The sequence below is a fragment of the Serratia sp. PGPR-27 genome, from assembly GCF_022678525.1.
Taxonomy (GTDB): Bacteria; Pseudomonadota; Gammaproteobacteria; order Enterobacterales; family Enterobacteriaceae; genus Serratia; species Serratia nematodiphila.
Genome location: NZ_JALBYS010000030.1, coordinates 1 through 56838 on the forward strand (window position 1 = coordinate 1; position 56838 = coordinate 56838).

The 56838-nt window shown below is 59.3% G+C and carries 54 protein-coding genes and 2 pseudogenes (1 of these 56 only partly in view); 24 read left to right on the plus strand and 32 right to left on the minus strand.

Going from position 1 to position 56838, the window contains the following annotated elements; translation table 11 throughout:
* The 6 genes and pseudogenes from MMS95_RS16470 to galU (MMS95_RS16495) form a co-directional block, all read right to left on the minus strand.
* Positions 1–285, minus strand: a pseudogene (locus tag MMS95_RS16470) (glycosyl transferase family 1); the annotation flags it as partial.
* A gap of 226 nt (positions 286–511) precedes the next feature.
* Entirely contained in the window at positions 512–2686 is a 2175-nt protein-coding gene (gene wzc, locus MMS95_RS16475) for a tyrosine-protein kinase Wzc (RefSeq protein WP_033633703.1), read from the minus strand.
* Between the two features lie 12 nt (positions 2687–2698).
* On the minus strand, positions 2699–3133 hold the full coding sequence (locus MMS95_RS16480; RefSeq protein ID WP_044032106.1) for a protein-tyrosine-phosphatase: 435 nt from the start codon (positions 3131–3133) through the stop codon (positions 2699–2701).
* A gap of 15 nt (positions 3134–3148) precedes the next feature.
* Complete coding sequence (locus MMS95_RS16485; RefSeq protein WP_025302165.1) at positions 3149–4282, minus strand: polysaccharide export protein; 1134 nt, start codon at positions 4280–4282, stop codon at positions 3149–3151.
* Between the two features lie 280 nt (positions 4283–4562).
* Complete coding sequence (galU, locus tag MMS95_RS16490; RefSeq protein WP_033633704.1) at positions 4563–5456, minus strand: UTP--glucose-1-phosphate uridylyltransferase GalU; 894 nt, start codon at positions 5454–5456, stop codon at positions 4563–4565.
* Positions 5457–5509: 53 nt separating this feature from the next.
* Positions 5510–6406, minus strand: a complete 897-nt coding sequence (galU, locus tag MMS95_RS16495; protein WP_033634124.1) for a UTP--glucose-1-phosphate uridylyltransferase GalU — start codon at positions 6404–6406, stop codon at positions 5510–5512.
* Between the two features lie 611 nt (positions 6407–7017).
* On the opposite strand from galU (MMS95_RS16495), the gene MMS95_RS16500 reads away from it, so the two are divergent.
* Entirely contained in the window at positions 7018–8601 is a 1584-nt protein-coding gene (locus tag MMS95_RS16500; RefSeq protein ID WP_033633706.1) for a TerC family protein, read from the plus strand.
* Positions 8602–8631: 30 nt separating this feature from the next.
* On the opposite strand, the gene dcuC is transcribed toward MMS95_RS16500, so the two are convergent.
* The 4 genes from dcuC to udk all read right to left on the minus strand — a co-directional run bounded on the left by dcuC (position 8632) and on the right by udk (position 13385).
* Positions 8632–9984 (minus strand): anaerobic C4-dicarboxylate transporter DcuC, encoded by a 1353-nt coding sequence (dcuC, locus tag MMS95_RS16505; RefSeq protein WP_015377222.1) that lies wholly within the window; start codon positions 9982–9984, stop codon positions 8632–8634.
* Positions 9985–10159: 175 nt separating this feature from the next.
* The gene (gene asmA / locus MMS95_RS16510) at positions 10160–11992 is read right to left on the minus strand and encodes an outer membrane assembly protein AsmA (protein WP_099981712.1); all 1833 of its coding nucleotides are present in this window, start codon (positions 11990–11992) and stop codon (positions 10160–10162) included.
* Positions 11993–12036: 44 nt separating this feature from the next.
* Positions 12037–12618, minus strand: coding sequence for a dCTP deaminase (gene dcd, locus MMS95_RS16515; RefSeq protein ID WP_004938917.1), 582 nt, complete (start codon positions 12616–12618; stop codon positions 12037–12039).
* A gap of 125 nt (positions 12619–12743) precedes the next feature.
* Complete coding sequence (gene udk, locus MMS95_RS16520; protein ID WP_004938922.1) at positions 12744–13385, minus strand: uridine kinase; 642 nt, start codon at positions 13383–13385, stop codon at positions 12744–12746.
* Positions 13386–13616: 231 nt separating this feature from the next.
* Here udk and MMS95_RS16525 point away from each other — a divergent pair, with 231 nt between their 5' ends.
* The gene (locus MMS95_RS16525; protein ID WP_242141957.1) at positions 13617–14246 is read left to right on the plus strand and encodes a phosphatase PAP2 family protein; all 630 of its coding nucleotides are present in this window, start codon (positions 13617–13619) and stop codon (positions 14244–14246) included.
* 45 nt (positions 14247–14291) lie between these two features.
* Here MMS95_RS16525 and apbC read toward each other — a convergent pair whose 3' ends face one another.
* Positions 14292–15404 carry an iron-sulfur cluster carrier protein ApbC gene (gene apbC, locus MMS95_RS16530; protein ID WP_033633709.1) on the minus strand — a complete coding sequence of 371 codons (1113 nt, stop codon included), beginning with the start codon at positions 15402–15404 and terminating at the stop codon, positions 14292–14294.
* 159 nt (positions 15405–15563) lie between these two features.
* Between apbC and metG the strand changes: the two genes are divergently transcribed.
* The 8 genes from metG to sanA all read left to right on the plus strand — a co-directional run bounded on the left by metG (position 15564) and on the right by sanA (position 25320).
* Positions 15564–17591 (plus strand): methionine--tRNA ligase, encoded by a 2028-nt coding sequence (gene metG / locus MMS95_RS16535; RefSeq protein WP_242141960.1) that lies wholly within the window; start codon positions 15564–15566, stop codon positions 17589–17591.
* 223 nt (positions 17592–17814) lie between these two features.
* Positions 17815–18882, plus strand: a complete 1068-nt coding sequence (locus tag MMS95_RS16540) for a sugar ABC transporter substrate-binding protein (RefSeq protein WP_103085761.1) — start codon at positions 17815–17817, stop codon at positions 18880–18882.
* A gap of 131 nt (positions 18883–19013) precedes the next feature.
* On the plus strand, positions 19014–20228 hold the full coding sequence (locus MMS95_RS16545) for an MFS transporter (protein ID WP_033633712.1): 1215 nt from the start codon (positions 19014–19016) through the stop codon (positions 20226–20228).
* Between the two features lie 138 nt (positions 20229–20366).
* Positions 20367–20774, plus strand: a complete 408-nt coding sequence (locus MMS95_RS16550) for a CidA/LrgA family protein (RefSeq protein WP_033633713.1) — start codon at positions 20367–20369, stop codon at positions 20772–20774.
* Positions 20771–21466, plus strand: a complete 696-nt coding sequence (locus MMS95_RS16555; protein WP_004938941.1) for a CidB/LrgB family autolysis modulator — start codon at positions 20771–20773, stop codon at positions 21464–21466. Before MMS95_RS16550 ends, MMS95_RS16555 begins: the two co-directional genes overlap by 4 nt.
* 137 nt (positions 21467–21603) lie before the next feature.
* A complete protein-coding gene (gene cdd / locus MMS95_RS16560; protein WP_242141962.1) occupies positions 21604–22488 on the plus strand; it encodes a cytidine deaminase in 885 nt (294 codons plus the stop codon).
* A gap of 221 nt (positions 22489–22709) precedes the next feature.
* Positions 22710–24407, plus strand: a complete 1698-nt coding sequence (locus tag MMS95_RS16565; protein WP_004938945.1) for an NAD-dependent malic enzyme — start codon at positions 22710–22712, stop codon at positions 24405–24407.
* Positions 24408–24576: 169 nt separating this feature from the next.
* Positions 24577–25320, plus strand: a complete 744-nt coding sequence (gene sanA / locus MMS95_RS16570; RefSeq protein WP_004938948.1) for an outer membrane permeability protein SanA — start codon at positions 24577–24579, stop codon at positions 25318–25320.
* 66 nt (positions 25321–25386) lie between these two features.
* On the opposite strand, the gene mglC is transcribed toward sanA, so the two are convergent.
* From mglC to MMS95_RS16605, 7 genes are all read right to left on the minus strand, one after another.
* Positions 25387–26397 (minus strand): galactose/methyl galactoside ABC transporter permease MglC, encoded by a 1011-nt coding sequence (mglC, locus tag MMS95_RS16575; protein WP_004938953.1) that lies wholly within the window; start codon positions 26395–26397, stop codon positions 25387–25389.
* Between the two features lie 11 nt (positions 26398–26408).
* Positions 26409–27917 (minus strand): galactose/methyl galactoside ABC transporter ATP-binding protein MglA, encoded by a 1509-nt coding sequence (gene mglA / locus MMS95_RS16580; RefSeq protein WP_242141964.1) that lies wholly within the window; start codon positions 27915–27917, stop codon positions 26409–26411.
* A gap of 99 nt (positions 27918–28016) precedes the next feature.
* On the minus strand, positions 28017–29009 hold the full coding sequence (gene mglB, locus MMS95_RS16585) for a galactose/glucose ABC transporter substrate-binding protein MglB (protein ID WP_164095329.1): 993 nt from the start codon (positions 29007–29009) through the stop codon (positions 28017–28019).
* 264 nt (positions 29010–29273) lie between these two features.
* Positions 29274–30311 carry an HTH-type transcriptional regulator GalS gene (gene galS / locus MMS95_RS16590; RefSeq protein WP_082996915.1) on the minus strand — a complete coding sequence of 346 codons (1038 nt, stop codon included), beginning with the start codon at positions 30309–30311 and terminating at the stop codon, positions 29274–29276.
* Positions 30312–30438: 127 nt separating this feature from the next.
* A complete protein-coding gene (gene yeiB / locus MMS95_RS16595) occupies positions 30439–31611 on the minus strand; it encodes a DUF418 domain-containing protein YeiB (protein WP_048322605.1) in 1173 nt (390 codons plus the stop codon).
* A gap of 79 nt (positions 31612–31690) precedes the next feature.
* Positions 31691–32356 (minus strand): GTP cyclohydrolase I FolE, encoded by a 666-nt coding sequence (folE, locus tag MMS95_RS16600; protein ID WP_004938969.1) that lies wholly within the window; start codon positions 32354–32356, stop codon positions 31691–31693.
* Between the two features lie 244 nt (positions 32357–32600).
* On the minus strand, positions 32601–33758 hold the full coding sequence (locus MMS95_RS16605; RefSeq protein ID WP_004938972.1) for a YbfB/YjiJ family MFS transporter: 1158 nt from the start codon (positions 33756–33758) through the stop codon (positions 32601–32603).
* A gap of 105 nt (positions 33759–33863) precedes the next feature.
* Here MMS95_RS16605 and MMS95_RS16610 point away from each other — a divergent pair, with 105 nt between their 5' ends.
* The 3 genes from MMS95_RS16610 to fghA are packed head-to-tail and all read left to right on the plus strand — an operon-like array spanning position 33864 to position 36795.
* Positions 33864–34784 carry a LysR family transcriptional regulator gene (locus tag MMS95_RS16610; protein ID WP_004938975.1) on the plus strand — a complete coding sequence of 307 codons (921 nt, stop codon included), beginning with the start codon at positions 33864–33866 and terminating at the stop codon, positions 34782–34784.
* A 29-nt stretch (positions 34785–34813) separates the two neighbouring features.
* A complete protein-coding gene (locus tag MMS95_RS16615; RefSeq protein WP_242141978.1) occupies positions 34814–35938 on the plus strand; it encodes an S-(hydroxymethyl)glutathione dehydrogenase/class III alcohol dehydrogenase in 1125 nt (374 codons plus the stop codon).
* A 14-nt stretch (positions 35939–35952) separates the two neighbouring features.
* Positions 35953–36795, plus strand: coding sequence for an S-formylglutathione hydrolase (fghA, locus tag MMS95_RS16620; protein WP_015377214.1), 843 nt, complete (start codon positions 35953–35955; stop codon positions 36793–36795).
* Between the two features lie 39 nt (positions 36796–36834).
* Here fghA and MMS95_RS16625 read toward each other — a convergent pair.
* The 8 genes and pseudogenes from MMS95_RS16625 to MMS95_RS16660 form a co-directional block, all read right to left on the minus strand.
* Positions 36835–37142, minus strand: a pseudogene (locus tag MMS95_RS16625) (CcdB family protein).
* A gap of 2 nt (positions 37143–37144) precedes the next feature.
* Positions 37145–37381, minus strand: a complete 237-nt coding sequence (locus MMS95_RS16630) for a type II toxin-antitoxin system CcdA family antitoxin (RefSeq protein WP_033633717.1) — start codon at positions 37379–37381, stop codon at positions 37145–37147.
* Between the two features lie 86 nt (positions 37382–37467).
* Positions 37468–38376 (minus strand): glutathione ABC transporter permease GsiD, encoded by a 909-nt coding sequence (gene gsiD / locus MMS95_RS16635; protein WP_156865390.1) that lies wholly within the window; start codon positions 38374–38376, stop codon positions 37468–37470.
* Positions 38377–38385: 9 nt separating this feature from the next.
* Complete coding sequence (gsiC, locus tag MMS95_RS16640) at positions 38386–39306, minus strand: glutathione ABC transporter permease GsiC (RefSeq protein WP_038880960.1); 921 nt, start codon at positions 39304–39306, stop codon at positions 38386–38388.
* Positions 39307–39358: 52 nt separating this feature from the next.
* On the minus strand, positions 39359–40894 hold the full coding sequence (gene gsiB / locus MMS95_RS16645) for a glutathione ABC transporter substrate-binding protein GsiB (protein WP_004938996.1): 1536 nt from the start codon (positions 40892–40894) through the stop codon (positions 39359–39361).
* Between the two features lie 23 nt (positions 40895–40917).
* A complete protein-coding gene (locus MMS95_RS16650; protein ID WP_242141966.1) occupies positions 40918–42792 on the minus strand; it encodes a dipeptide ABC transporter ATP-binding protein in 1875 nt (624 codons plus the stop codon).
* Between the two features lie 19 nt (positions 42793–42811).
* Complete coding sequence (locus MMS95_RS16655) at positions 42812–43768, minus strand: isoaspartyl peptidase/L-asparaginase (RefSeq protein WP_060559027.1); 957 nt, start codon at positions 43766–43768, stop codon at positions 42812–42814.
* Between the two features lie 359 nt (positions 43769–44127).
* The gene (locus MMS95_RS16660; RefSeq protein ID WP_004938999.1) at positions 44128–44664 is read right to left on the minus strand and encodes a DUF924 family protein; all 537 of its coding nucleotides are present in this window, start codon (positions 44662–44664) and stop codon (positions 44128–44130) included.
* Between the two features lie 157 nt (positions 44665–44821).
* Between MMS95_RS16660 and moeA the strand changes: the two genes are divergently transcribed.
* Both moeA and moeB read left to right on the plus strand, forming a co-directional pair.
* Positions 44822–46060, plus strand: a complete 1239-nt coding sequence (moeA, locus tag MMS95_RS16665) for a molybdopterin molybdotransferase MoeA (protein WP_060559025.1) — start codon at positions 44822–44824, stop codon at positions 46058–46060.
* Positions 46061–46062: 2 nt separating this feature from the next.
* Positions 46063–46818, plus strand: a complete 756-nt coding sequence (moeB, locus tag MMS95_RS16670) for a molybdopterin-synthase adenylyltransferase MoeB (protein ID WP_048322593.1) — start codon at positions 46063–46065, stop codon at positions 46816–46818.
* Between the two features lie 51 nt (positions 46819–46869).
* Here the strand turns inward: moeB and MMS95_RS16675 are convergent, their stop codons facing one another.
* On the minus strand, positions 46870–48462 hold the full coding sequence (locus MMS95_RS16675; RefSeq protein ID WP_048322591.1) for an ABC-F family ATPase: 1593 nt from the start codon (positions 48460–48462) through the stop codon (positions 46870–46872).
* Between the two features lie 136 nt (positions 48463–48598).
* Positions 48599–48826 carry a tautomerase family protein gene (locus MMS95_RS16680; protein ID WP_004939015.1) on the minus strand — a complete coding sequence of 76 codons (228 nt, stop codon included), beginning with the start codon at positions 48824–48826 and terminating at the stop codon, positions 48599–48601.
* A gap of 63 nt (positions 48827–48889) precedes the next feature.
* Between MMS95_RS16680 and MMS95_RS16685 the strand changes: the two genes are divergently transcribed.
* Together MMS95_RS16685 and MMS95_RS16690 are read left to right on the plus strand one after the other, a co-directional pair.
* A complete protein-coding gene (locus MMS95_RS16685) occupies positions 48890–49357 on the plus strand; it encodes a helix-turn-helix domain-containing protein (RefSeq protein ID WP_156865363.1) in 468 nt (155 codons plus the stop codon).
* Between the two features lie 58 nt (positions 49358–49415).
* Positions 49416–49847: a hypothetical protein gene (locus tag MMS95_RS16690; protein WP_242141968.1), complete on the plus strand. Its 432-nt coding sequence runs from the start codon at positions 49416–49418 to the stop codon at positions 49845–49847.
* Here the strand turns inward: MMS95_RS16690 and cynR are convergent.
* Complete coding sequence (cynR, locus tag MMS95_RS16695; RefSeq protein WP_156865361.1) at positions 49771–50721, minus strand: transcriptional regulator CynR; 951 nt, start codon at positions 50719–50721, stop codon at positions 49771–49773. The two genes, MMS95_RS16690 and cynR, sit on opposite strands and share 77 nt — an antisense overlap.
* A 110-nt stretch (positions 50722–50831) precedes the next feature.
* Here cynR and MMS95_RS16700 point away from each other — a divergent pair, with 110 nt between their 5' ends.
* The 4 genes from MMS95_RS16700 (at position 50832) to MMS95_RS16715 (ending at position 53035) form a co-directional block, all read left to right on the plus strand.
* Entirely contained in the window at positions 50832–51485 is a 654-nt protein-coding gene (locus MMS95_RS16700) for a carbonic anhydrase (protein WP_015377194.1), read from the plus strand.
* 19 nt (positions 51486–51504) lie between these two features.
* The gene (gene cynS, locus MMS95_RS16705) at positions 51505–51975 is read left to right on the plus strand and encodes a cyanase (RefSeq protein WP_004939029.1); all 471 of its coding nucleotides are present in this window, start codon (positions 51505–51507) and stop codon (positions 51973–51975) included.
* Positions 51976–52208: 233 nt separating this feature from the next.
* Positions 52209–52466 (plus strand): YjhX family toxin, encoded by a 258-nt coding sequence (locus MMS95_RS16710; protein WP_004939031.1) that lies wholly within the window; start codon positions 52209–52211, stop codon positions 52464–52466.
* Between the two features lie 62 nt (positions 52467–52528).
* Positions 52529–53035, plus strand: coding sequence for an N-acetyltransferase (locus MMS95_RS16715; protein WP_242141970.1), 507 nt, complete (start codon positions 52529–52531; stop codon positions 53033–53035).
* Between the two features lie 32 nt (positions 53036–53067).
* Here the strand turns inward: MMS95_RS16715 and MMS95_RS16720 are convergent, their stop codons facing one another.
* Both MMS95_RS16720 and MMS95_RS16725 read right to left on the minus strand, forming a co-directional pair.
* A complete protein-coding gene (locus tag MMS95_RS16720; protein ID WP_015377192.1) occupies positions 53068–53565 on the minus strand; it encodes an ATP-binding protein in 498 nt (165 codons plus the stop codon).
* Between the two features lie 168 nt (positions 53566–53733).
* Entirely contained in the window at positions 53734–54630 is an 897-nt protein-coding gene (locus tag MMS95_RS16725; protein WP_242141972.1) for a LysR family transcriptional regulator, read from the minus strand.
* Positions 54631–54762: 132 nt separating this feature from the next.
* Between MMS95_RS16725 and MMS95_RS16730 the strand changes: the two genes are divergently transcribed.
* Positions 54763–55494, plus strand: coding sequence for an isochorismatase family protein (locus MMS95_RS16730; protein ID WP_015377190.1), 732 nt, complete (start codon positions 54763–54765; stop codon positions 55492–55494).
* A gap of 32 nt (positions 55495–55526) precedes the next feature.
* On the opposite strand, the gene MMS95_RS16735 is transcribed toward MMS95_RS16730, so the two are convergent.
* Positions 55527–55874, minus strand: a complete 348-nt coding sequence (locus tag MMS95_RS16735; protein WP_242141973.1) for an antibiotic biosynthesis monooxygenase — start codon at positions 55872–55874, stop codon at positions 55527–55529.
* Positions 55875–56049: 175 nt separating this feature from the next.
* Between MMS95_RS16735 and MMS95_RS16740 the strand changes: the two genes are divergently transcribed.
* Together MMS95_RS16740 and MMS95_RS16745 are read left to right on the plus strand one after the other, a co-directional pair.
* The gene (locus MMS95_RS16740) at positions 56050–56733 is read left to right on the plus strand and encodes a metalloregulator ArsR/SmtB family transcription factor (protein WP_033633731.1); all 684 of its coding nucleotides are present in this window, start codon (positions 56050–56052) and stop codon (positions 56731–56733) included.
* 74 nt (positions 56734–56807) lie between these two features.
* Positions 56808–56838, plus strand: the start of a protein-coding gene (locus tag MMS95_RS16745; protein WP_004939065.1) for a glutathione S-transferase N-terminal domain-containing protein. 677 nt of this gene lie beyond the right edge of the window; only the first 31 of its 708 coding nucleotides appear in the window; the start codon lies at positions 56808–56810; its stop codon lies off the right edge, out of view.

Genomic DNA, 56838 nt, shown 5'->3' on the forward strand with positions numbered 1-56838 from the left:
CTCTTTCACCGCATGCTTCATTGAGAAATTGTACTGATCTTTTGCATGCCATACTATTTTCTTCCATGGCGACACGTTCTCTCCGCCATATGGCCAATAGACATTACTGAGAGGCAAATAAGTGACCATTACATTATTAATGGTTTTACATTCTCGTTCGGATTTGTTATGCAATGTAACAACACTTACTGTATGCCCCATATTAGCGAGTTTTTCAGCTAATAACTGCACAGATACCTCTGCGCCTCCAACCTTATAAGGATGATAAAGTGTATTGATCATCATTATCTTCATTTCTTATACACCTTAAATATTCTATATAAACATTTGACTGTCGTCTGAATGGTAATCAAAAATCATTCAAAATGAAGACAAATTTAAAAAAACAAATCGAATGTATTTATAAATGCATATATTTGCCGATTACATCCATTTTTCTTATTACAAATAGCAAATATATGAACATATGCCATACCGGTTTCCCGGTATGGCACTGATGTGTTGCTAACAACTATGCTTTATCGTTTGAACGATACTCATATTGATAGTAGCCATAATCACCATAGTAGCTGCTGGCCCGTTTCTCAACAGCATTCAGAATAACGCCTTTAACATCGATGCCATTTTGATTAAAGCGGCGAATACTCACCTCTATTTCTTTGACCGTGTTGGATGCGAAACGTGCGATCATCAGACTAGTCCCCGCCCTGTGCCCTATAATAGCGGCATCAGTAACTGCTAGAATAGGTGGCGTATCAATCATCACGATATCATAATTCTTACTCGCCCAATCAATCAGCTCATTGAAGCGTGCCCCCATGAGCAACTCTGAAGGATTTGGCGGTATCTGTCCACGCGGAATAAAATCCAGGTTTTCAATTTCTGTTTTGCGGACACTGTTAGCCATCGTGGTCTGAGCAGATAAGATATCAGATAAACCATTATGCCAATCGGTATTCAACAATGAGTGTGAATAGCCCTTACGCATATCAGCATCAATGACTAAAACACGTTGCCCAGCCTGAGCAATGACCGCGGCCAAGTTGATGCTGACGAAAGTTTTACCAATATTTGGGCTTGCACCACAGACCATCAGAACATTATTTTTAGCTTCGAGCATAGCGAAATGCAAACTGGTTCTTAAGCTTCGTACTGCCTCGATCGCCAAATCCGCAGGGTTCCCAACGGCCAACAACGTTTTTGAACGCGTGTTGGTTTTTTTATTGCCGCGCATCAACGTCTCTATGTCTTTTTTCTGTTGCCACTCAGACAACGGAATACTTGCATAAACGTTGATGCCTTGGTCTTCCAGCTGTTCTGGGCTTTCAATACCTCGATGCAGAACACTTTTCAGCAGTACTACGGCAACGGAAGCGATCCCGCCAAGCAACGTAAAGATGATAACGATTAACGTCTTCTTCGGCTTAACCGGTTTCGGTTGAGTGACAGCGGTATCAATGATTCTGACATTACCCACGGTGCTCGCTTTCGTTATCGAAAGCTCTTGTTGACGGTTGAGCAACTGCATGTAAATCTCTTTACCAGCATCAACATCACGAGTTAAGCGCAAGATCTCCTGCTGTGTTTGCGGCATCTTACTGACTCGCTGGTTTAACTTATCTTTTTCCTTTTGCAGGGTTGCTCTTTTTTCCAATAAAGCACGATAAGCAGGGTGCTCTTTTGTGTATAATTTCGAAATTTCAGACTCTTTGAAAGTCAACTCATTAAGCTGAGCCTCAACCCCGACAATAGTATCAAGAACAGACTTTGCTTCCAAAGACAGATCAACAGAATCGTTCGCTTGGCGGAAACTGTTTAATTTGTCTTCAGCCGTATTTAAAGAATCGCGAACCTGCGGTAATTGTTCCTTCAAAAAAGCAAGGCTTTTGGCCGCTTCTTCTGATTTTCGCTCAACATTTTGGATCAAGTAATTATTGCTGATACTTTCAATAATTCTTTTGATTAGAACAGGATCATCCCCCATCAGGGTGAGTGAAAGAACCCCCGTGTCCTTACCTTTGTCTTCTACTGTAAGATCGTCAAGAAGTTGTACCGTTGCTGCCAGCGTTGTGAGCTTTTTGACATTAAACACTGTTCCTGGCTTCGCTGAGATTTCGCTAACCAACATAGAAACGCCGCTTGCATTCTCCAAGCGCCCAACTTTGCCTTGAAAGATTTTATCTTTATCTACGGTAACGACGTAGTTTTGATCATCAATAACTTCCAGCTCGATAGCACTCTCGACTAGAGGCTCAGCTACAGTGAGCCTGGATAAGGCAACCTGCCCCGGTTTATTACCCATGAGCCTTGCCCAACCGCGGCCAAAAATCGGAAAATATTTCTGAGTGACGACAGTATCTAAATGGAGATCTTCGACAGTTTTCCCCACGATCATGCGAGAGGAAATCAGTTCAATCTCTGTAGATGATGCTGGCAAAGAGTTAGGCAACATTTGGGACAGGTTACTTACCAGCATATTACCTTCGTTTTGCTCGACCTGAACAGTTGCATCAGCCTGGTATATAGGTGTCGCAAAAAGACTATATATAATGCCGATGACGGCAAATAATGATGTAATGCTAACAATTAACCATTTGTGATCGACTAGCGTCCCTAACAGCCGTCCAAAATCGATCTCGTCATTTTCCTTACTTGCCAAGGAACTCGTTCGGTTTTTATCAATCATTGTAATCTCTGTTTAGCGATTTAATGCTAGCGCCCACTTCTGAGCACCTTCAGCTAGTAGGCTATAGACGAATTCAAAAGCCTCAGAACTTTTGCGATAAGGATCTGGGATATCTTGTTGACCCAGCCAATGGGCAAATAGCATTGTTTTGCCTCTGACTTCAGGGGCTAGCCTGCAGACAGCATCAACATGTCCCTTTTCCATGACTAATATCAGATCATATTCACGGCACAATGCAGCTGTCAGCTGTTGTGCTTGGTGATTATCCAATGATAAATCATGCTTTCTAGCCACTTCTGCAGCCTGAGCATCAGCAGGCTTGCCAACCAAGGCAGAAATCCCGGCAGAGGCAATTTTCTTATGTGGCAGTTTTTCCTTCAACAGCCGTTCTCCTGTAGGAGAACGGCATATGTTGCCGACGCAAACGACAAGAATAGAATCAAACATCATCTTTTACCTTAACTACCAATTATGAATACGCTGTGTACCTTCGGTCAGGTTGTTGAAACCAACGATAGTCGGTAACAATTGGCTGACGACGCGGTTCCAACGAGCAATCGGTACGGTAGTTACGTATACAATGTCATATGGCTGAAGGTGAAACTCAGTCCCCATTACCATCGCAGTAGCATCAGACGCATTAAGTTGGTAGATATTGGCCAGCTTTTTACCTTCCATACCACGTAATGGTCTAATGACAAACACCCCCGTCGCATCGGCAAAGTTCTGATCCATTCCTTCAGCATTACCTAATGCTTCCGTTAGTGTCATACCGCTGCGATCCATTTTCAACGTAGTCTGTTTTTTCACTTCCCCCATAACGAAAACTTTTAAATCGTCATTACGGGGAATGTAGAGGATGTCGCCCGGATAAAGTAGGTGGTTTTGCGTCAAATCCCCCCTTTGCATCAAGGCTTGCAAAGAGATTCGCTGTTCTTTTCCATTATGTGTCAGAATGACATTACGCCAGTCTGCATTTTCTGAAAGCCCGCCAGCCGCATTGATTGCATCCATCACAGTAAGGGGAACGTTCGTGATCGGTTGCTGTCCCGACTTTGCTACTTCCCCCGTCACATACGCTTTTTGAGAGCGGAAAGCGGCGATACTCACATCAACCTGTGGGCTTTCGATGTATTGCGCCAATCGTCCTGCGATCTCATTTCTGACTTGGCTCATCGTTTTACCGGCAACTTTTATCTTACCGATATACGGATAAAAAATTGTACCGTCCGAATTCACCCAGTTACCCGTATCGCTGGCACTGCGATATTGCCCCGCCGGTGTAGTCAGTTCAGGGTGATCCCAGACAGTCACCATTAACACGTCGCCGATACCAATCCGGTATTCGTAATTTTGCAATTCACGCTCTAAGGACGAGTTTGGTTGCGCGACAACGGGTTTAGGTCTCATTTTCTCAACCAAACCAGGCGTCATTGGATAGACATTAACCAGATTGTCGATATCGAAATCACTATCTTGCTGTTTTACAACCTCTTTCCCACTAGTTGAAAGGTGAGAACCAGGCACGATTGTACAACCGCTGATTACACTGATCGATACCAAGAGCGGTATCAGTTTCCACTGTTTATTTGCCATCGAATTATCATCACTATCAAAGTAAAAAGTTTGCTGTACTGAGCCCTCCCGGCCAACCCTGGCACAGGCCGTTGTACTCGGAAAAGAATTTGTCGATGGGTTTCAATACTGATTAAACTTTCATTGAGCCCACGTTGAATCCCAATACGCTATGCTGGAAATGGCCTAAAAGCATTATTACACAATTACCTCGCAATAGCGCACGATTACCTCAATACGCACAGAGAGAGGTGATTTTGGAAAGCGCTATGCCTGGGCACAACGTTCCAGCCAAACGTATTTATAATGAAAGCCGTTCTGCCCATTCACGGAAAGCTTTGCCTTGAGTTGGGTGACGCAACCCATAAGTGACAAAAGCGCGAAGGTAACCCAGTTTTTCACCGCAGTTGAACGATTCACCCACCAGCTCTGTCGCCTCGACCGGTTTGCGTTTCAACAATTCTGCAATCGCATCGGTCAGTTGAATACGCCCCCAGGCTCCCGGTTCCGTGGTCTCCAGCAGTGGCCAAATATCGGCAGACAAGACATAGCGCCCTACCGCAGAGTAGTTGGATTCCAACTTGGTTTCCGGTGCCGGTTTTTCAATAATCGATGTGATACGGGCACTTTCGCCAGGTTTCAGATTGCTGGCCTCACACTCAACCACGGAATAATCATGCAGCACGTGTTCGTCTGCCTTTTGCACCAAAACCTGGCTCAGACCGGTCTGCTCAAAGCGCGCAATCATGTGTGACAGGTTGTCTTTCTTCAAATCGGCCTTTGCGTCATCCAGCAAGATGTCCGGCAACAGAACGACAAATGGAGAATCACCGACCAACGGTTTAGCGCAGAGAACGGCATGTCCCAGTCCTTTTGGCTGCCCCTGGCGAATGTGCATCAGCGTTACGCCTTTTGGCGTTATCGACTGTACCTCATCCAGCAGTTGCCGTTTCACGCGTGCCTCCAGCATCGCCTCCAGCTCGAATGAGGTATCGAAATGGTTTTCAATGGCGTTCTTGGAAGAATGCGTCACCAGGATGATCTCTTTAATCCCCGCCGCGACGCACTCGTTGACAATGTATTGAATCAACGGTTTATCAACGATTGGCAACATCTCTTTCGGAATCGCTTTGGTCGCCGGCAGCATACGCATGCCCAATCCGGCAACGGGAATAACCGCTTTCAACTTCGTCATGGTAGACCTCATTCAATCTCGTGATCGCTTTCAGCCGCAGTGGCGACAGCCTGTTACTTTCCCAACGTCTGCTTCAACCAGCGGGTGAAGTTTTCGCCTTCGGAACCGTGACGCACCCCATACTGCACAAACGCCTTCATATAGCCAAGCTTGTCACCACAATCATGGGACTTACCGCTCATATGGAACGCTTCCACCGTTTGTTCATCCATCAGCATCGCAATCGCATCGGTCAGTTGAATCTCATCACCCGCGCCGGGAGGGGTTTTCTCAAGTAACGGCCAAATATCGGCGGCAAGCACATACCGGCCGACGACGGCCAGGTTGGAAGGGGCATCCTCGCGGGCCGGCTTCTCAACCACCGCCGTCATCGGTGCGCTTTCTCCCGCTGCGATCGTCGCACCTGCGCAATCTACCACACCGTATTTGGACACATCTTGTTCCGGCACAGGTTCAACCATGATTTGGCTGTAACCCGTATCGCCAAAACGTTGGATCATTTTAGCCAGATTTTCTTTGCGCAGATCCGCCGTAGAATCATCCAGCAAAACATCCGGAAGCAGCACCACGAAAGGAGAATCACCTACCATAGGTTTGGCACACAGCACCGCATGCCCCAACCCTTTCGCCTGTCCCTGACGCACCTGCATCACGGTAACGTCCGGCGGACAAATGCTTTGCACTTCGCTCAGGAGCTGGCGCTTCACACGCGCTTCGAGCATCGCCTCCAGCTCAAACGAAGTGTCAAAATGGTTTTCAATCGCGTTTTTCGATGAATGCGTGACCAATACGATATCTTTAATCCCCGCCGCCACGCATTCAGCAACAATGTACTGGATTAAGGGCTTATCGACCACGGGCAACATTTCTTTAGGGATAGCCTTGGTCGCCGGCAACATACGAGTTCCCAAGCCCGCAACGGGGATCACTGCCTTAAGTCTTGTTTGCATTTTCATTCCAATTCATCGTAGCGCTGCATTCATCTGTGCAGCGTGAACAAGGGGATTCAATCGGGCACGCTACCGCCCTTGGCTTGCAGCTACCAAAGTACTGTTAATGGCGTATCCCCCCACGTCATTGCATGAGCCAGGCAATTTTTATGCAAAGCGGCACTCATTCTTAGTTTGAACTGTCATGCTGTTCACAAAAAAATAAAAAAAACGGTGCCTTTATAACCAAACAATGTTAGTTACTGTCGTTATATGACTAAGATTCTTATACTAATGTCTAAGTGATACAAGCCTTAGATCCCCCCAGTCAGACGTTTTCAGAATAAGACTACTCGTGCCGCATACCGATAAGAATCATAGTCAAAGAAAATTGTTTTAATGTTTTGATTTAAATAAATTTAATAAGGCGTTTCTTTTCTGAGCGCATGGCATCCCGGTAGATATTTGCTCCCCAGGCCCGTGATTCCTTTGGCCGCTCGGCGCCGATCGATGTTTATGGTAATCCTCCTGTTCTGAACCACATCCACCCGATTAAAGTTGAATTTTGCCGCCTCAACGCCCATCATTCCCGTGCGGCATAAGCCGTAGAACTTACAGGTGAAATTGGGCGTATGGAATGGATCGCTGATCCAACAATTTGGGCCGGCCTGGCCACTTTGGTCGTGCTGGAAATCGTGCTGGGTATAGACAACCTTGTCTTCATCGCCATTCTGGCGGACAAATTACCAAAACAACAAAGAGATAAGGCCCGTGTCGTCGGTTTATTGCTGGCGCTGGTCATGCGTCTGGCGCTGCTCGCCTCCATCTCGTGGCTGGCGACGCTGACCAAACCGATGTTCATCGTCGCGGAGCACCCCTTCAGCGGCCGCGATCTGATCATGCTGGTCGGCGGGATATTCCTGCTGTTCAAAGCCACCATGGAGCTCAATGAGCGGCTGGAAGGCAAGGACGAAGAGCAGCACGGCGCGCGCAAAGGCGCACGTTTCTGGCCGGTCGTGGCGCAGATCGTGGTGCTGGACGCCGTTTTCTCGCTCGACTCGGTGATCACCGCGGTGGGGATGGTCGATCACCTGGCGGTGATGATGATCGCGGTCTGTATCGCCATCGGTCTGATGCTGCTGGCCAGCAAACCGCTGACGCGCTTCGTCAACGCGCACCCGACTATCGTTATCCTGTGCCTGAGTTTCCTGCTGATGATTGGCTTTAGCCTAGTGGCGGAGGGCTTCGGCTATCACATTCCTAAAGGCTACCTCTACGCGGCGATCGGCTTCTCGGTCATGATCGAGGCGCTGAACCAGCTGGCGCAGTTCAACCGCCGTCGCTTCCTGTCGAAGGTGCGGCCACTACGTGAACGCACCGCCGAAGCGGTGCTGCGCATGCTGAGCGGCAAACATGAAGAAGCGGAAGTCGACAGCCATTCCGCCAACCTGCTGGCGGACAGCGACAGCGAAAACGGCGAGATCTTCAATCAGCAAGAGCGGCGCATGATCGAACGCGTACTCGGCATGGCGCAGCGCACGGTCAGTAGCATCATGACCTCGCGTCACGACGTCGAATACCTTGAGCTGAACGATCCGCAGGAAAAGCTGACGCAGTTGCTGGAACGTAATCAGCACACGCGCATCGTGGTGGTGGAAAGCAGCGCCAGCGACGAACCGCTGGGCGTGATCCACACCATCGACGTTCTCAAACAGCAACTGGCGCAGGCGCCGCTGGATCTGCGTGCGCTGATACGCCAACCGTTGATCTTCCCGGAGCAGCTCACGCTGTTAAGCGCCCTGGAGCAATTCCGCCAGGCGCAGACGCACTTCGCCTTCGTGGTCGATGAGTTCGGCTCCGTCGAAGGCGTCGTCACCCTGACGGACGTGATGGAAACCATCGCCGGCAACCTGCCGGAGGCCGGTGAAGAGGTGGACGCACGCCACGACATTCAGCAAAACGAGGACGGCAGCTGGATCGCCAACGGCTATATGCCGCTGGAAGATCTGGTGTTGTACCTGCCGATGCCGCTGGAAGAAAAGCGCGAATACCATACGCTGGCGGGGCTGTTGATGGAACACAGCCAGCGCGTGCCGCAAGAAGGAGAACAAATCAAGATCGGTGACTACCTGTTCGAACCATTGGAGGTCAACAGCCACCGCATCTTGAAAGTGAAGATCACCCCGCCTCCTCCACCGGAGGAGTACGAGGTTTAACATCGAGGCCGGGCATCGCCCGGCCTTCCTTTACTGGGGAACCAGCAGCTCCGTCGCCACAATCACCACCACCAACCCGACAATTACCGGCACTGAAGTACGCTTCACCACATCAAACGGCGAGATTTTCGCCATGCCGGAGACCGCCACCACCACGCCGGAAACCGGCGACAGCGTACGGCCGAGATTCGAGGCCTGCAGCATCGGGATCACCAGATAGGCAGGATTCACGCCCATCTGTGCCGCCAGTTTCGGGATCAGTTCGACAAACGCATAGAACGGCGCATTGCCGGAGCCGGTTGTCATGGCCGCCAGCATGGTGATCACCACCAACACCAGCATCATGATCAAACCGCCGGTACCGAACGACTGCGCCAACCCGATCAACCCGCTGATAAAGCCGACGGTGCTCAACCCTTGCGCGAAGACACCCGCGGCCACCAACAGCATCACCACGCTGGCGAAAGCGTCCGCCATACCGCGATACGCCACTTCCAGGCCGCTGAATACCTGTTTGGCGCTGAAGCTGCGCACAAACTCGATCGCTGCCGCCAACAGTATGCACCCTACCAGCACGGTAATAATGTGCAGTTCCGGCCCCCATTTACCGTCGAAGATCAGCACGCCGAGGATCGGCGTAAACGGCAATATCGCGTAGAACCCCGGCGCATGGGTTTTGATCTCGCTGACGTCCATAATGTGGTGCTGTTCATCACTCTTCTTATCGAGATAACGCTGCCAGAAAAAGTGCGCTACGGCCATGCAGACGATGGCGGCAATCGAGATAGGCAGCGTGGTTTTGAACGCGAAGTCCACCAGCGGCATTTCCGCCGCCTTGGCTGCCAGTACCACGTCGCCGGAAGTCGGCGCCAGGATAATCGCCGCCGGCGAAGCGCAAATGGCCGCAGCGGCGCCGCGGCTAATGCCAACGTTCACCATCAATGGGAACAGCGTCGCCATCAGCAATACGCCGAGTCCAGTAGCGGAAGAGACCGCCAATGACATCAGGCAAGCGACAAAATAGGCCGCCACCATCAGCAGATAAGGCGAATTGATCATCTGCAATGGGCGCGAGGCCAGCTTGACGACCACGTCGTTGGCGCCGATATGCGTCATATAGGCGGCGAAACCGCACAGCATCATGATCATCATGCCCAGATCGCCGCCGCGGCTCATCAGCAAAATCTTGACGTACTCGATCATATCGGTCGCGCGCCAGCCGGTAGATGCGGCGCCGGACGGCAACAGCGTTTTCCCCATCAGGGCGCTGATGCCAAGCAGCAGCAGCCCTCCCACCATCAAGACGCCCGTGGCGGAATACCCTTTGATGATGTAACGGCCCACGCCCGCCGCCACCGCCGCGCCAATAAGAAGCTCTATCATGTTTCCTCAACTCGTCATTTTTTCGCGCTTAGGCGCATAGTCATAGCAGAATGCGCCCTTACTCTGCACAAATTGAGCGCGGGTCTTCATGACCTTCATCAAGGTAACGGAGGGAAATTATCGCGGGAAACGTCGATACTGACGCGGGCCGCAAGACGGCCCGCGTCAGGAGGGATTACAGCTTGTCGAGCAGCTTTTTCAGATCCTGACCCTCGCGTGAATCCTTGTTCTTTTCAGCCCATTTGTTCAGCGCATCTTTGGCCCGATCGTGCAGCGTTTTACGCAGCACCTGATCGACCTGCAGTTGGTAATTCAGCTGTTGCCAAGGCCCATAGACCCGCAGCGGGATCGGCGTTTTTTGCAGTTGCTCGATCAGTTCGCCGCGCCCTTGCCAACCGCCAGTGACGCGCACATTAAGCGCCATATCGCACTGTTTTCCCGGCATATCGATACTGCCGGCGCCGGTCAGCGCCAGCAACGGCGAATCCGCCGTCAGGCTGCTGAGCTTGACAGTGCCTTGGCTCAGGCTGGCCCGCGCCGAGACGCTTTTGACTTCGGTATAGCGCTGATAGCTATCTTGCCCGCGCACGCTGTTATCGTTGCGCGCCACCGCCTGTTGGATCAATTGCTGAATGTTCAGGCCGTGCAGCTGCGCATCCTGCATCGCCAGCTGCGCCGTACCGCTCCAACGGTGCTCAAATGACTCTGAAGAAAGACGATCGCCGGTCAAATCCCCTTTCATGCTGAATTTTCCGGTCAGCATCTGTGGCATCTCGAAGGCTTTGAGCACCGCGCCGAGCTCAACCTGGTTCAGGGTCGGCTGCACGTTTATCACCGGTTTATTGCCGCGTGCGTCGAGCGATCCCGGCAAGGAGAAATCACCGCCGGCCAATTGCCCGGCAAGTTTATGCAGCGTCAGCAGGCCGCGTTGATTATCTGCCGCGACGGCTAACTGGGTAACGTTCATACCGCGGTAGGTCAACTGCGCCGCCTGCAGATTCAACTGTGCATTGAAATCGCGCAGCGCTTCCAGGTTCTGCTGCCGATCGTCGACCTGGCTGGCGATCACCGGCGCGGCGGTCACGGCGGGCTGTTCGGCGGTATTGGTGCTGGATTGCCAACCGGAAAGCGCGTCGAGATCGAGATTAGCCGAATTCAGGTTCACCACATAGCCGGGTATCGCTCCCAGGCTGGCGCTGATATCGCCGGTCAACTGGCTGTTATTGGCGCTGACGTTCAGCTGGGTGACGGCAATTTGCGCCGGCGTCTGTTGATAGACCACCTGAGCATTCCCCTCGCCTTGAATACCACCGTTCGGAATATCCGCTCCCGCCAATTGGTAATTGAACTGGGTCACCTTGGCGCCGATCTGGTGCGGGAACTGCTGCAGATCGATATCGGCCGCCATGCTGAAGGCCAGGTCGCGCTGATCGCGGTTGACCCGGCTGGAAATGTCCAGCTGCGCCTGCCGTTTCTCCGTTTGCTGCAGGGTAAGATTGATGTCCCGGACATTGATTTGCGCGTTGTCGGCGCGCTGCCAAATCAGCAAGCTGTCCACGACGCGCAAGTTATCGATGTCGAACTTCCAGGCCGTGTCTGCCGCATCAGCGCCGCTGCCGGCCGGCGCAATCGGGGCGTCCACTTGCGAGTGCTCTTCACTGTCGGGCGTGAGGCGAATGACGGCATTTTTCAACATCACCTGTTTCACAAACAGCTGATGCGACAGCAGCGGCAACAGTTTGACGTCAAGGCGCATGTTTTCCGCGCTCACCACCGGCGCCTTGGCGCCCGGCGCGGTCAGCGTCATGCGCCCGGCCAAAATACTGAGCTGCGGCCAGATATGCCAACGCAGGTCGCCTTCAAGCGTTAGCTGGTAGCCGCTCTTCTGCTCGACCTTTTTGACCATGTAACCGCGAAAATCATTCGGATTGACCAGCAGTACCAGCGCGGACATTCCCGCCACCACGACCACCAGTAAAATCGCCAATGTCGTCAGTAATCTTCTCATGCCACCCTCTTGTCAGCGCCACACCGACGGTGCATCTCGCGCCGTTAGTCCTTGTCGATTCGACTGGCTACTGCGCCCTGCTGATCGCGATATTTTGCGTCCTGCCGGCTGTTATATGGCCGGGCCGCCGGGCCGGACAACGGCTCAAAGCTCAAGGCGCCAATCAGCATCCCCGGCCGCAGCGCCAGCGGCAGCTTGCCGGAGTTGTAAAACTCCAGCACGATGCGCCCGTGCCAGCCCGGATCGATCCGGTGCGCGGTGACGTGCACCATCAGCCCCAGACGCGCCAGAGAAGAACGGCCGTCGAGCCAACCCACGAGATCGTTCGGCAGCGTCACGGATTCGAACGTCACCGCCAGGGCCAGTTCGCCGGGATGAAGGAAGAACGCCTCGCCTTCCGGCAGGACAATCTCGTCGCTCATCACGCGATCCAGAGCGGCGCTGACTTCATCTTTCGGCCCGCTGAGATCGATAAACGGCGCGGTATGACCGCGGAACACGCGGAACTGATTGCCCAAACGGACATCTACTGTGGCCCCGTTGATGCGTTCGAGCGGCGGGCGCGGCGAAATCACCAGTTTCTCGCTATCCAGCCAGGCTTCTATATCGCGGTCGCACAGTCTCATGTCTTTCTTCTCCATCAAAACGCGTAACTAAACAAAAATTGCCACACAACGGGCGAAAGGTCTACGCCAGGGTGCAAATAGTTGGCCGTCGGCCGGAAATGCGCATTTCCGGCCATTAAGCGGAATTATTCAAAGAATTGGCTGATTTTGGCTTTCAGAATATCGATCGCGATGCGGTTTTTGCCGCCGCGCGGAACGATGATATCGGCGTATTGTTTGGAAGGTTCGATAAACTGCAGGAACATCGGGCGCACGGTCTTCTGGTATTGCGCCATCACCGAATCCATCGAGCGGCCGCGCTCGTTGACGTCGCGCTTCATGCGGCGCATCAGGCAGATATCCAGCGGCGTGTCGACGAAGATCGAGAAGTTCATCTCCTGGCGCAAACGGATATCCGTCAGCAGCAAGATCCCTTCCAGAATGATCACTTTTTTAGGTTCCAGGTGGACGGTTTCTTTCTTGCGCGTGTGTTCGGTGTAGCTGTACAGCGGCAGCTCGATCGCCTTACCGGCCTTCAGCATCTGCAGGTGCTGGAACAGCAGGTTGTGATCCATGGCGCTCGGGTGGTCATAGTTGGTTTTGACCCGTTCTTCCATGGTCAGGTGAGTCTGGTCTTTATAGTAACTGTCTTCTGGAATAACGCCGATGTGCTCATCGCCGACTTGCTCGCGGAGTTCGCGGTACAACGTGCTGGCGATAAGGCTTTTTCCGGAGGCAGATGCGCCAGCTATACCAATAATGACGCACTGATGCGGATTGTCAGTCATAAAATTAAAGACCTGATTTCATAGTGTGAAGGGGGGAACTAAAACGCGACAATTATAGGGAGTCGCCGGGGATTGCGCCACTGTATATTGCGCGGCGGCGGGCGAATTCGGGCTGCCACGCCACGGGCACGCGGCATTTTAAGAATCTCGCGGCTAGGGCAACGCACCGTAACGGGTTACACTCCCCGGCGCTGACTTTTGCTCCCCGCCCCCCTTTCATCGGAGATTGATGTGCTGGATTGGTATTTTCTGACTTTTTTCGGCGACAGCATGTTGCTGCTGCCCTGCGCGCTGATTCTGTTTTTATTGCTTCTCATGTCTCCCCCCACCCGCGCGGCGGGTTGGCAGTGGGCGCTGATCTTCGGGTTCACCGGCGGGGTGGTCTGCCTGTCCAAACTGGCCTTTATGGGCTGGGGCATCGGCAGCGAGCGCTATGATTTCACCGGATTCAGCGGTCATTCCGCCCTCGCGGCCAGCATCTGGCCGCCACTGCTGTGGACGTTGACCGGCCGATTTTCCCACCCGATACGTAGCATCGCTTTGCTGACCGGGTGGATATTGCCTTTCGCCATCGGCGTTTCGCGGCTGGAAATTCGCGTGCATTCGGTATCCGAGGTGATCAGCGGGCTGATTTTAGGCTACCTGGCCAGCGCCCTGTTCCTGCGGTTGCAGCGGAGCAAAACGCGCCCGCATCTCTCCTGGTCACACTTCGCCATCGCGCTGGCCTTGCCGTTGGCGCTGATGGGGCAGCGGCAGCCGGCCCCCACCCAGGGATTGTTGGAGCATATCGCCAAAACGCTGGCGCAGATCGAACGCCCTTATACCCGTGCCGACCTGCACAAGCCTACCCCTATCCGATAAAAAAACCCGGCGCTTAAGCCGGGTTCTTTCACTGCCGCAAACAGATTACAGCGCGCGGAAGGCAATTTCCGTCGGGATCGCTTCACCCTGCCAATACATCTGCGCCGCCACACGGCCGGCCAGTTGACGATACATGTCGGCGAATTCGCTGTCCGGACGGCTGATCACCGTCGGCGTACCGCGATCCAGGTCTTCGCGCAGCGAGATATGCAGCGGCATCTGCCCCAGCAGACGGCTGTTATATTTCTGCACCAACTTCTCGGCGCCGCCGGTGCCAAAGATCGGCTCATGGTGGCCGCAGTTACTGCAGATGTGCACGCTCATATTTTCCACGATGCCCAGCACCGGCACATGCACTTTCTCGAACATCACGATGCCCTTGGCGGCATCCAGCAGGGCGATATCCTGCGGCGTGGTGACCACCAGCGCGCCGGTCACCGGAATGTTCTGCGACAGCGTCAGCTGGATGTCGCCGGTGCCCGGCGGCATGTCCAGCACCAGATAATCCAGATCCGGCCACAGCGTATCCTGCAGCAGCTGCATCAGCGCCTTGCTGGCCATCGGGCCGCGCCACACCATGGCGTTGTCGTCGGTCACCAGATAACCGATGGAGTTGGTCGCCAGGCCGTGCGCCATGATCGGCGCCATGTGCTGCCCGTCCGGCGAAGTCGGCCGCTCATGTTCGGTGCCCAGCATATTGGGGATCGACGGACCATAAATGTCGGCATCCAGAATGCCGACCTTGGCGCCTTCGGCGGCCAGCGCCAACGCCAGGTTGACGGCAGTGCTGGATTTCCCCACCCCGCCTTTGCCGGAGCTGACGGCGATGATGTTGCGCACGCCTTTGATCCCGGCCTGGCCGTTGGCGCGTTTCAGCGTCGTGATATCGTGTTTCAGCTTCCAGTCGATGGCGGCGGCGCCGGTCACACGCAACAGCTCAGGGCCGACGCTCGCCTGCAGCGCTTCAAAACCGCTCTGCCAGGCAAACGGCATCGTCAGTTCGATATGCAGTACGTCGTCCAATAATGCGCAGTGATGAATAGCCTTCAGCGCAGTCAGGTTGTTTTTCAACGTCGGGTGTTCAAAGGCGGCCAGTACACCGGTCACCAGGGCGCGCAGAACTTCGGGGTTGGTCTGCTCAGGGGATTTTGCGTTCATCCCGGCTCCTTGATTTTGAATGAGTCGCTTCCGGCTAAGCATATCAGAACTGCCCGGTAGCTGGCGCGTATAACCTGTAAGAAACCGCCCTAGCAGCGAAGGGCGCGATCGGTTAACATCGAAGGCCCTTTTATTCATTACAGAAAGCAAGTTCTCACTATGGCTCAAGTCGCGAAAAAATTATTGGTGACGTGCGCGCTACCGTACGCAAATGGTTCCATCCATCTCGGCCACATGCTCGAGCACATCCAGGCGGATATCTGGGTGCGTTACCAACGAATGCGCGGCCACGAAGTGCATTTCATCTGCGCGGACGACGCGCACGGCACGCCGATCATGCTGAAAGCGCAGCAACTGGGTGTGAAACCGGAAGAAATGATCGCGGAGATGAGCCAGGAGCACCAACAGGATTTCGCCGGCTTTGGCATCAGCTATGACAACTATCATTCGACCCATAGCGATGAAAACCGTGAGCTGTCCACCCTGATTTACAGCCGCCTGAAAGAAAACGGGTTTATCAAGAACCGCACCATTTCTCAGCTGTACGATCCGGAGAAAGGCATGTTCCTGCCGGACCGTTTCGTGAAAGGCACCTGCCCGAAATGCAAATCGCCGGATCAGTACGGCGACAACTGCGAAGTGTGCGGCGCCACCTACAGCCCGACGGAACTGATCGATCCGAAGTCCGTCGTTTCCGGCGCGACGCCGGTGATGCGAGACTCGGAGCACTTCTTCTTCGATCTGCCGGCCTTCAGCGAAATGCTGCAGGCGTGGACGCGCTCCGGCGCGCTGCAGGAGCAGGTGGCGAACAAGATGCAGGAGTGGTTCGAATCCGGTCTGCAGCAGTGGGACATCTCCCGCGATGCGCCTTACTTCGGCTTCGAAATCCCGGATGCGCCGGGCAAATACTTCTACGTCTGGCTGGACGCGCCGATCGGCTACATGGGTTCCTTCAAGAACTTGTGCGACAAGCGCGGCGATCTGGACTTCGACGAGTTCTGGCGCAAAGACTCCACCACCGAGCTGTATCACTTTATCGGCAAGGACATCGTCTACTTCCACAGCCTGTTCTGGCCGGCGATGCTGGAAGGCAGCAACTTCCGCAAACCGACCAACCTGTTCGTGCACGGCTACGTGACGGTGAACGGCGCCAAGATGTCAAAATCGCGCGGCACCTTCATCAAGGCCGGCACCTACCTGCAGCATCTGGACGCCGACTGCCTGCGTTATTACTACGCCGCCAAGCTCTCTTCACGCATTGATGACATCGATCTCAATCTGGAAGACTTCGTGCAGCGCGTGAACGCCGACATCGTCAACAAGGTGGTGAACCTGGCGTCACGCAACGCCGGCTTTATCAACAAGCGCTTCGGCGGCAAGCTGGCCGACAGCCTGGCCGATCCGGCGCTGTACCAGACCTTCGTCGACGCGGCGCAGAGCATCGCCGAAGCCTACGCCGGCCGCGAGTTCAGCCGCGCGATCCGCGAAATCATGGCGCTGGCCGATCTGGCCAACCGTTATGTGGATGAGCAGGCACCGTGGGTAGTGGCGAAGGAAGAAGGCCGCGACACCGATCTGCAGGCCATCTGCTCGATGGGCATCAACCTGTTCCGCGTGCTGATGACTTACCTGAAGCCGGTGCTGCCTTCGCTGACCGAGCGCGCCGAAGCGTTCCTCAACGCCGAGCTGAGCTGGGATGCGCTCCCGCAGCCACTGCTGGGCCATCAGGTGAACGCGTTCAAAGCGCTGTTCAACCGCATCGATCTGGACAAGGTCAACGAGATGGTCAACGCCTCGAAGGAAGACATGGCCGCCGCTAAGCCGGTGACCGGCCCGCTGGCTGACGATCCGATCCAGGAAACCATCACCTTCGACGACTTCGCCAAGGTCGACATGCGTATCGCCCTGATCAAGAGCGCCGACTTTGTCGAGGGCTCCGACAAGCTGCTGAAACTACAGCTGGATCTGGGCTGCGAATCGCGCCAAATCTTCTCCGGCATTCGCTCCGCTTACCCGGACCCGAAAGCGCTGGAAGGCCGTCTGACCATCATGGTCGCCAACCTGGCGCCGCGCAAAATGCGCTTCGGCGTGTCAGAAGGCATGGTGATGGCGGCAGGCCCCGGCGGGAAAGAGATCTTCCTGCTGAGCCCGGACAGCGGCGCGCAGCCTGGCATGCAGGTCAAGTAACCGCGCAGATGCGCGGCATAGGGAGGGTCGAGCTTGCTCGGCCTTTTTTTATGCCCCAATCCCCACGTTATAAGCATGAAGAAAAAGTCATAACCGCCCTGATTCCCCTGCCCGCCGCATCCGGCTATGATGCTCCGAAACCCAAAATAGACGTCCAGACAGAAAGACTGCTATAACAGACCTTCACCGGGATCGTTTCCCTGCTTTTTTGGAGCCTATAATAATGAAAAACCTCAAGACTTCGCTGCTCGCCCTCAGTCTGCTGGCTGCCCTGCCGCTGCAGGCGGCGGAAAACGCCGCCGTGCCGGCCGCCATCGCTCAACATCAGGGGCCGGTGCGCATCGCGGTGATCCGCAACCTCGGATCCGACGACAACACCACGCAATTTTTGGCGGGCGCCATTCAGGAAGGGCGCAAGCTGGGCTTCAAGGTGGACACCTTCCTCAGCAACGGCGACGACGCGCGTTTTCAGGACTTCGTCAACCAGGCTATCAGCCAGAAATATGACGGCATCATTCTCTCGCAGGGACGAGCCCCCTATTCCACCGACCTGGTCAAGCGCATCGCGGCGGCCGGCATCGCCGTCGCGGCTTTCGATACCGACGTCAGCGGCCGCGTTCCCGGCGTCACCGTCTCGCAGCAGGACGACGCTTCGCTGGCCAACGCCTCGTTCGGCCAGTTGGTGAAGGATTTCAACGGCCAGGCCAACATCATCAAACTCTGGGTGGCAGGCTTCCCGCCGATGGAGCGCCGCCAGACCGCTTACCAGCAGTTGCTGAAACAGCATCCGGGCATTCATGAGCTGGAATCGATTGGCGCGGTTTCATCCGACGTGCAGGGAGATACCGCCAATAAAGTGGGTGCGGTGCTGGCGAAATACCCGAAAGGCAAGATTGACGCCATCTGGGGCACCTGGGACGCTTTCACCCAGGGCGCTTACAAGGCGTTGAAAGAGAACGGCCGCACCGAAATCAAACTGTACAGCATCGATATCTCCAACCAGGATTTGCAGCTGATGCGCGAGGCCGGCAGCCCATGGCAAGTCAGCGTGGCGGTGGATCCGAAGCTGATCGGCGCGGTCAACCTGCGCCTGGTGGCCAACAAGATCGCCGGGGAAAGCACGCCGGACAGCTATCAGTTCAAAGCGGCGGTCATTCCGCAGGCGCTGCTGCTGGCGCAACCGGGGCCGGTCAACGTCGCCGGGCTGGCGAAGATCATCCCCGGCTGGGGCACCAGCAGCGATTTCGTTCAGCCGTGGTTCGCCACGCTGCAGGCCGAACACGGTAAATAATGCTGTTTTTGACGAGGCTGGCGACGCAGCCTCTGTTTTTAAACTAATTATCGGCTTTCCCCTTCCGTCCTCGCCAAAATGCGCTATGTTATCTGCATCGCCCAATAACTGTATGCATAGACAGGCCTCGAATGAAGGGATTCCCCCCGCTGATCAACGTACTGCTGGCCAGTTCGCTGGTGTTGACCATCGGCCGCGGCGTGACGCTGCCGTTCATCACCATCTACCTCACCGAACATTTCCATCTGCTGCCGAAGAGCGTGGGCGTGATCCTGGGCGTCAGCCTGACCCTCGGCATCATCGCCAGCCTGTACGGCGGCTATCTGGTGGACAAATTCAGCAAAAACCGCCTGATCCTGCTGTCGATTTTATTGTTCGCGCTGAGTTTCTTCGCCATTCCCTGGATCCCGCGCCCCGGCGGCGTGATCGTGGTGCTGGCGATCCTGCATACCTGTTATTCGGTGTTAAGCATCACCATAAAGGCCTGCTTCGCCGACTGGCTGCCGGTCGAGCAGCGCATCAAGGCTTTCTCAATCAACTACACGCTGGTCAACGTCGGCTGGGCGATCGGCTCTGCGCTCGGCGTTCTGGTGGCCGGGCTTAGCCCGCTGCTGCCGTTTTACCTGTCGGGCGGGTTGGCGCTGGCGACGGTGACGGCGCTAAGCCTGCGCTTGCGCGGCCGGGAACAGCGCCCGACAACAACCGCCGCCGCACCGGCGGCACTCCCCAACTTCCGCCAGACGGTGACTATCTTGCGAAACGATCGGCGGCTTATCTACTTCACCCTCGGCAGCACCCTGGGCGCCGTGGTGTTCGGTCAGTTCACCGGCTATCTGTCACAGTATCTGATCACCGTCTCCAGCGCCGAGTTCGCCTACAAAATCATTGGGTTGGTGATGATCGTCAACGCCGGCATCGTCATCGCCCTGCAATACCTGATCAGCCGCGGCATGCGCCAGGAAAACATGCTGCGCTGGCTGGTGCTGGGCACGCTGTTTTTCATCGTCGGGCTGCTCGGTTTCATGGCGGCTGGCCAGGCGGTCTGGCTGTGGCTGGCGGCGATGGCGGTGTTTACCCTCGGTGAAATCATCGTTATCCCGGTGGAATACATGTTCATCGACTTCATTGCGCCGCCGCACCTGAAAGGCAGTTACTATGGAGTACAAAACCTCAGCGCGCTGGGCGGCGCCATCAACCCGGTTCTGAGCGGTATGTTGCTCAGCTATGCCGCGCCGCCGTTGATGTTCGTGATGTTGATCGTTTGCGCGCTGCTTAGCCTGCTGTTTTTCTTCCTTGGCCATCGGCTGGCAGAACAGGCTGCGGCAACCGCCGAAGACGCGCGCTGAATCCGCGCGTAGCGGCCATTCCGGGCTGTCAACCCGCCGATCGCGCATGGCGGGCATAGCGAGAATTCATAGTGCGATCTGTGGCATGGCTCACAGTTTAATTGTATGATGAATACATCAGTTAAACGGGAAAAGACAATGGCCAACGTGCTCACACTGTGCTGGAAATACCTGAGGGCCCTGCTCCTTATCTACCTGTGTCTGTTCGTCGGCAACGCGGTGGCGGCGCTGCTGCCGTTCGCCATTCCCGGCAGCATCATTGGCATGCTGCTGCTGTTCGCCCTGCTCTCTACCCAGATTATGCCGGCCAAATGGGTTAAACCCGGCTGCCATTTGCTGATCCGCTATATGGTGCTGCTGTTCGTGCCGATCGGCGTCGGGGTGATGAAATACTACGACCAGATCGTCGCGCATCTGGGCCCGCTGGTTATCTCTTGCCTCATCAGCACGCTGATGGTGTTGGTGGTGGTCGGCTATACCTCACACTATTTTCATCGCGAGCGCCGCATCGCCGGCAAGCCCGACGACACGGAGGACAATTCATGATCCATGAAATCTGGTGGTCGTTGCCGCTGACGCTGGCGGTCTATTTCGCCGCGCGCTGGCTGGCGCGCAAGCTGAATATGCCGCTGCTCAACCCGCTGCTGGTGTCCATGGCGGTGATCATCCCGCTGCTGCTGCTCACCGGTATTCCCTATGAACGCTACTTTCAGGGCAGCAAAATCCTCAACGATCTGCTGCAGCCGGCGGTCGTCGCGCTGGCCTTCCCGCTCTATGAGCAGCTGCACCAGATCCGCGCGCGCTGGAAGTCGATTATCGCGGTGTGCTTCATCGGCAGCCTGACCGCCATGATCAGCGGCGGCGCCATCGCCCTGTGGCTGGGCGCCACGCCGGAAATCGCCGCCTCTATCCTGCCGAAATCGGTCACTACGCCGATCGCCATGGCCGTCGCGGACTCGCTCGGCGGCATTCCGGCGATCAGCGCGGTCTGCGTCATTTTCGTCGGTATCCTCGGCGCCGTGTTCGGCCATACGCTGTTCAACCTGTTGAAAATCACCACCCACTCGGCGCGCGGCCTGGCGATGGGCACGGCATCCCACGCGCTGGGCACCGCACGCTGCGCCGAGATGGACTACCAGGAAGGCGCTTTCGGCTCGCTGGCGTTGGTGATCTGCGGCATCATCACCTCGCTGCTGGCACCGTTCCTGTTCCCGGTGCTGCTGCGCCTGTTCGGCTGAACAGGGTGAAACTTGCGATACGTCTCGCATTTATGTATTTCATTGCATTAATTTCATCAATTAAGAGACATTAATCACACTTTAATATCTCTGGCCTGCCTAGAATGTTATCCCGTTAACCCGTAGAGAGACTTTCTATGCATCCGCGTTTTCACACCGCTTTCAGCGCACTGCCCGCGACACTGCAATCCGCCCTGCGGCCCTATCTGGACGCGCCAGACTTTCCGGCGATGTTCACGGCCGAGCAAGCGGCGGCGATCCGCACAGGCTGCGGGCTGGACGATGATGCGCTGGCATTCGCGCTGCTGCCGCTGGCGGCGGCCTGCTCGTTAACCCCGATATCGCACTTTCACGTCGGCGCCATCGCGCGCGGGCAAAGCGGCAACCTCTATTTCGGCGCCAATATGGAGTTCAGCGGCGCGCCGCTGCAGCAAACCGTGCATGCAGAGCAGTGCGCGGTTACCCATGCCTGGCTGCGCGGCGAGCCGGCGCTGGCCTCGGTCACCGTCAACTACACGCCGTGCGGCCATTGCCGCCAGTTTATGAATGAGCTGAACAGCGGCGGCGAGCTGCAGATCCGTCTGCCGGGCCGCGCGCCGACCACGCTGTCGGACTATCTGCCGGACGCCTTCGGCCCGAAAGATCTGGATATCGCTTCGCTGCTGATGGACAAGGTCGATCACGGCCACCGGCTGGCGCTGGACGATGCGCTGGCGCAGGCGGCGCTGGCGGCGGCCAATCAGAGCCATGCTCCGTACAGCAACGCCCACAGCGGCGTAGCGCTGGAAACGCAGGACGGCAGCCTCTACGCCGGCCGCTATGCAGAAAACGCCGCCTTCAACCCTAGCCTGCCGCCGCTGCAGGCTGCGCTGATCCTGCTGAACCTCTCCGGCGGCGATTGCCTGAACATCCGCCGCGCCGTGTTGGCCGAGCCGCAGAAGGCGATCCTCAGCCAGTGGGACGCCACCCGCGCCACCCTGGCGGCGCTGGGCTGCCAGAACGTCAGCCGCGCCGCTTTCTAAGCGCGCCACGGCGGGGCCATCCGGTTCCGCCGTTAACAGCCCCGCCCGCCAAATACAATGCCCCGACACCGCCAGAGACACTTTCTTTAGTTAAAAAATCATTTGATTGTCGATAATTACGCCAACCTGGTTCATCATCTGGCAACAAATGCTGTACATCTTCTCTTTATCTCTTAGGATCGTCGGCAATAAAGTTATCTGATACGTGAAGAGTAAAACTGATGGAACTAGAATACGAAAGCAAACGCCCGCTCTATATCCCTTACGCCGGCCCGATTCTGCTGGAATTTCCGCTGCTGAACAAAGGCAGCGCTTTCACCGAGGAAGAACGTAGCCACTTCAACCTGCACGGCCTGTTGCCGGAAGCGGTGGAGACCATCGAAGAACAGGTGGAACGCGCCTACCGTCAGTATCAGGATTTCAAGAACGATAACGATAAGCATATCTATCTGCGCAACATCCAGGACACCAACGAAACCCTGTTCTATCGCCTGCTGGACTCGCACCTGAGCGAGATGATGCCGATCATCTACACCCCGACCGTCGGCGAGGCCTGCGAACACTTCTCCGATATCTACCGCCGCGCGCGCGGGCTGTTCATCTCCTACCCGAACCGCGATCGCATCGATGACATGCTGCAAAACGCCACCAAGCAGAACGTCAAGGTGATCGTGGTCACCGACGGCGAGCGCATTCTCGGCCTGGGCGATCAGGGCATCGGCGGCATGGGGATTCCAATTGGCAAGCTGTCGCTGTACACCGCCTGCGGCGGCATCAGCCCGGCCTACACGCTGCCGGTGGTGCTGGACGTCGGCACCAACAACCCGCAGCGCCTCAACGATCCGCTGTACATGGGCTGGCGCCATCCGCGCATCTCCGGCGAGGAGTACCACGCCTTCGTCGAAGAGTTTATTCAGGCGGTCAAACGCCGCTGGCCGAACGTGCTGCTGCAGTTCGAAGACTTCGCGCAGAACAACGCCACCCCGCTGCTGAACCGCTACCGCGACGAGATCTGCTGCTTCAACGATGACATTCAGGGCACCGCCGCGGTCACCCTCGGCAGCCTGATCGCCGCCAGCCGCGCCGCCGGCAGCCAGCTGCGCGATCAAACCGTCACCTTCCTCGGCGCCGGTTCCGCGGGCTGCGGCATCGCCGAGCAGATCATCGCGCAGATGAAGTCCGAAGGGTTGAGCGAAGACGAAGCGCGCGCCCGCGTGTTCATGGTCGACCGTTTCGGCCTGCTGACCGACAAACTGCCGAACCTGCTCGATTTCCAGAGCAAGCTGGTGCAGAAGAGCGACAACCTGGCCGGCTGGGAAACCGCCAGCGACGCCATCTCGCTGCTGGACGTGGTGCGCAACGCCAAGCCGACCATTCTGATCGGCGTGTCCGGCCAGCCGGGGCTGTTTACCGAAGAGCTGATCCGCGAGATGCACAAGCACTGCGAACGCCCTATCGTGATGCCGCTGTCCAACCCGACCTCGCGCGTGGAAGCCCGCCCGGAAGACATCATCAACTGGACCGACGGCGCCGCCCTGGTGGCGACCGGCAGCCCGTTCGCGCCGGTAAGCTACAAAGAGCAGCTGTACCCGATCGCCCAGTGCAATAACTCCTACATCTTCCCGGGGATCGGTCTGGGCGTGCTGGCCTCCGGCGCCACTCGCGTCACCGACGCCATGCTGATGGCCGCCAGCCGCGCACTAGCGGACTGTTCGCCGCTGGCTACCGACGGCCACGGCGCGCTGCTGCCGAATATCGACGATATTCAGGGCGTGTCGAAGTGCATCGCCATGGAAGTGGGTAAAGCCGCCCAGCTGCAGGGCGTGGCGATCGTCACCTCCGAAGATGCGCTGTCGAAAGCCATCGAGCACAACTTCTGGCGGCCGCAGTACCGCAGCTACAAGCGCACCTCGTTCTGAATGGTGAGCTGAAATGACCCAGCCCGGCTCCGCCGGGCTTTTTTGTGCGGCAAAACCGCCGAAAAATGCGGCGGCGCGCGTGCTTCAGGCGGTTCGCGTCTTGCGTCGGTCGGTCAGGTAAAGTAGCCTTGATCCATCTTTTTCAGCCCGGCGCGCGTAAGGCAACAACATGTGGAAACGCCTGATCATCAGCCTGTTCATCATCATTGCGGTGTTGATGGGTTCGGCTATTGCGCTCGATCGCTGGATCAGTTGGAAAACCGCGCCTTACGTCTACGACGAACTGCAGGAATTGCCGCATCGCCAGGTCGGCGTGGTGCTCGGCACCGCCAAGTATTACCGCACCGGCGTGATCAACCAGTATTACCGTTACCGCATTCAGGGAGCGATCAACGCCTATAACAGCGGCAAGGTGAAATACCTGCTGCTGAGCGGCGACAACGCCCAGCAAAGCTATAACGAACCGATGACCATGCGGCGCGATCTGATCGCCGCCGGCGTGGCGCCGAGCGATATCGTGCTGGATTACGCCGGCTTCCGCACCCTGGATTCCATCGTGCGCACCCGCAAGGTGTTCGACACCAACGATTTCATCATCATCACCCAGCGCTTCCACTGCGAGCGCGCACTGTTCATCGCCCTGCACATGGGCATTCAGGCGCAGTGTTACGCGGTGCCGTCGCCGAAGGACATGATGACGGTGCGCGCCCGCGAGATCTTCGCCCGCCTGGGCGCGCTGACCGATCTGTACATCCTCAAGCGTGAACCGCGCTTCCTCGGCCCGCTGATCCCGATCTCCGCCATGCACACCGTGCCGGAAGACGCCCAGGGCTATCCCGCCGTCTCGCCGGAACAGTTGGTTGAGCTGGAGCACAAGCTGAAAGAAGAGAAGCAGAAAGCCAAACAGCCCTGACGGGTAATGCCCCAAAAAGAAAGGCCGGCATATTTTGCCGGCCTTGTCGTCTGTGCTGCGGTAGCTCTACTTCTTCTTGGCGTATTTCAACGAGTCCAGCGCCACGGCGAAGATGATGATGCTGCCCTTGATGATGTACTGCCAGTACGGGTTGATGCCGATATAGGTCAGGCCGTAGTTGATGACGGTAAAGATGATCACCCCTGTCACCACGCCCCACACCGTACCCACGCCGCCGGCGAAGGATACGCCCCCCACCACGCAGGCGGCGATGGCGTCCAGCTCATACATAAAGCCAAGGTTATTGGTGGCGCTGCCGATACGCCCCGCTTCCAGCAGGCCGCCGAAGGCGTAGAACACGCCGGACAGCGCATAGATCATGATCAGGTTCAGCGGCACGTTGACGCCGGAGACCTTGGCCGCTTCCGGGTTGCCGCCGATGGCGAAGATGTTCTTGCCGAAGCGGGTCTTGGTCCACAGGATCCAGACGAAAATGATGGCAATCAGCGCGTAGAAGGTAATATACGACAGCTTAAAATCGCCGAAGCGCAAGAAGCCTTGGGCAAAGGTGGAAAACTTCGGATCAAAGCCCGCGACCGGCGACGCGCCGACCGAATCGTAATACAGCGAGTTGATGCCGTAGACGATGATCATGGTGCCCAAGGTGGTGATGAACGGCGTCACGTTGAGATAGGCGATAATCAGGCCGTTAACCAGGCCGATCACCGCGCCGACCGCACATACCAGCAGGATGACCAGGGGAATCGACCAGGTTTCCATGTGCGGGAACACCTTGTTGACGTTATCCATCGATTGCAGCAGCGTGGCCGCCACCACCGCCGCCAACCCCACCTGCCGCCCGGCGGACAGGTCGGTGCCTTGGGTAACGATCAGCCCCGCCACGCCCAGCGCGATGATGATGCGCACCGAAGACTGCGTCAGGATATTGCTCAGGTTCATCAGGCTGAGGAAAGTCGGGTCCTGAATGATGATGATGGCCAACAGCACCAGCAACACCACGTAAATGCCGCCTTCCTTGAAATAGGTAAATAAGGTTTTTTTATTTAGCGCGTTCATAATTCGAATCCTTAAAGGTGCAGGGAGGCGAGACGTAAGATTTCATTCTGCGAGGTCAGCTTGGTATTAACGATGCCCGCAACCTGGCCGTTGCTCATCACCAAAATGCGGTCGGTGATCCCCAACAGCTCCGGCATTTCGGACGAGACGATAATGATCCCCTTACCCTTTTTCGCCAGCTCGGTCATCAGCTGATAGATCTCGAACTTGGCGCCCACGTCAATGCCGCGCGTCGGTTCATCCAGCATCAGGATCTCCGGCTGCGTCAGCAGCCAGCGGCCGATGATCACCTTCTGTTGGTTGCCGCCGGACAGCGAGCCGATATGGGTGTGATGCCCCGGCGTTTTCACCCGCATGGCGTCGATCACCCATTGGGTGTCGCTCTTCATCCGCGCGTTATCCAGCAGGCCGAGCTTGTTTTTATAATTGCGGATATTGGAGATCAGCGAGTTGAAACCCACGTCGAGGTAGGCGTAAATCCCGGTGGATCGCCGCTCTTCGGTCACCAGCGCAAAGCCGTGGTTGATCGCTTCGTTGGCGCTGTGGTTGTCGATCGCCTTGCCGTGCAGCTTGATGGTGCCCGCCACCTTTTCACGAATGCCGAACAGCGTCTCGACGATATCGGTGCGCTTGGCGCCCACCAGCCCGGCGATGCCGAGGATCTCGCCCTGGTGCAGATCGAAGGAAACATCGCGGATCGAAGGCTGGCGCAGCGATGTCAGGTTCTTCACCTCGAGGATCACCTCACCCGGCGTGTTCTGCCTGTCGGGGAAACGCTGGCTCAGCGAGCGGCCGACCATCATGGCGATGATCTTGTCCATATCCAGCCCTTCCAGCGGCTGGGTGGCGATCCACTGGCCGTCGCGCAGCACCGTTATCTCGTCGCACAGCTGGAAGATCTCTTCCATCTTGTGCGAGATATAGACGATGCCGCAGCCGCGCTCTTTCAGCTTGCGGATGATGGTGAACAGGTGATTGACCTCTTTCTCCGTCAGCGAAGAGGTCGGTTCATCCATGATGACGATCTTGGCGTCGTAGGAAAACGCCTTGGCAATCTCGATCATCTGCATCTGCGACACCGACAGGTTGCCCACCTTTTCGCGCGGGTTGATGTCAATATCCAGCTCGTCGAAGATCGCCTGAGTGTCGTTGAACATCTTGTCCTGATCGACGAACAGGCCTTTGGTCGGGTAGCGCCCCAGCCACATGTTGTCCATCACGGTGCGTTGCAGCACCAGGTTCAGCTCCTGATGCACCATCGAAACGCCGTGTTCCAGCGCTTCCTTCGAGCTCTTGAAATCGATTTCCCGGCCCTGAAATACAATGCTGCCGCTGTCTTTTTTGTAAATGCCGAACAGGCATTTCAACAACGTCGATTTCCCCGCGCCATTCTCCCCCATCAGGGCGTGGATCGAGTGCGGACGGACGCGTAAATTGACATTGTCCAAGGCTTTGACGCCGGGAAATGACTTACAGATATCCGTCATTTCCAGCAAAAATTCGCGTGAGCTATCGGCCATAAATACACCTGGCTTAACGATCTTGCAGTCGTAAACATCCCCGCCGGCGGTATCCCTGGTGTTGGCGCCGCAGGCGGGGTCTTAGCGGGATCTCAATTCTTATTTAACAAACTGAGACAGGTTGTCTTTATCTACGCCGACGTAAGGAATACGCACGACTTTATTTTCGATTTTATATTGGGTGCCTTCGGTGGCCGGCTTGCCCGCCGCCAGGTTTTTCGCCAGCTCGAAGGTGGCCTTCGCCTGGTTGTCGGCGTCGTTCAGCACCGTGCCCGCCATCGCGCCGGATTTCACCAGCGCCAGCGCTTCAGGCAACGCATCGACGCCGAACACCGGAATACTGGTCTTGTTGTGCGCTTTCAGCGCTTCCACCGCCCCCATCGCCATGGCGTCGTTGTTGGCGATCACCACTTCGATCTTGTTGGCGTTCGGGCCGGAGAGCCAGGCGTCCATCTTGTCTTTCGCCTGCGCGGTATCCCACATCGCGGTATCCAACTGCAGCTGCTGGGTCTTGATGCCTTTCTCGTTCAGCGTTTTCACCACGTAGGTGGTGCGCGCTTCGGCATCCGGGTGGCCCGGCTCGCCCTTCAGCAGCACGAACTGGATCTGGCCGTCTTTATTCAGATCCCAGGCCGGGTTGGCTTGCCAGTGTTTGGCGATCAGTTCGCCCTGGATCACGCCGGATTCTTTGGAGTCGGTGCCGACGTAATATGCCTTGTCATAGCTGTCCAGCGCCTTGCGGGAAGGTTCTTTGTTGTAGAACACCACCGGGATATCGTTTGCGCGCGCCTTATCGATAACCACCGGCGCCGCGGCCGGGTCGACCAGGTTGATCGCCAGCGCTTTCACGCCCTTGGCCAGCAGCACGTCGATCTGATCGTTCTGTTTGGACTGGTCGTTCTGCGAGTCATTCATCAGCAGGGTAACGTCCGGTGAAGCCTTGGCGTCTTTCTCGATCGCCTTACGCACCACCGACATGAAGTTGTCGTCGTATTTGTAAATCGTGACGCCAATACGGGTATCAGCATGGGCTGCGGCGCCAAACATCATGGCAGCGGCCATGGCGGCCAGGGTGAAAACCTTCTTATTCATTGTCAGTCTCCGGTTCTGTGTAGGGTATTACTCGTCTTTGAGCCAATGGTCACCGGCAGTGCGTACACCCCAGGCCTGGCGATTTCCACTCAACACCTGTCGTCCGTGGATCTTGTTATTTCCGAGAAATGCTGTGTCAGCGCGAGATAAAGGTTGCAGCGGCAAGGGCCTTTGCGCCGGAAAACGCCTAGAGCATAGACGGCGCGATGTTAATATTCTGTGAATTTTCTCACAGATTGAAAACGGTTACACAAGATTAAATCGTCAGAGAGTGACCGTCGCCTCACTTTGCCAGGGGGCGACAGAATGGCGCCGCACCAGCGTCGGCATGAACAGGTGAGCGGCCTGCGGCTCCGCCAGGCCTGCTGCGCCCTGCAACGCCAGCTCGGTCGCCAGCGTGGCCATCGAGACGATCGGGTAGCGCACCGTGGTGAGCTTGGGGATGGTATAACGCGCGATGGGGATGTCGTCGAAGCCGATCAGCGAGAAATGCTGCGGCACCGTGATACCGTTTTCTTTCAACACCGCCATAGCGCCGGCGGCCATAGCGTCGTTGTAGGCGAACACCGCGCTCAGCTGTAAGTTGCGCCCCAGCAGCTCGACCATCGCCGCCTCGCCGCCCTGCAGATCCGGCGAACCGTAGGCACGCCAGTTGTCGGGCGTGGCCAGCCCGGCGGCGGCCATCGCCTGCGCATAGCCCTGCTGGCGCAGCGGCCCGTCTTCGATCGGGTGATTGGAGCCCAAATAGCCGATGCGCCGGTGGCCCTGCGACAGCAAAAGACGCATCGCCATTTCTGCGCCGCAGACGTTATCCAGCCCGACGCAACGCGGCTCATAGCCGGGGATAATCCGGTTGATCAGCACCATGCCCGGCACCTGCTCCAGAAAACCGATCAGCTCGGCGTCGCTCAGGGCTTTGGCGTGAACAATCAGGGCGTTACAGCGCTGGCGGATCAGCACTTCGATCGCGTGGCGCTCTTTGTCCGCCTGATGATAGCTGTTGCCGATCAGCAGATACTTGTGGTGTTTCTGCGCCACCGTGTCTACCGCTTTCACCAGCGCGCCGAAGAACGGATCGGAGACGTCCATCACCACCACGCCCAACGTATCGCTGCTTTGGGTCGCCAACGCCTGCGCGTTGGCATTGGGGCGATAGCCCAGATCCGCCACCGCCTGCAGCACCTGCTCGCGCGTCTCTTTGCTGGTCAGCGCGCTGTGGTTCAGCACGCGGGAGACGGTCGCCACGGAGACCCCGGCGCGTTTCGCCACGTCGCGAATGGTGATCGGATGAACTGGAGGCATGCGGGATCCTGAAATCGGGGTAGTGGCCGGTGGCGCTATCCTACCCCGATTGGCACGCTGCTCTGCGTGAATTACGTCACAGGAAAGAAAACGTTTACATACATTTTTTTAACCTGCCGACGGGCGCTCACTTCAGCGCTTTGGCTTCCGCTTCACCGGCGGCCAACTGCGTCAGTTTGCGCCACAGCCATTCCATCGGCCCCTGCTCGAAGTAACGCAGCCACAGTGCGGAAAAGACCAGGTTGACCAACCAGACCAGCGGCACAAACGCCAACAGCTGAAGCCGGTCAAACTGCTCATAGAGGCCGAAACGATAAAACAGCGTGGTGCAGATCAGCGTTTGCAGCAGGTAGTTGCTTAACGCCATACGCCCCACCAGGGTCAGCCAGCGAGCGATGCGCAGGCGCGACAGCGCGGGCCAGAAACCGTAACATAGCGCCAGATAGCCCATCGCCTGCAGCGGGGCGCCCAGCTCGCGCGGCACCTGCAGCAGGAAACCGCTCCAGCGATAGTCCCAGTGCACCTGCCATTGCAGCGCCACCGCCGGCAGTTGGATCAGCACCGAAAGCGGCAGCAGCCACGCCGCCTGCCGCAGGTAATAGCCGGAGGAATAGCTGCCGCGCAGCCAGCCGCTGCGCATCAGCCCGGCGCCGAACAGCATCAGCCCCGCCAGCTCCCAGCCATACTGCGCGCCGATGGCCAGCAGGCTGGACGAGAGCAGATCGGCGCGGCTGCGCCAGGCTTCGAAACCGCCCTGCAGCTTCCAAAACTTCTCGTACTGCAACTCCGCCACACCCGGCTGCCAGAAGCTGCCCGGCTCACCGTGCGAGACAAAACCGAGCAGCAGCAGCACCGCCACGCCAATCAGGTACAGCACGACGCCGGTTTTCAGCAGTTGGAAGGTTTCTTTGGCCTCGCGGATCATGCGCCAGCACACCAGGCCGATCAGCCCGTAGGCCAGCAGAATGTCACCGTCCCACAGGAAGATGGCGTGCGCGAGGCCGAACAACACCAGCCACGACAGCCGCGCACGGATCCAGCTTTTGCCGCGCCGCAGCAGCATTTGCAGCCCGGCGCCGAACAGCAGCGCGAACATCGCCAGGAACTTGGCCTGGGCGAAGATATCCAGCAGCGCCCAGGTCCAGGCATCGCGCGATGACGGCATCCCCAGATAGGCCGGATTGAGGTAGGCGGCCTTCGGCAAGCCGAAGGCGCTGATGTTCAGCAATAAAATGCCGAGGATGGCGATGCCGCGCACGCAGTCCAGCGTGGCAATGCGCGGCAGAGGATGACTGTTCATTTTTTATCGCTGTCTTCCGCTCATGAAAAAGGCGCCCGCAGGCGCCTGTTGTCGTCTTGCGGGTCGCCCCGCAACGCCATCACCCCTGGTGATGACGCACCGCACGCAGGAACTCCTGGCGGGTATTCTGGCTGGACTTGAACAGCCCCCCCAGCGAGGTGGTGGTGGTGGCGCTGGTCGCGTCGCGAATACCGCGCGCCTTGACACAATAATGGACCGCATCGATCGATACCGCCACGTTATTGGTGCCGAGCAGAGTCTGCAGCGCCACCAGGATCTGCTGGGTCAGGCGCTCTTGCACCTGCGGACGCTGGGAGAAGAACTGCACGATGCGGTTGATCTTCGACAGGCCGATCACCGAGTCTTTCGGGATATAGGCCACGGTGGCCTTGCCGTCGATGGTGACGAAGTGGTGTTCACAGGTGCTGGTCAGCGTGATATCGCGCACCGTCACCATCTCATCCACTTTCATCTTGTTCTCGATGACGGTGATTTTCGGGAAGTTGGCGTAGTCCAGCCCGGAGAAGATCTCGTCGACATACATTTTGGCGATGCGATGCGGCGTTTCCGCCAGGCTGTCATCGGACAGATCGAGATTCAGCAGCTGCATGATTTCGGTCATGTGCTCTTTGATGCGACGCTTGCGCGTTTCGCGATCCAGCACTTCCCCGCGCAGCGGTGTCTCCAGACCACGCTCTTCCAGTGCCGCATGCACCAGCGCGGCTTCTTTACTTAATGATGTCATGTATTTGTTCTCCTGCGGACGGAACCCGCCGGCGGCCCGATAGGGCGTGCGGCCGGCGAATTGCTTGCTCTCGTGACGGCAGAGTTTTCGTGGTGGATAACGTGAACCCGGTCAAGATTTTGCCCCCACTGTAGATGAGAGCGCGGCGATTATCCAGCGATAGTGCTTCATCCGCAGGTGAAATATTCGCATTTAGCACAATCAGGCCGGCTGCGGGTTTCCATGCGTTTTGTATGGATTTTAATCACCGAGTCGCCGTTTTTTGCGCCAACCGCCGCGCCGGGGTATTCACCACCAGCCCTCCGGCCGCCAACAGCGCCGCCACCGCCACATACAGCGCCGGCTCCAGCCGATGGGTCAAGGCGGTCGACAGCGCCGACAGCATCGGCCCGACCAGTTGGCCGATCGCATAACCGGTGGTCAGCAATCCGGCCATGTAACGCGCATGACGCGGCGCCAGCTCACGCCCGTGCTGAAGAGCAAGCTGCACCACGCAGAGGAAACCGCCGCCGGTCAGCAACGCCCCAAGCGCCAGGCCGGCCACGCCCGGCACCACTTCGGCGCTCAGTACGCCGAGCGCCTGTATCCACAGCGTGATCGCCAGCCGGGTCTGAGTGGTCAGCCGATGGCGGGTCAGAATGCCGATGACAATCCCCAGCACCGCCGCACCGCCGAACACCGGCCAGACGAACTGCGCGAACAGGCTGGCGGGAAAGCGCGCCGCCGCCATCTGCGACAAGAAGGTCGCCGGCAGGATATAGCCGAAGCCGGCCAGGCTGTAGCTCCACACCAGGCGTTTGAGCGCCGGCGTCAGCAGCAGCGGCTCCGGGGCCACGTCCGGGCGATGCAGCTCGCCGCTGCGCGGCAGAAAGGCGCTAATCCCCCCGACCAGCACCAGCGCCAGCCCGCCATACACCAACCAGGCCTGCGCCGCCGTCAGCCCCAGCGCGTTGATGCCCACCGCCAGCATGCCGCTGAGAAAGATGCCGGCGCCCGGTCCGGCGAACACCGCCGCGCTCAGCGCCGGCCGGCCGTAGTGCGCCAACCGCTCATTGGTCCAGGCCGCCACCAGCACCATCGCCCAGCCGCTGGCCCAGCCGATGACGAAGCGCAGCGCGCCGTGCGTCCATTCATCCTGCGCCAGCGCCGACAGTAGCGTCAGCGCCATCGCGCCCCATACGCCCAGCCACAGGCGCCGCTCGACGTGGCGCGTAGCGCGCATCGCGTCGTAGGCGCCGCATAGGTAGCCCAAATAGTTGATCGCCGCCACCAGCCCGGCACCGGTCAGGCTGAACTGATGTTCCGCGATCATCAGCGGCACCTGAGGGGTGAAAGCGAAGCGGCCAATGCCCATCGCCACGATCAGCGCGGCAAACCCGCTCAAGGCAATACGTAAAGCCATATCGGCATCCAAAAGGTTAAAAGAAAGTTGCCAGTATCATGCCGCAGTATTAAACTCACAAAAACTGAATAATACTAATCAAGTTCATCACGAAACGAGAACATTATGGATCTGACCCAGCTTCGCATGTTCTGCTGCGTAGCGGAAACCGGCTCGGTCGCCCGCGCCGCCGAGCAGCTGCACCGCGTGCCGTCGAATCTGACCACCCGGCTGCGCCAGCTCGAGCAGGAGCTGGGCGCCGATCTGTTTATCCGCGAAAAACAGCGCCTGCGCCTGTCGCCGATGGGCCATAACTTTCTGTGCTACGCCAACCGCATCCTGGCGCTGAGCGACGAGGCGATGAGCATCACCCACGCCGGCGAACCGGCGGGCAACTTCGCCCTCGGCTCGATGGAGAGCACCGCCGCCACCCGCCTGCCCTCGCTGTTGGCGGCTTATCACCAGCGCTTCTCGCAGGTTTCACTGTCGCTGACCACCGGCACCTCCGGCGAAATCGCCGATCGGGTGCGCGCCGGCACGCTGGCGGCGGCGCTGGTCGACGGCCCGGTGCCTTATGACGAGTTGAACGGCTGTATCGCCTATCCTGAACATATGGTGGTGATCTCCTGTCTCGATCACGCGCCGATCCACAGCGCCAAAGACGCCAACGGCGAGACGCTGTTCGCCTTTCGCGCCAGCTGCTCTTACCGCCTGCGGCTGGAGGCCTGGTTCAAGCGCGAAGGCGCGCGGCCGGGGCAGATCATGGAGATCCAGTCCTATCACGCCATGCTGGCCTGCGTCGCCAGCGGCGCCGGGCTGGCGATGATCCCGCATTCGGTGCTCAGCCTGCTGCCGGGCCATGAGCGGGTTCGGGTTCATACCCTGCCGCCGGACGTGGCCGACACCGCCACCTGGCTGCTGTGGCGCCGCGACGCGTTCGGGCCGAACGTGCGCGCGCTGAAAGAATTGATTATTGAACAGACGGAAACCGCCGCTGTTGATGAAAGCACCCCCAACGATTTATCAGACGTTAGCGATATCGCCTGATTTAAAAGAAAACCACTGAGGAGACTATGATGGAGATGATCAAAACCCGCGCCGCCGTTGCCTGGGGCCCGAACCAGCCGCTGAAGATTGAGGAAGTCGATCTGATGCCACCGCAAAAAGGCGAAGTGCTGGTGCGGATCGTCGCTACCGGCGTCTGCCATACCGACGCCTACACCCTGTCCGGCAAAGATCCGGAAGGCGTGTTCCCGGCGATCCTCGGCCATGAGGGCGGCGGCGTGGTGGAAGCGGTCGGTGAAGGCGTCACCAGCGTGGCGGTCGGCGACCACGTGATCCCGCTCTACACCCCGGAGTGCGGCGAGTGCAAATTCTGTAAATCCGGCAAGACCAACCTGTGCCAGGCGATCCGCGCCACTCAGGGCAAAGGCCTGATGCCGGACGGCACCACCCGCTTCTTCAAGGACGGCAAACCGATCTTCCACTACATGGGCACCTCCACCTTCTCCGAATACACCGTGGTGCCGGAAATTTCACTGGCGAAAATCAACAAGGAAGCGCCGTTGGAGGAAGTGTGCCTGCTGGGCTGCGGCGTCACTACCGGCATGGGCGCGGTGATCAACACCGCCAAAGTGCAACCGGGCGACACCGTGGCGATCTTCGGCCTGGGCGGCATCGGCCTGTCGGCGATCATCGGCGCGCAGATGGCCGGCGCGGGCCGCATCATCGGCATCGACATCAACACCAGCAAGTTCGATCTGGCGCGCAAGCTGGGTGCCACCGATCTGATCAACCCGAAAGACTATGACAAACCGATTCAGGAGGTGATCGTCGAGCTGACCGACGGCGGCGTCGACTTCTCCTTCGAGTGCATCGGCAACGTCAACGTGATGCGTTCCGCGCTGGAATGCTGCCACAAGGGCTGGGGGGAATCGGTGATCATCGGCGTCGCGGGCGCCGGCGAAGAGATCTCGACCCGGCCGTTCCAGCTGGTCACCGGCCGCGTCTGGCGCGGCTCGGCATTCGGCGGCGTCAAGGGCCGTTCGCAGCTGCCGGGCATCGTCGAGTGCTATCTGGACGGCGAATTCGCGCTGAACGACTTTATCACCCACACCATGGGGCTGGAGCAGATCAACGAAGCGTTCGATTTGATGCACGAAGGCAAATCGATCCGCACCGTCATCCACTTCGACCAATAAGCCAGGAGGCAGAGATGACGTTGTCATTGGAACTTCTCGAAGAGCACCGCATGTTCGGCGGCTGGCAACAGCGTTATCGCCACGCGGCGCAGAGCCTGAATTGCAACATGACATTCAGCATCTACCTGCCGCCGCCGCGCGATGATAACCCGCCGCCGGTGCTGTACTGGCTGTCGGGGCTGACCTGCAACGACGAGAACTTCACGTTGAAAGCCGGCGCGCAGCGCATCGCCGCCGAGCTGGGCCTGGTGCTGGTGATGCCGGACACCAGCCCGCGCGGCGACGAGGTGCCGAACGATGAAGGCTACGATCTGGGCCAGGGCGCCGGATTCTACCTGAACGCCACCCAGGCGCCGTGGGATCGTCACTTCCGCATGTACGACTACATCAGCGCCGAACTGCCGGCGCTGATCGAACAGCACTTCAGCGTCAGCGATCGTCAGTCAATCTTCGGCCACTCGATGGGCGGCCACGGCGCGCTGATGATGGCGTTTCGCAATCCGCAGCGCTTCCGCTCGGTATCGGCCTTCGCGCCGATCGTCAATCCGTGCCAGGTGCCGTGGGGCCGCAAAGCCTTCACCGCCTATCTGGGCAGCGACGAAAGCCAGTGGCTGCAGTACGACAGCTGCCATCTGCTGGCCAGCGGCGCGGAGAAAATGCCGGTCCTTATCGATCAGGGCGACGACGACCAGTTCCTGGCCGATCAGCTGCAGCCGGCGCGGCTGGCCGAACTGGCGCGCCAGCGCGACTGGCCGCTGACGCTGCGCATTCAGCCGGGGTACGATCACAGTTACTTCACCATCGCCACCTTCGTGGAAGATCACCTGCGCTTCCACGCCGAGCACCTGTTCCGTTAATAAAAAAATCCGGGCGGTTAATAAAACGCCCGGATTTATTTAAAAACCATCAATCAGAAAATCGATGGCAGCTTTATTTGATTCCTGTGCTCATTGGCATTACCAACGGCCTTGCCGAGCTGTGAAATACGTACGGCAGCCATCTCATGGGTCATAACGAGAAACTTTTCGCCGTTTACCTCAATCTCCGGGCACAGGCGTGCAGAAATTTTAACCCTGACGTTATCCAATGCATAAAGAGGGATCATTAACCGGGTCGAGAGGGCATCAATAAGATCGCTTTGAACGTCCAGTAAGTAGGGATAGGCTGATGCCGGATACGTATTGTCATATACGGTAAACTGCATATTCAAAATGTCCGATATTCATCAGACAACAAACCATTTTCTTCAGTGATACGATTAAGTTCTTCTAACGCCGCGCGATTTTGCTCGCGCCACTGTTGAATCTCAATATCCCTGACACGGACGCTCAATGCGTCTGTCAATACGGATGACACATTGACGCCCAGGGATTTTGCGCGCTGGAAAAGGTCGCGATCGATGGTTACGTTGACTGTCTTTTTCGTCACATTGTTATTTGCCATATCCATACCTCATCCCTGTAATATACGCGGGTCAAATTTCCATCAATTATACTCGTAAACAGGGGTATGCCAATTCAGCGATACCCTCACCCCTTCAGTTTCGGATCCAACGCGTCGCGCAATCCGTCGCCCAACAGGTTGAAGGCCAGCACGGTGATGAATATCGCCAGGCTGGGGAAGATCGCCACGTGCGGCGCGATCACCATATCGGCGCGCGCCTCGTTAAGCATCGCTCCCCACTCCGGCGTCGGCGGCTGGGCGCCCAGGCCCAAAAACGACAGGCTGGCGGCGGTGATGATCGAGGTGCCGATGCGCAGGGTGAAATAGACCACGATCGAAGACAGGGTGCCCGGCAGGATGTGCCGCAGGATGATGGTCCCGTCCGAGGCGCCGATGCTGCGCGCCGATTCGATATAGGTCAGGTGCTTCAGCACCAGCGTATTGCCGCGCACCAGGCGGGCGAAGGCCGGAATGCTGAAGATCGCCACCGCAACGATCACGTTGGCCATGCCGCTGCCCATGATCGCCACCACGCCGATCGCCAGCAGAATGCCGGGAAACGCAAACAGTACGTCGCAGACGCGCATGGTGAGGCGATCCCACCAGCCTTCATAGTAGCCGGCCAGCAGCCCCAGCAAGGTGCCGATCGCCCCGCCCGCCAGCACCGAGAACACCCCGGCCGCCAGCGAAATGCGCGTGCCCATCAGGATGCGGCTGAAGATATCGCGCCCGAGGGAATCCACCCCCAGCCAGTGCATCAGCGAAGGCCCTTCGTTCAGCCGGTCGTAATCGAAATAGTTTTCCGCATCGAACGGTGCCAGATAAGGCGCCAGCAGCGCCGCCGCAATCAGCAGCAGCACCAGCAGGCCGGCGACCAGCGCCGCCCGCTGGCGACGAAAACGCCGCCAAAACTCGCTCCACGGCGTGCGTACCGCGTTGGGGTCGATAAGCGGCATCGCCTTCAGTGCGGCGTTGCGCCGCCAATGCTTAATCATGCCGCATCCTCATTGATAACGAATCGCCGGGTTGATCGCCGCGTACAGCATATCCACCAGCAGGTTGATCAGGATGAACTCCAGCGAGAACAGCAGCACCTCAGCCTGGATCACCGGGTAATCGCGCATCTCCACCGAGTCCACCAGCAAGCGCCCCAACCCCGGCCAGTTGAACACCTTCTCCACCACGATCGAACCGCCGAGCAGGAAGCCGAACTGCAGCCCCATCATGGTCACCACCGGGATCATCGCGTTGCGCAGGCCGTGTTTCATCACCACCACGCTTTCCCGCACGCCCTTGGCGCGCGCGGTGCGCATGTAGTCCTCCTGCAGCACCTCGACGAACGAAGCGCGGGTGAAGCGCGCCATCACCGCCGCCACCGCCGCCCCCAGGGTGATCGAAGGCAGAATGTAGTGCCGCCAGCTGTCGGCGCCCACCGTCGGCAGCCACCCCAGTTCGACCGAGAACACCTGCATCAGCAGCATGCCGAGCGCAAAGGCCGGGAACGAGATCCCCGACACCGCCAGCGTCATGCCGAGGCGATCCGGCCAGCGGTTGCGCCACACCGCCGACACCACGCCGATCGCCAGGCCGAACGCCACCGCCCACAGCATGCTGGTGACAGTCAGCCAGAAGGTCGGCATAAAGCGCGAGGCGATCTCTTCGCTCACCGGGCGTTTGGACACCATCGAGATGCCGAAGTCGCCCCGCAGCGCGTTGACGAAAAAGTGCGCGAACTGCTGCGGCAGCGGCTTATCCAGCCCCAAATCCTTGCGCACCAGCTGCACCACCGCCTCGTCGGCCTCCGGCCCCGCCGCCAGCCGCGCCGGATCGCCCGGCAACAGGTGAACGAACAGGAACACCAGCACCGCCACGATCAGCAGCGTCGGGATCAGGCCCAGCAGTCGTTTCAGAAAATAATTGAGCATCTCATTCCTTCCCCCGCCCGCCGCCGCTTGGCCACGGGCGGGGATGGGCGCCTTATTTCAGATCGGCGTTATCAAAGTTGAACGAGGTATCCGGCATCACGTAGAAGCCGCTCAGCTGCTTGCTGTTGGCCGACAACAGACGTTCGGTCGCCAGGAAGATCCAGGGCGCGTCGGCCCAGATGCGATCCTGCGCGTCCTGATACAGTTTCTGCTTCTCGGCGCGATCGGTGGTCGCCAGCGCGTCGGTCAGATCCTTGTCCACCTGCGGATTGCTGTAGAACGCGGTGTTGAACTGCTTCGGCGGCGCCGCCTGAGTGGAGAACAGCGGCGACAGCGCCCAGTCCGCTTCCCCGGTCGAGGCCGACCAGCCGGTGTAGAACAGCCGCACGCCGGTGTCTTTCACCCCGACGCTCTCCACCTGCGCCGCGCGCTGCCCGGCATCCATCGCCGTCACCGTCACTTTCACCCCCACCTGCGCCAGCTGCTGTTGGGTGAACTGCAGCACTTTCTGCGCGGTGCTGTGGTTGTGGGAAGACCACAGCGTGGTGGTGAAGCCGTTCGGGTAGCCGGCCTCTTTCAGCAGCTCGCGCGCCTTGGCCGGATCGTACGGCCACGGCTTATAGCGGGCGGCGAAATCGATCGCCGGCGGCACCGGCCCTTCCGCCGGCACCGCGTAACCGGCGAACGCCACCTTGATCAGCGCGTCCTTGTTGATGGCGTAGTTCAGCGCCTGGCGCACCTTCGGGTTGTCGAACGGCTTTTGAGTGACGTTCATGCTGATGTAACGCTGCAGGATCGACGGCGCGGCCACCACGTCCAGCTTGGCGTTGCCTTCCAGCACCTTGGCCTGCTCGTAAGGGATCGGGAAGGCGAAGGTCGCCTCGCCGGTCTGCAGCATCGCCGCGCGGGTGTTGTTATCCACCACCGGGCGCCAGGTGATGCTGTCGAGCTTCGGCAGCCCCGGCTGCCAGTAGCCGTCGAACTTCTTCACCTTGACGAAATCGGTCTGGTTCCAGGTCACGAACTGATACGGCCCGGTGCCGACCGGGTGGAAACCGATCTCCTTACCGTATTGTTTCAGCGCCGCCGGCGAGATGATCGCCGCCGCCGGGTGCGCCAGATTGTTGACGAACGCCGAGAACGGCGCCTTCAGCACGATCTTCACCGTATTGGCGTCCACCGCCTCGGTTTTGTCGATCATCTTGAACAGGTTGTAGCGCTTGAGGTGGCTGTCCGGGTTGCTGGCGCGGTCGAGGTTGACTTTCACCGCCTCGGCGTTGAACGCGGTGCCGTCGTGGAATTTAATGCCCTGGCGCAGTTTGACGGTGTAGGTCAGGCCGTCTTTGCTGACCTCATAGCTGTCCGCAAGCACGTTCACCAGCTTCATGTCCTTATCAAAGCCGAACAGCCCCTGATAGAAAGACTTGGCCACCGCCTGCGACAGCGTGTCGTTGGCGTCGTAAGGATCGAGGGTGGTGAAGTTGGAGGCCACGGCGATCACCGCGTCCTTCGCCGCCCAGACCGGGCCGGTCCCCGCCGCCAGCAGTACGGCGGCCAACAGCGCATTGCGTTTGAATGTGTGCTTCATGTCGCTTGTCTCTCCTGAGGTCTTTAAAAAGCACCGGCGATCGGGTGGCGGGCGACAAAGTGCCCGGCGCCAACCTGCACCAGCGGTGCGGTAACGGGTTCATCGCCCAGCGCGCGCACCGGGCTGGGGATCTCATCGGCCGGCAGCGGCTGCCGTTTGTGGGCGTGAGCGGGATCGGCCACCGGCACCGCCGCCATCAGCTTGCGGGTGTAGGGATGCTGCGGATTGTCGAACACCGCCTGCCGCGGGCCGATCTCGACGATCTGCCCGAGGTACATCACCGCCACCCGGTGGCTGATCCGCTCCACCACCGCCATGTCGTGCGAAATGAACAAGAAAGCGATGCCGAATTCGCGCTGCAGATCGAGCAACAGATTGACGATCTGCGCCTGAATCGACACGTCCAGCGCCGAGACCGCCTCATCGGCGATCACCACTTTCGGGTTCAGCGCCAGCGCGCGCGCGATGCAGATGCGCTGGCGCTGACCGCCGGAAAATTCGTGCGGGTAGCGGCGCGCATGTTCCGGCAACAGGCCGACGCGTTCCAATAGCCAGGCCACCCGCCGTTCCGCCTCGCGGCCGCGCATCACGTCGTGCACCAGCAGCGGCTCCATGATGGAGAAACCGACCGTCAGGCGCGGATCGAGCGAGGCGTAAGGATCTTGAAAAATGAACTGAATATCGCGCCGCAGGTGCTGCAGCGCCGATCCCTTCAACCGATCGATTCGCCGCCCGGCGAAGGTGATGGTGCCGCTTTGGCTGTCCACCAGCTTCAGCAAAGAGCGCCCGGTGGTGGACTTGCCGCAGCCGGACTCGCCCACCAGCCCCAGCGTCTCGCCGGGGTAAAGATCGAAACTGACGTTTTCCACCGCGTGCACCCGGCGAGTGACCCGATTGAACAGCCCGCCGCGCAGATCAAAACGCGTGACCAGATGCTCCACCCGCAGGATCGGCGCGGCGTTTAACGGCACGGTATCCTGCGGCGCGGCATCCCCTTCGCCATCCGGCAGCGGAAACTTCGCCGGCAGCGGCCGATCGGCCATCGCCCCCAGCTTCGGCACCGCCGCCAACAGCGCCCGGGTATAGGCCTGCTGCGGCGTGGCAAACAGCTCTCGCACCCGATTTTGTTCCACCTGCTCACCTCGGCGCATCACCAGCACCCGGTCAGCGATCTCCGCCACCACGCCCATGTCGTGAGTGATGAAGATCACCCCCATCTGCATCTCCTGTTGCAGCACGCGGATCAGCTGCAGGATCTGCGCCTGAATGGTGACGTCGAGGGCGGTGGTGGGCTCATCGGCGATCAACAGCGCCGGCTTGCAGGAGAGCGCCATGGCGATCATCACCCGCTGGCGCATGCCGCCGGAAAGCTGGTGCGGGTAGCGCCCCAACACCTCTTTAGCCTCCGGAATACGCACCAGATCGAGCATGCGCAGCGCCTCCTGGCGCGCGCTGCGGTGATCCATGCCCTGATGCAAACGCAGCGATTCGGCGATCTGCTCGCCGACCGGAAACACCGGGTTGAGCGAGGTCATCGGTTCCTGGAAGATCATCGCCATGTCGGCGCCGCGCACCGTGCGCAGCGTGCTCTGCGAGGCGCGCGCCAGATCGAGCAGCGCGCCGTCGCGCCGGCGCAGCGTCATGGCGCCACCGACGATGCGCCCGCCGCCCTGCTCCACCAGCCGCATCAGCCCCAGTGAAGTCACCGATTTGCCGGAGCCGGACTCGCCGACGATCGCCAGCGTCTCGCTGCGATCGAGCTCGAACGACAGGTTGCGCACCGCTTCCACGGCACCTTCCGATTGAGGAAAACTGATGCTCAGATCGCGCACCGACAGCACACGCTGCGGCGGCAATGACAACCCATCGCCAACGGGCCGAAATGAAACGTCGGTCATACACCCTCCCGGTGAACGCTTAGCGATAAATCCCGACGGACGGTGCATCGCCGACATAGCCAAAACCGCGGTACATCCCCTCGCTGTTGAACGGCAGCGCGATATTGCCGTGGCGATCGACGGCGATCATGCCGCCGCTGCCGCCCAGCGCCGGCAGCTTCTCCATCACCACCCGATCGCTGGCCTCTTGCAGGCTGAGGCCGCCGTATTCGATCAGGGCGGAGACGTCATAGGCCGCCACGCCGCGCATGAAGATTTCGCCGGTGCCAGTGCTGGAGACCGCCACCGTGGCGTTGTTGGCATAGCAACCGGCGCCGATGATCGGCGTGTCGCCTACCCGCCCGGCCTGCTTGTTGGTCATGCCACCGGTGGAAGTGGCGGCGGCGAGGTTGCCCAGCGCATCCAGCGCCACCGCGCCGACGGTGCCGAATTTGCGATCGGGATCGAGCGGATCGCCGGCCTGCGCCGCGCCGTCGTGATCGAGCAGCACCCGCCCCTGCTCCGCCTGGGCGCGGTGCAACTGATCAAAGCGTTCCTGGGTAAAGAAGAAGTCGGGAGTAACCATTTCCAGGCCGTGGGCGGCGGCAAACTTCTCGGCGCCTTCGGCGGCAAACAGCACGTGCTCGCTGTTTTCCAGCACCGCGCGCGCCGCCAGCACCGGGTTGCGGACGCGGCTGACGCCGGCGACGGCGCCGGCGTCGCAGGTGCGGCCGTCCATCACGCAGGCGTCCAGTTCGTGGGTGCCCTGATGGGTAAACACCGAGCCTTTGCCGGCGTTGAACAGCGGGCATTCCTCCAGCAGCCGCACCGCTTCGGTCACCGCGTCCAGCGCGCTGCCGCCCTGCGCCAGTACCGCCTGCCCGGCGGCCACGATCTCGGACAGCGCCTGGATATACTGCCGTTCTTTTTCCGCACTCAGCGCCGCCCGGGTAATTGCGCCCGCGCCGCCATGAATGGCAATCACTGGTTTGCTCATTTGCCTGACACCCTGTGTTAATCCCGCCGTTGCGCAGCGAATAAGCTGAGCGCGGTATCATTATTATTCAGTCTTTTTCGACTCTATTTAGTCCTACAGTGGAAGTACAGCATAACGTCCACGTCCCGCTTTTAGCGTAGCGCGCTTAGACCATTTCGCACCTTGAAATAGCTTATTGGAATAAAAACAGCAGGTTATAAAAAGCGGCAAACCGCTGACAGTGCGGCTGGGATTATTGGTAATTTCGCGAGAGGAAATAGCAGCATGGCGTAATGAAATAAACGTTCGCGCTGAGTCACGCTTATTGTGGCGCCCGACCTGCTGTTTTTTTCCCCGGCCGGGCGCAGATGATCCGACGATTAAAAACCCGAGCCGGGCTGCCGTAAAAAGGCCTCTTCTTCCGGCGTGCTGATGCGCCCCAATATTGCGTTGCGATGCGGGTAGCGGCCGAAACGATCGATGATCGCCTTATGCCGTAGCTCGAACTCCAGCTGGTCGCCGTTATTAAGCTCGGTATATAACACCAGCGCCTGCTGGTGGATCAGCGGTGATTCCGAATGCATGAACGGCAGATAAAGGAAGCCGCGCTGCTCACGGCTCAGCCGTTCGCACTCGCCGCTGCGGATCGCCTCCTGCGCCAGGACCAGCGCCATGCCGTCGCAGGCGAACGACTGCGGCGTGCCGCGAAACAGGTTACGGCTGAACTGATCGAGCACGATCACCTCCGCCAGGCGCCCTTCGATGGTGTCGCGCCAGTGCGCCAGTTCCCCCGCCGCCGCCGCCCGCCAGATTTCGCCGAAGCGGCTATGCAGCAGACGATCGAAATCATCGTCCTTTTTGAACCACATCACCGGTTCGATCTCGTCGAACCAGAACTCGATAACCTGTTTATGCATCATGATCCTCCTCTGTTTTACGCAGTTTATACCCGTTCACGCTTCCGGCGCAGTGCGAAAGATGGCGGGCATACCCCGTTCTCCCCCCCGGCGTTCTCTGCCATAATAGCCGCACTTTGTCGCTATCATTGCGCACCCTGATTACGGAGTTCCCCTTATGGATCATTGCCATACTTCCGATCTCATCTCCCTGGAGCAAGCGCTGGAAAAAATGCTCGGGCAGATCGCCCCGCTGCAACAGACCGAATCCGTCGCGCTGACCGCCGCCGCCGGCCGCATCACCGCCGCGCCGGTGGTCTCACCGCTCGACGTGCCGCCGTTCGCCAACTCGGCGATGGACGGCTATGCGGTACGCCTCGCCGATCTGGCGGCCAATGCGCCGTTGCCGGTCGCCGGGAAAGCCTTCGCCGGCGCGCCGTTCGACGGCCAATGGCCGGCCAACAGCTGCGTGCGCATCATGACCGGCGCGCCGATCCCGGCCGGGGCGGAAGCGGTTGTCATGCAAGAGCAGGCCGAAGTGAGCGACCAGGGCGTGCGTTTTACCGCCCCGGTAGAAGCCGGCCAGAATATCCGTTTAGCGGGTGAAGACATTCGCCAAGGCGCCAGCGTGTTGCCGGCCGGCGTGAAGCTGGGCGCCGCGCAGCTGCCGCTGCTGGCTTCGCTCGGCGTCGCCGAAGTGCAGGTGATGCGTAAGCTGAAGGTCGCGGTGTTCTCCACCGGCGACGAACTGCAGCCGGTCGGCCAGCCGCTGCAGGCAGGCCAGATCTACGACACCAACCGCTTCGCGGTGCGCCTGATGCTGGAGCAGATGGGCTGTGAAGTGCTCGATCTCGGCATTATCCGCGACGATCGCGATGCGCTGCGCGCCGCCTTCGAACAAGCGGACAGCCAGGCCGACGTAGTGATCAGCAGTGGTGGCGTCTCGGTCGGCGAAGCCGACTACACCAAACAGATGCTCGACGAACTGGGCCAGGTCAGCTTCTGGAAGCTGGCGATCAAACCCGGCAAACCGTTCGCCTTCGGCAAACTGGGCCACGCCTGGTTCTGCGGCCTGCCGGGCAACCCGGTTTCCGCCGCCCTGACCTTCTACCAGCTGGTGCAACCGCTGCTGGCGAAGCTGGCCGGCCACAGCGACTGGCGCCTGCCGCCGCGCCTGCGCGCCCGCGCGCTGACGCCGCTGAAGAAATCGCCGGGCCGCCTCGATTTTCAGCGCGGCGTATTCAGCAGCAACGCCGCGGGCGAACTGGAGGTGAGCACCACCGGCCACCAGGGCTCGCACGTCTTCAGCTCCTACAGCCAGGGCAACTGTTTCATCGTGCTGGAGCGCGAACGCGGTTCGGTGGCGGCGGGTGAAACGGTGGAGATCGAGCCGTTCAACGCCCTGCTGAGGAGCTGAACATGCTGCCGGAATTGACCGACGCCGAAGCGCTGCGCTACAACCGCCAGATCGTGCTGCGCGGCTTTGACTTCGACGGCCAGGAGAAACTGAAGGCCGCCCGCGTGCTGATCGCCGGACTGGGCGGGCTGGGCTGCGCCGCCGCGCCATATCTGGCGGCGGCCGGCGTCGGCCATCTGGTACTGGTGGATTTCGACACCGTCTCGCTCTCCAACCTGCAGCGCCAGATCCTGCACCGCGACGATCGCATCGGCCAGAGCAAAGTCGCCTCCGCCAGGCAGGAGCTGAGCGCCATCAATCCGCATATCCGCATCGATGCCATCGACGGCCGGCTGGAAGATGACGCGGTCGCGGCAGAGATCGCCGCCTGCGATCTGGTGCTGGACTGCACCGACAACGTGGCGGCGCGCGACGCGCTGAACCGCCTGTGCCACGCACAGCGCAAGCCGCTGGTTTCCGGCGCTGCGATCCGCATGGAAGGTCAGCTCAGCGTGTTCACCTATCAGCCGGGCGAGCCCTGCTACCGCTGCCTGAGCCGGCTGTTCGGCGACAGCGCCCTCACCTGCGTTGAAGCGGGCGTGATGGCGCCGCTGGTCGGCACTATCGGCACCCTGCAGGCGATGGAAGCCATCAAGCTGCTGGCCGACTACGGTCAACCGCTGCACGGCAAACTGTTGATGTTCGATGCGATGAGCATGCAGTTCCGCGAGATGAAGCTGCCGAAAGACCCACACTGTGAGGTGTGCGGCGGGGAATGACGGATAAAAAAAGGGCGGGATAATTCCCGCCCTGATGCGTTGCCGCGAGGGTTACACGATACCCTGGCTGCGCAGATAGTCTTCGTAGTTGCCGGTAAAGTCGATCACCTTGTTCGGGGTGATTTCCAGAATGCGCGTCGCCAGCGAGCTGACGAACTCACGGTCGTGGGAGACGAAGATCAGCGTGCCTTCGTACATCTCCAGCGCCATGTTCAGCGATTCGATGGATTCCATATCCAGGTGGTTGGTCGGTTCGTCCATCACCAGAATATTCGGGCGCTGCATCATCAGCTTGCCGAACAGCATGCGGCCCTTCTCACCACCGGACAGCACCTTCACTTTTTTCTTGATGTCGTCCTGGCTGAACAGCAGACGGCCCAGCACGCTGCGCACCGCCTGCTCGTCGTCTTTTTCCTGCTTCCACTGGCTCATCCAGTCGAACACGCTCAGGGTGTCGTCGAACTCGTATTCGTGATCCTGCGCGTAGTAACCGATACGGGCGTTTTCTGACCACTTGACGGTGCCGCTGTCCGGCTGCGCGTCGCCCACCAGCGTTTTCAGCAGGGTGGTTTTACCGATGCCGTTGGCGCCCAGCACCGCGACCTTCTCGCCCACTTCCACCATCAGGTTCAGCTTGCTGAACAGCGGGCCTTCGTCGAAGCCCTTGGTGAGCGCTTCCACTTCCAGCGCGTTACGGAACAGCTTCTTGTCCTGCTCGAAGCGGATGAACGGGTTCTGGCGGCTGGAGGCTTTCACCTCTTCCAGTTGGATCTTGTCGATCTGGCGGGCGCGGGAAGTGGCCTGCTTAGATTTGGAGGCGTTGGCGCTGAAGCGGCTGACGAACGATTGCAGCTCGCTGATCTGCGCCTTCTTCTTGGCGTTGTCCGCCAGCAGACGCTCGCGCGCCTGGGTGGCGGCGGTCATGTATTCGTCGTAGTTGCCCGGATAAACGCGCAGTTCGCCGTAGTCCAGATCCGCCATGTGGGTGCAGACCATGTTCAGGAAGTGACGGTCGTGCGAAATGATGATCATGGTGCTGTTGCGCTCGTTGAGCACGTTTTCCAGCCAGCGAATGGTGTCGATGTCCAGGTTGTTGGTCGGTTCGTCGAGCAGCAGGATTTCCGGATCGGAGAACAGCGCCTGCGCCAGCAACACGCGCAGCTTCCAGCCCGGCGCGATTTCGCTCATCGGGCCGTAGTGCTGCTCCACCGGAATACCCACGCCGAGCAACAGTTCGCCGGCGCGCGCTTCGGCGCTGTAGCCGTCCATTTCGCCGTAGGCCACTTCCAGATCGGCCACTTTATAGCCGTCTTCTTCGCTCATCTCCGCCATGGCGTAGATGCGGTCGCGCTCTTCCTTCACCGCCCACAGTTCGGTGTGGCCCATGATCACGGTGTCCAGCACGCTGTACTGCTCGAAGGCGAACTGATCCTGACGCAGTTTACCCAGGCGCTCGTTCGGATCGAGGAACACGTTGCCGCCGCTCGGCGCCAGATCGCCGCCGAGGATTTTCATAAAGGTGGACTTGCCGCAGCCGTTGGCGCCGATCAGGCCGTAACGGTTGCCGCCGCCGAATTTGACAGAGATGTTTTCAAACAACGGCTTGCTGCCGAACTGCATGGTGATGTTGTTAGTGCTTAACACAGCGCTCGCTCTTTATACATAGGGAATGTGATTTGGCGCGCATTATGCCACAACGGGGTGCAGAGATCGCGGGAAGTTTCGGTGACATTTTGAGCGCCTGCGGCATCCTATCCTTTTCGCAGGCAGCATAGTTGAATTAACGCGGCGGGAACTTCGCGGCAATCATCGCCGCCGTCGGCTGCACGCCGCCCAGGCTCCATTGTTCGGGCGCATGTTCATCGATTCTGACCCAAACCGACTGCCTGAACGCCGGATCGCCTCGCCCTTCTATCTCCACCAACAGATCGGTAATGCGGGACAGCAATTCGCTTTTTTGCCGTTCATCCAGCATGCCTTTCACCGTTTGCACATTAACAAATGGCATTATACTCTCCTTGAATATAGATAAGTCTAAAAACAAGACTTAGACTAGCGAAGGAAAATGCCCATGTCAAAATCTCCCGATCTCCCTACCGTTTCTCTTGCCCTGTGCGGGCTGGCGCAGGCCGCGGACCTGCTTGGCGATCGCTGGACGTTGCTGATCCTGCGCGAATCATTCTACGGCGTTCGCCGTTTTGAAGAGCTGCGCGAGAATATCGGCGCTTCGCGCCAGGCGTTGAGCAATCGTCTGAATGCCATGGTAGAACAAGAACTGTTGGCCAAACGCGCTTACCGGGAGCCGGGCGAGCGTGAGCGACATGAATATGTCTTGACGGACAAGGGACGCAGCCTGGGGCCCATCCTGGTTGCGCTGATGGCATGGGGCCACCGGCATATTCTGCATGACACCCCCCACGTTCAACTGGTGGATAAACACAGCGGGCTGCCGGTGCAGCTGGCATTTATCGATGCGCAGGCCCGCGTGGTGCCTGAAGACGCGCTGCAAATGTCGGCCGTTGAGCTCCCCCGGGCCTGACTTACGCATTCTGGTCTAAGCTTGATACCAGACTGATTTAGGACAAGGATGCTGACCCATGCCACACCTCTATAACACCGCGCTGCTGATCGGCGCCGCGCTGAGCGCCATCGCCGCCCTGCTGCATATTTGGGTGATCGCCGCCGGGCCGCGCGGCTATCGGCTGTGCGGCGCCGGCGATCGCTTCATTAAGGCGGCGGAAGCGGGTAAAAAGTTCCCGGCCGTCGTCACCGCCGGTATCGCGCTGGTGCTGTTTATTTGGGCGTTGTATGCGCTATCCGGCGCGGGCCTGATCGCGCCGCTGCCGCTTCTGCGGCCCGCGCTGTTTATCATCACCTTTATCTACCTGCTGCGCGGCGTCGCCGGCCCTTTCGCCCTGCGCGATACCGGCCGCAGCCAACGCTTTATCATCGTCAGCTCGCTGATTTGCCTCGGTTTCGGACTGGTGCATCTGCTGGGGATGATGCAGCGCTGGGGGGCGTTGGCGTAACGCCCTGTTGCTGCAATACGGCAATAAACGCCTGTGCTGCGGCGCTGCGGTAAGCGCCTTGGCGCTGCAGCAACACCGCCTGCCGAGCCGGCATGGCGTTGGCCAGCGCCACCTTTTTCAACTGCCGGTTCTCGCGCGCAATGGCGGCCGGCAACAGCGTGGCGAGCTGCCCCCGCCGCACGATCTCGACGATGGCACCCAGCGCATTGGCCTCCACCGCCACCAGCGGCCGGAAACCGAGCTGCGTGCAGTAGCGATCGATAAACTGGCGCGTGGCGAAATCGCCGCTCAGCAAGGCCAGCGGCAGATGTCGCCACTCCGCCAGCGTCAGCGGCCGACGCCGCGCAGCCAGGGGATGATCGGCGCCGACCATCAGCTCCAGCGTCTCGCTGAACAACGGCGTGGCTTCCACCTCCGCCGACTGCGCCATCTCGAAGGCAATCCCCAGATCCAACCTATCCTGCGCCAGCAACGCCTCGATCCGCTCTTGCGCCATCTCCTCAATGCTCAGCGTAATCCCCGGATAGCGGCGGTAGAACGCATCGATCGCCGGCCCCACCAGATAGGCGGTGAACGTCGGCGTCATCGCCAGCCGCAGATGGCCGCGCGCCAGCGTCGCCACGTCATGGATCGCCCGCGCGCCGGCGTCCAGATCCTGCAGCGCCAGCCGCGCATAGCGCATCCAGGCTTCACCGGCGTCGGTCAGCTGCACCCTTCTGCCGCTGCGATCGAACAGCGGCGCTCCCAGCGCATCCTCCAGCTGTTTGATCTGCTGCGACAAGGTCGGTTGCGAGACGTGCAGCGCTTCAGCGGCGCGGGTGAAACTGCCCTGTTCGGCCACGGCCAGAAAATAACGGATATGTCGCAGCAGCATAGCGCCCCAACTATTAGTAATACCTATAGCCAGCATTATAAATGGGTCTTAGACCCTATAGCCAGAAGCGTTCATCATGCCGTCATCGCTTACCCCCTGGGAGAAAAACAATGAAAGAGGTAATTGAGGGCTTCCTGAAGTTCCAGCGCGAAGCCTTTGTTGAACGCACGGCGCTGTTTCAGCGGCTGGCGACCCGCCAAAATCCGCGTACGCTGTTTATCTCGTGTTCCGACAGCCGCCTGGTGCCGGAGCTGGTCACCCAGCGCGAGCCGGGCGATCTGTTCGTTATCCGCAATGCCGGCAACATCGTGCCTTCTTTCGGCCCCGAACCCGGCGGGGTGACCGCCTCGGTCGAGTACGCGGTCGCCGCGCTGGGCGTGGAAGATATCGTGATCTGCGGCCATTCCGACTGCGGCGCGATGACCGCCATCGCCACCTGCCAATGTCTGGATCACCTGCCAACGGTCGCCGGCTGGCTGCGTTACGCCGATTCCGCCAAGGCGGTCAATCAGGCTTATCCGCACGCCTGCGACGAAGCGCGGGTCGCGTCGATGGTGCGCGAGAACGTCATCGCCCAACTCAACAACATCAAAACGCACCCTTCCGTCGCCCTGGCGCTGGATCAGGGCCGCCTGACGCTGCACGGCTGGGTCTATGACATCGCCAGCGGCGCTATCGAGGCGCTGGACGGCGAAACCCGCCGCTTCGTGCCGCTCGCCACCCATCCCGAGGTGACCGCCACGCCGGCGATCGCCCGTTTTTAAGCCAACAAAAGGAGCCAACATGACACACTCTCTGCATAACGCCGCCCCGCGCGAAGCGCTCACCGACACCATCATGGCCGCCAAGATCCGCCATAACCTGACGTTCGAAGCGCTGGCCGAGGGCACCGGCCTCAGCCTGGCGTTTGTCACCGCCGCCCTACTCGGGCAGCATGCGCTGCCGGAACCGGCAGCGCGCACCGTGGCGGCCAAGCTGGGGCTGGATGAAGAAGCGGTGCAGCTGCTGCAAACCATCCCGCTGCGCGGCAGCATTCCCGGCGGCGTGCCGACCGACCCGACCATTTATCGTTTCTATGAAATGCTGCAGGTCTACGGCTCCACGCTGAAAGCGCTGGTGCACGAGCAGTTTGGCGACGGCATCATCAGCGCCATCAACTTCAAGCTGGATATCAAGAAGGTCGCCGATCCGGACGGCGGCGAACGCGCGGTGATCACCCTGGACGGCAAATACCTGCCGACCAAACCTTTCTGATTGGCCTTGCGCCGGCGGCCCGCGTCGCCGGCAAATTGACAGCCAACCGGCCATTGGCTACATTAACTGCGCTTAAACGCCGTCCTGGCGTTTTTCACTGCCCGAGGCCTGTATGTTGGAGATTGTAACCACCCGATAGTCGCTTCCTTGCCGCATGGCGAGGGACTCTGACGTATCCGACGCGCGTTTGCGCGGGGATGCGCGTATCTGGGGTTATTACAGGATCTCCCAACATGAACATTTCCAAAGCGGAACAACGCGTGCTGCACGTGTTGGCCAAAGGCGGCTATATCGCCTTCACCCGCAACGACGCCGGTCGCGTCACCCACGTCGAATGCTACACCCGCGAAGGGCTCGGCCTGGCCGACTGCTCGCTGGCCGTTTTCACCAAGCTCAAAACCAAACGCCTGATCCTCTCTCGCCAGGGGCGCCCTTATCGCGTCACCTTCGCCGGGCTCAAGGCCGTGCGGGCGCAGCTGGATAACCGTTAATCATCGATACCGGCCGGGCAGGCAGCCCGGTCGGCACAGCGTTATTGAATCAGGATACAACCATGAACATCACGTTACGCCACGAAACGCCGGCCGACGTCGGCGCCATCGCCACCCTGACCGCCGCCGCATTCCTGCACGCCGAACACAGCAGCCACACCGAGCAGTTTATCGTCAATGCGCTGCGCGCGGCGGGAGCCCTCACCCTGTCGCTGGTCGCCGAGCACAATGGCACACCGCTCGGGCACGCGTCCGTCTCACCGGTCGCACTCAGCAACGGCGCCGTCGGTTGGTTCGGGCTGGCGCCGATATCGGTGCTGCCGGCCTGTCAGAACCTGGGGATCGGCAGCCGGCTTATTCGCCGGCTGCTGGCCGAGCTGCAGGAACGCGGCGCCGCAGGCTGCGTGGTGCTGGGCGAGCCGAGCTATTACGGCCGTTTCGGCTTCCAGGCGCAGGACGCGCTGACCCTGCCGGGCGTGCCACAAGACTACTTCCGCGCCATCGCCTTCCAGGGCGCGCTGCCGTGCGCGGAAGTCGCATTCCACAACGCGTTTAACGCCGAAGCCTAACCCTGTTGCCGGCGCCGTCATGGCGCCGGTTTTCAGTCCCGTTCGCCATAACGCAAGATAGTCATCCCTTCCTCTTCCGCCGGGGGAACAAAATACTGCGCCAGGTGCTCAAACTCCGCCTCGCTCAGTGTAAACGGGTGTTCGCCGCGCGCATTTCTCAGCGTTATCCGGTTCAGGCACTGCGCATGGCTGACGTCGAGAAAGTGCAGGCAGTGCGCGACGCCGGCCTCCTCCGCCAAGGCTTTGGCCCAGCGCCGCCTGTCCGGCGTATTCATCGGGAAATCGAGCGCCACGGACCAACCGCCGCGCAGCAGCTGAACGAGGTGCCCGCCCAGCGCCCGCCGCAACCGGTCGGAGCAGCGCGCGTAGTCTTGCAGGCTGGCCATCTCCTGTTCATACAGCGTCGCCAGCCACGCATCTTCGCTCAGCAACAGCGTTTGCGGCTGCTGGGCCAAACGCTGCGCCAACGTCGATTTGCCTGCGCCGGCCTTGCCGCACATCAGGTGTAAAACTGCAGGGTAGGTTTTCATGACGTTCTCCGGTCGTTGCCGGAAGGGGATAAAAAAACCCGCCTGCCGGCGGGTTTTTATTGGCGACACACGCGCTACCCCACCCTCTGGAGAAGGGTGATAATAATTTGCGCGAATGGGCGGTAGGATTTTTTCATAGCTAATGAATATGACAACCGTACGCCGTTGTCAATTCGCCGTCATCAATCCATGCTCTCGCACAAACTCGGTGAATAAACTCACTTTCTGCTGCACATGCCGGCGCGTCGGGTAAACCGCGAAGACCTGATGCACGTCGGCAATCTGTTCAGGGAACAGCCGCACCAGCCTGCCGGCGGCGATCTCGGGATCCGCCACGAACGACGGCAGCGAACCGATGCCCAATCCCGCCACCAACATATCCCGCAGCATCAGGCTGTTGTTGGCGATCAACCGGGGAGTGAACGCCACGCTCAGGCTCTCCTCGCCGGCGGTGAACTGCCACTGCCCCGGCCTTTCCGCCAGGGAATAGGCCAGACAGCTGTGTCGCTGTAATTCATTCGGCGTTTGCGGCATGCCGTGCTGCGCCAAATAGCCGGGCGCGGCGCAAATTCGCTGGTGCACTTCACCCAGCGCCCGGGCGATGAGGGAAGAGTCCGGCAGCCGTCGGCGAATGCGCAAGGAAATATCGAAACCAGCCGCCACTACGTCCAATACCCTGTCGTCCAGCGTCAGTTCCACCTGCAACTGCGGGTAACGTTGCATAAACAGCGGCAACAGCGGCGACAGCACCGTCAGGCCGAATGAGAGCGGCGCATTGACCCGCAGCGTGCCGGAGACCTGCTGCGCGCTGGCGGCAACCGTCTGTTCCAGCGCGTCGAACTCGCCGAGCAACCGACAGGCTTCCTGGTAATAGATCTGCCCGGCTTCGGTCAGGCTCATGCTGCGGGTGGTGCGCACGAGCAACAGCGTCCCCAGCCGGCTTTCCAACTGCTTAATCTGCTTGCTCAACGCCGCCGGCGTGATCGCCAGATCCTCCGCCGCCTTATAGAAACTGTTGCGCTCAACCACGCGGCGAAAGGCGCGCATCGCCAGTAGCACGTCCATATTATGTCCTGATAGTTAATTATAAATTCAATAAAACACAGATTATTAACCAAAACAACCTAAGTAGACTTTATCCAACCGCTTCCCTGAGTGGTAAGTGAATTTAATCTACTGATAATCATGGAGTTAATAATGAAAAAGACCCTGTTCGCCCTGATGCTCGGCCTGAGCGCCGCCACCGCCCCCGTCGCCGCGCTGGCGCAATCCCCCGCCGCCGATAGCCGCCAGGCGGGTTATGTGCAGCCGCTGACCGCCGACAACAGCCTGTTGCTGTTGGTCGATCTGCAGGACATGTTCGGCATGACCATTTCCTCTATCGATCAAACCAATCTGGTGAATAACGCCGCCGGCATCGCCAAGGCCGCCAAGGTGTTCAACGTGCCGACCATTCTGGCCTCGGCCAACGCCAAAAGCTTCGCCGGGCCGGTATTCCAGCAGGTGACGCAGGCACGCCCGGACCTGCAGGTGTACGACCGCACCGCCATCAACGTCTGGCAGGATCGGCGCGTGGTGGATCTGATCAAACAATCCGGCCGCAAGAAAATCATCATCGGCGGGCTGTGGACCGCCAGTTGCGTGATGTTGCCGGCGCTGTCCGCCCTGGGCGAGGGGTATGAGGTTTATATCCTGTCGGACGTCACCGGCGACATTACGCCAGACAGCCAAAACAACGCCATGCAGCGTCTGGTTCAGGCGGGCGCCACGCCCATCAACTGGGTAGCGTTGATGCTGGAATGGCAGCAGGACTGGAGCCGTAAAGCCACGGCGGGGGGCGTATTGCAGATCGCTCGCGACCACGGCGCCGCCTGGGGGATGGGCGCCAGCTACGCCGGGGCGATGAAGGTGGGCAGCGAGGCGAAATAGCGGGTGAAAGCCCGCCGGCGGCGGGCTTTTTCTCAGGTACGGTGATAACAACGGCTATCCTGCGGCGCCTGGTCGCGACTCTCCAGCCCGTAGTCCCGCACCACCTCCGCCACCCGCAGCCGATACTGCGCCAGCACCTCGCCACGGCCGCGCGCCTGCGCCGCCCGGTGCTGCTCGAGATTGCGCCACTGCTGCACCGCCGTTTCGTCGCGCCAGAAGGAGAGCGACAGCAGGCGCGCAGGATCGGCCAGGCTTTGAAAGCGCTCGATGGAAATGAATCCGTCGATCTGCGCCAGCAGCGGCTTCAGCTCCGCCGCCAACGTCAGATAGGTATCGCGCTGCCCGTCGGCAGCCTGCAGTTCAAAAATCACGGCAATCATCCTCGTCTCCTCTCAACGGTAAAATTCCGGCACGCGCGCATTGAGCGAACGGCGCCACTGCACCGATTTCAGCGCCCGCTCATCAATATCCAGCGGACACGGGCGCACAGCACCAGAATGCGATAGCCACAGGCTAGCGATGGACGCGCCGTCATACTTCGTCTAACCTCGAAGTATGCATAACATCGAGATAGAAGATCGTTTAGCGGCGCTGAGCGCCGCCATCGCCGACCGCACCCGGGCGCGCATGCTGTGCCTGTTGATGGACGGGCGCGCCTACACCGCCACCGAGCTCAGCGCGGCGGTCGAGGTCGCCCCGTCTACCGCCAGCGCACATCTGGCGAAGCTGCTGGAGCAGCGGCTGATTGCCTGCGTCAAACAGGGGCGCTATCGCTATTTTCGGCTGGCCGGGCAACCGGTGGCCGCAGCGCTGGAGGGTCTGATGGCGCTGGCGGGCGTGCCGCGCCCGTCGGTGAAAAGCAGCACGCCCACCTCGCTGCAATATGCTCGCACCTGTTACGACCATATGGCGGGCGAGGTGGCGGTGAAGCTGCACGATCGGCTGCATGCGCTGAACTGGCTGACCGGCGAAGAAGACTACCGGTTAAGCGACGTCGGTCAGGCCGCGCTGGCTCGGCTGGGCGTCGATTGCTCCCCCGCTCCCACCCGCCGCCGCTTCGCCTGCGGCTGCCTGGACTGGAGCGAACGCCGCTCTCACCTCGGTGGCGCGCTGGGCGCCGCGCTGTTAGCCGCCTTTATCCAACGCGGCTGGATCGTCCGCCGGCTCGACAGCCGCGAACTGCAGCTGCCCCCCGCCGGTAAAAAAGCGCTGGCCGCACATTTTGACCTCACGGTGTAACCCGGCGGCGGGGTAGTTTTACTGCAATACTCAAGGGGTACGCTTAAGCGACCCCGCCAACCCGAGGAGTTTCCATGCTCGATTCCACTCAATTCCCGATCGTCA

Excerpts from the sequence above, each read along its gene's own strand:
- MMS95_RS16725 (WP_242141972.1), bottom strand. The coding sequence starts at position 54,630 with ATGGACGTGCTACTGGCGATGCGCGCCTTTCGCCGCGTGGTTGAGCGC.
- MMS95_RS16540 (WP_103085761.1), top strand. The coding sequence starts at position 17,815 with ATGAAAAACCTCAAGACTTCGCTGCTCGCCCTCAGTCTGCTGGCTGCC.
- gsiC (WP_038880960.1), bottom strand. The coding sequence starts at position 39,306 with ATGCTCAATTATTTTCTGAAACGACTGCTGGGCCTGATCCCGACGCTG.
- MMS95_RS16700 (WP_015377194.1), top strand. The coding sequence starts at position 50,832 with ATGAAAGAGGTAATTGAGGGCTTCCTGAAGTTCCAGCGCGAAGCCTTT.
- moeA (WP_060559025.1), top strand. The coding sequence starts at position 44,822 with ATGGATCATTGCCATACTTCCGATCTCATCTCCCTGGAGCAAGCGCTG.
- MMS95_RS16630 (WP_033633717.1), bottom strand. The coding sequence starts at position 37,381 with ATGGCAAATAACAATGTGACGAAAAAGACAGTCAACGTAACCATCGAT.
- metG (WP_242141960.1), top strand. The coding sequence starts at position 15,564 with ATGGCTCAAGTCGCGAAAAAATTATTGGTGACGTGCGCGCTACCGTAC.
- yeiB (WP_048322605.1), bottom strand. The coding sequence starts at position 31,611 with ATGAACAGTCATCCTCTGCCGCGCATTGCCACGCTGGACTGCGTGCGC.
- folE (WP_004938969.1), bottom strand. The coding sequence starts at position 32,356 with ATGACATCATTAAGTAAAGAAGCCGCGCTGGTGCATGCGGCACTGGAA.
- moeB (WP_048322593.1), top strand. The coding sequence starts at position 46,063 with ATGCTGCCGGAATTGACCGACGCCGAAGCGCTGCGCTACAACCGCCAG.
- galU (WP_033634124.1), bottom strand. The coding sequence starts at position 6,406 with ATGCAAACAAGACTTAAGGCAGTGATCCCCGTTGCGGGCTTGGGAACT.
- udk (WP_004938922.1), bottom strand. The coding sequence starts at position 13,385 with ATGACTGACAATCCGCATCAGTGCGTCATTATTGGTATAGCTGGCGCA.
- MMS95_RS16650 (WP_242141966.1), bottom strand. The coding sequence starts at position 42,792 with ATGACCGACGTTTCATTTCGGCCCGTTGGCGATGGGTTGTCATTGCCG.
- gsiD (WP_156865390.1), bottom strand. The coding sequence starts at position 38,376 with ATGATTAAGCATTGGCGGCGCAACGCCGCACTGAAGGCGATGCCGCTT.
- MMS95_RS16690 (WP_242141968.1), top strand. The coding sequence starts at position 49,416 with ATGCCACACCTCTATAACACCGCGCTGCTGATCGGCGCCGCGCTGAGC.
- sanA (WP_004938948.1), top strand. The coding sequence starts at position 24,577 with ATGTGGAAACGCCTGATCATCAGCCTGTTCATCATCATTGCGGTGTTG.
- MMS95_RS16660 (WP_004938999.1), bottom strand. The coding sequence starts at position 44,664 with ATGCATAAACAGGTTATCGAGTTCTGGTTCGACGAGATCGAACCGGTG.
- MMS95_RS16715 (WP_242141970.1), top strand. The coding sequence starts at position 52,529 with ATGAACATCACGTTACGCCACGAAACGCCGGCCGACGTCGGCGCCATC.
- cdd (WP_242141962.1), top strand. The coding sequence starts at position 21,604 with ATGCATCCGCGTTTTCACACCGCTTTCAGCGCACTGCCCGCGACACTG.
- MMS95_RS16610 (WP_004938975.1), top strand. The coding sequence starts at position 33,864 with ATGGATCTGACCCAGCTTCGCATGTTCTGCTGCGTAGCGGAAACCGGC.
- cynR (WP_156865361.1), bottom strand. The coding sequence starts at position 50,721 with ATGCTGCTGCGACATATCCGTTATTTTCTGGCCGTGGCCGAACAGGGC.
- cynS (WP_004939029.1), top strand. The coding sequence starts at position 51,505 with ATGACACACTCTCTGCATAACGCCGCCCCGCGCGAAGCGCTCACCGAC.
- dcuC (WP_015377222.1), bottom strand. The coding sequence starts at position 9,984 with ATGATAGAGCTTCTTATTGGCGCGGCGGTGGCGGCGGGCGTGGGCCGT.
- mglA (WP_242141964.1), bottom strand. The coding sequence starts at position 27,917 with ATGGCCGATAGCTCACGCGAATTTTTGCTGGAAATGACGGATATCTGT.
- MMS95_RS16710 (WP_004939031.1), top strand. The coding sequence starts at position 52,209 with ATGAACATTTCCAAAGCGGAACAACGCGTGCTGCACGTGTTGGCCAAA.
- MMS95_RS16545 (WP_033633712.1), top strand. The coding sequence starts at position 19,014 with ATGAAGGGATTCCCCCCGCTGATCAACGTACTGCTGGCCAGTTCGCTG.
- fghA (WP_015377214.1), top strand. The coding sequence starts at position 35,953 with ATGACGTTGTCATTGGAACTTCTCGAAGAGCACCGCATGTTCGGCGGC.
- MMS95_RS16565 (WP_004938945.1), top strand. The coding sequence starts at position 22,710 with ATGGAACTAGAATACGAAAGCAAACGCCCGCTCTATATCCCTTACGCC.
- MMS95_RS16720 (WP_015377192.1), bottom strand. The coding sequence starts at position 53,565 with ATGAAAACCTACCCTGCAGTTTTACACCTGATGTGCGGCAAGGCCGGC.
- MMS95_RS16740 (WP_033633731.1), top strand. The coding sequence starts at position 56,050 with ATGCATAACATCGAGATAGAAGATCGTTTAGCGGCGCTGAGCGCCGCC.
- gsiB (WP_004938996.1), bottom strand. The coding sequence starts at position 40,894 with ATGAAGCACACATTCAAACGCAATGCGCTGTTGGCCGCCGTACTGCTG.
- mglB (WP_164095329.1), bottom strand. The coding sequence starts at position 29,009 with ATGAATAAGAAGGTTTTCACCCTGGCCGCCATGGCCGCTGCCATGATG.
- wzc (WP_033633703.1), bottom strand. The coding sequence starts at position 2,686 with ATGATTGATAAAAACCGAACGAGTTCCTTGGCAAGTAAGGAAAATGAC.
- MMS95_RS16550 (WP_033633713.1), top strand. The coding sequence starts at position 20,367 with ATGGCCAACGTGCTCACACTGTGCTGGAAATACCTGAGGGCCCTGCTC.
- MMS95_RS16615 (WP_242141978.1), top strand. The coding sequence starts at position 34,814 with ATGGAGATGATCAAAACCCGCGCCGCCGTTGCCTGGGGCCCGAACCAG.
- galS (WP_082996915.1), bottom strand. The coding sequence starts at position 30,311 with ATGCCTCCAGTTCATCCGATCACCATTCGCGACGTGGCGAAACGCGCC.
- MMS95_RS16480 (WP_044032106.1), bottom strand. The coding sequence starts at position 3,133 with ATGTTTGATTCTATTCTTGTCGTTTGCGTCGGCAACATATGCCGTTCT.
- MMS95_RS16655 (WP_060559027.1), bottom strand. The coding sequence starts at position 43,768 with ATGAGCAAACCAGTGATTGCCATTCATGGCGGCGCGGGCGCAATTACC.
- MMS95_RS16485 (WP_025302165.1), bottom strand. The coding sequence starts at position 4,282 with ATGGCAAATAAACAGTGGAAACTGATACCGCTCTTGGTATCGATCAGT.
- MMS95_RS16685 (WP_156865363.1), top strand. The coding sequence starts at position 48,890 with ATGTCAAAATCTCCCGATCTCCCTACCGTTTCTCTTGCCCTGTGCGGG.
- MMS95_RS16730 (WP_015377190.1), top strand. The coding sequence starts at position 54,763 with ATGAAAAAGACCCTGTTCGCCCTGATGCTCGGCCTGAGCGCCGCCACC.
- apbC (WP_033633709.1), bottom strand. The coding sequence starts at position 15,404 with ATGAACGCAAAATCCCCTGAGCAGACCAACCCCGAAGTTCTGCGCGCC.
- mglC (WP_004938953.1), bottom strand. The coding sequence starts at position 26,397 with ATGAACGCGCTAAATAAAAAAACCTTATTTACCTATTTCAAGGAAGGC.
- MMS95_RS16680 (WP_004939015.1), bottom strand. The coding sequence starts at position 48,826 with ATGCCATTTGTTAATGTGCAAACGGTGAAAGGCATGCTGGATGAACGG.
- asmA (WP_099981712.1), bottom strand. The coding sequence starts at position 11,992 with ATGAGAAGATTACTGACGACATTGGCGATTTTACTGGTGGTCGTGGTG.
- galU (WP_033633704.1), bottom strand. The coding sequence starts at position 5,456 with ATGACGAAGTTGAAAGCGGTTATTCCCGTTGCCGGATTGGGCATGCGT.
- dcd (WP_004938917.1), bottom strand. The coding sequence starts at position 12,618 with ATGAGACTGTGCGACCGCGATATAGAAGCCTGGCTGGATAGCGAGAAA.
- MMS95_RS16735 (WP_242141973.1), bottom strand. The coding sequence starts at position 55,874 with ATGATTGCCGTGATTTTTGAACTGCAGGCTGCCGACGGGCAGCGCGAT.
- MMS95_RS16605 (WP_004938972.1), bottom strand. The coding sequence starts at position 33,758 with ATGGCTTTACGTATTGCCTTGAGCGGGTTTGCCGCGCTGATCGTGGCG.
- MMS95_RS16500 (WP_033633706.1), top strand. The coding sequence starts at position 7,018 with ATGGAATGGATCGCTGATCCAACAATTTGGGCCGGCCTGGCCACTTTG.
- MMS95_RS16555 (WP_004938941.1), top strand. The coding sequence starts at position 20,771 with ATGATCCATGAAATCTGGTGGTCGTTGCCGCTGACGCTGGCGGTCTAT.